Annotated in this window: 59 protein-coding genes and 1 pseudogene (2 of these 60 running past the window's edge); 38 read left to right on the top strand and 22 right to left on the bottom strand. The window is 47.5% G+C overall.

The window, feature by feature from the left end:
• Together HCJ96_RS12340 and HCJ96_RS12335 are read left to right on the top strand one after the other, a co-directional pair.
• A protein-coding gene (locus HCJ96_RS12340; RefSeq protein ID WP_169211371.1) for a Gfo/Idh/MocA family protein crosses the window boundary here: on the top strand, positions 1–877 show its 3' portion. It extends 215 nt beyond the left edge of the window; only the last 877 of its 1,092 coding nucleotides appear in the window; its start codon lies beyond the left edge, outside the window; its stop codon occupies positions 875–877.
• Between the two features lie 54 nt (positions 878–931).
• A complete protein-coding gene (locus HCJ96_RS12335; RefSeq protein WP_169211370.1) occupies positions 932–1,360 on the top strand; it encodes a hypothetical protein in 429 nt (142 codons plus the stop codon).
• 14 nt (positions 1,361–1,374) lie between these two features.
• Here the strand turns inward: HCJ96_RS12335 and HCJ96_RS12330 are convergent, their stop codons facing one another.
• Positions 1,375–3,516: an exonuclease domain-containing protein gene (locus tag HCJ96_RS12330; RefSeq protein WP_169211369.1), complete on the bottom strand. Its 2,142-nt coding sequence runs from the start codon at positions 3,514–3,516 to the stop codon at positions 1,375–1,377.
• A 485-nt stretch (positions 3,517–4,001) separates the two neighbouring features.
• Between HCJ96_RS12330 and HCJ96_RS12325 the strand changes: the two genes are divergently transcribed.
• From HCJ96_RS12325 to HCJ96_RS12315, 3 genes are all read left to right on the top strand, one after another.
• Positions 4,002–4,505 carry a hypothetical protein gene (locus HCJ96_RS12325; protein WP_169211368.1) on the top strand — a complete coding sequence of 168 codons (504 nt, stop codon included), beginning with the start codon at positions 4,002–4,004 and terminating at the stop codon, positions 4,503–4,505.
• A 72-nt stretch (positions 4,506–4,577) separates the two neighbouring features.
• Complete coding sequence (locus HCJ96_RS12320) at positions 4,578–5,327, top strand: fimbrial biogenesis chaperone (RefSeq protein ID WP_169211367.1); 750 nt, start codon at positions 4,578–4,580, stop codon at positions 5,325–5,327.
• Between the two features lie 9 nt (positions 5,328–5,336).
• Complete coding sequence (locus HCJ96_RS12315; RefSeq protein WP_169211366.1) at positions 5,337–8,606, top strand: fimbria/pilus outer membrane usher protein; 3,270 nt, start codon at positions 5,337–5,339, stop codon at positions 8,604–8,606.
• Between the two features lie 40 nt (positions 8,607–8,646).
• On the opposite strand, the gene HCJ96_RS12310 is transcribed toward HCJ96_RS12315, so the two are convergent.
• Together HCJ96_RS12310 and HCJ96_RS12305 are read right to left on the bottom strand one after the other, a co-directional pair.
• Positions 8,647–8,985 (bottom strand): hypothetical protein, encoded by a 339-nt coding sequence (locus HCJ96_RS12310; RefSeq protein WP_169211365.1) that lies wholly within the window; start codon positions 8,983–8,985, stop codon positions 8,647–8,649.
• 334 nt (positions 8,986–9,319) lie between these two features.
• On the bottom strand, positions 9,320–9,634 hold the full coding sequence (locus HCJ96_RS12305) for an HNH endonuclease (RefSeq protein ID WP_169211364.1): 315 nt from the start codon (positions 9,632–9,634) through the stop codon (positions 9,320–9,322).
• 63 nt (positions 9,635–9,697) lie between these two features.
• On the opposite strand from HCJ96_RS12305, the gene HCJ96_RS12300 reads away from it, so the two are divergent.
• From HCJ96_RS12300 to HCJ96_RS12290, 3 genes are all read left to right on the top strand, one after another.
• The gene (locus tag HCJ96_RS12300) at positions 9,698–9,889 is read left to right on the top strand and encodes a zinc ribbon domain-containing protein (RefSeq protein ID WP_169211363.1); all 192 of its coding nucleotides are present in this window, start codon (positions 9,698–9,700) and stop codon (positions 9,887–9,889) included.
• Between the two features lie 85 nt (positions 9,890–9,974).
• Positions 9,975–10,268 carry a high-potential iron-sulfur protein gene (locus tag HCJ96_RS12295; protein ID WP_169211362.1) on the top strand — a complete coding sequence of 98 codons (294 nt, stop codon included), beginning with the start codon at positions 9,975–9,977 and terminating at the stop codon, positions 10,266–10,268.
• Between the two features lie 105 nt (positions 10,269–10,373).
• Entirely contained in the window at positions 10,374–11,888 is a 1,515-nt protein-coding gene (locus HCJ96_RS12290) for a S10 family peptidase (RefSeq protein WP_169211361.1), read from the top strand.
• Between the two features lie 116 nt (positions 11,889–12,004).
• Here HCJ96_RS12290 and HCJ96_RS12285 read toward each other — a convergent pair whose 3' ends face one another.
• Both HCJ96_RS12285 and HCJ96_RS12280 read right to left on the bottom strand, forming a co-directional pair.
• A complete protein-coding gene (locus HCJ96_RS12285; protein WP_246261357.1) occupies positions 12,005–12,508 on the bottom strand; it encodes a DUF4920 domain-containing protein in 504 nt (167 codons plus the stop codon).
• Positions 12,486–13,259: a substrate-binding periplasmic protein gene (locus tag HCJ96_RS12280; RefSeq protein ID WP_343034713.1), complete on the bottom strand. Its 774-nt coding sequence runs from the start codon at positions 13,257–13,259 to the stop codon at positions 12,486–12,488. Before HCJ96_RS12280 ends, HCJ96_RS12285 begins: the two co-directional genes overlap by 23 nt.
• A gap of 160 nt (positions 13,260–13,419) precedes the next feature.
• Here HCJ96_RS12280 and prmA point away from each other — a divergent pair, with 160 nt between their 5' ends.
• The 7 genes from prmA to HCJ96_RS12245 all read left to right on the top strand — a co-directional run bounded on the left by prmA (position 13,420) and on the right by HCJ96_RS12245 (position 20,880).
• A complete protein-coding gene (gene prmA / locus HCJ96_RS12275) occupies positions 13,420–14,298 on the top strand; it encodes a 50S ribosomal protein L11 methyltransferase (RefSeq protein ID WP_169211359.1) in 879 nt (292 codons plus the stop codon).
• Between the two features lie 237 nt (positions 14,299–14,535).
• Positions 14,536–15,525, top strand: coding sequence for a tRNA dihydrouridine synthase DusB (gene dusB / locus HCJ96_RS12270; RefSeq protein ID WP_169211358.1), 990 nt, complete (start codon positions 14,536–14,538; stop codon positions 15,523–15,525).
• Between the two features lie 30 nt (positions 15,526–15,555).
• Complete coding sequence (gene fis, locus HCJ96_RS12265) at positions 15,556–15,849, top strand: DNA-binding transcriptional regulator Fis (protein WP_075607907.1); 294 nt, start codon at positions 15,556–15,558, stop codon at positions 15,847–15,849.
• An 82-nt stretch (positions 15,850–15,931) separates the two neighbouring features.
• Positions 15,932–17,530, top strand: a complete 1,599-nt coding sequence (gene purH, locus HCJ96_RS12260; RefSeq protein ID WP_169211357.1) for a bifunctional phosphoribosylaminoimidazolecarboxamide formyltransferase/IMP cyclohydrolase — start codon at positions 15,932–15,934, stop codon at positions 17,528–17,530.
• Between the two features lie 135 nt (positions 17,531–17,665).
• Positions 17,666–18,481 (top strand): class I SAM-dependent methyltransferase, encoded by an 816-nt coding sequence (locus HCJ96_RS12255; protein WP_169211356.1) that lies wholly within the window; start codon positions 17,666–17,668, stop codon positions 18,479–18,481.
• 12 nt (positions 18,482–18,493) lie between these two features.
• On the top strand, positions 18,494–19,783 hold the full coding sequence (gene purD / locus HCJ96_RS12250) for a phosphoribosylamine--glycine ligase (protein ID WP_169211355.1): 1,290 nt from the start codon (positions 18,494–18,496) through the stop codon (positions 19,781–19,783).
• A gap of 194 nt (positions 19,784–19,977) precedes the next feature.
• On the top strand, positions 19,978–20,880 hold the full coding sequence (locus HCJ96_RS12245; RefSeq protein ID WP_169211354.1) for a phosphoribulokinase: 903 nt from the start codon (positions 19,978–19,980) through the stop codon (positions 20,878–20,880).
• A gap of 7 nt (positions 20,881–20,887) precedes the next feature.
• On the opposite strand, the gene HCJ96_RS12240 is transcribed toward HCJ96_RS12245, so the two are convergent.
• The gene (locus HCJ96_RS12240; RefSeq protein WP_169211353.1) at positions 20,888–21,235 is read right to left on the bottom strand and encodes a DUF3703 domain-containing protein; all 348 of its coding nucleotides are present in this window, start codon (positions 21,233–21,235) and stop codon (positions 20,888–20,890) included.
• 196 nt (positions 21,236–21,431) lie between these two features.
• Here HCJ96_RS12240 and ompR point away from each other — a divergent pair, with 196 nt between their 5' ends.
• Together ompR and envZ are read left to right on the top strand one after the other, a co-directional pair.
• Complete coding sequence (gene ompR / locus HCJ96_RS12235; RefSeq protein ID WP_169211352.1) at positions 21,432–22,157, top strand: osmolarity response regulator transcription factor OmpR; 726 nt, start codon at positions 21,432–21,434, stop codon at positions 22,155–22,157.
• Between the two features lie 10 nt (positions 22,158–22,167).
• Positions 22,168–23,475 (top strand): two-component system sensor histidine kinase EnvZ, encoded by a 1,308-nt coding sequence (envZ, locus tag HCJ96_RS12230; RefSeq protein ID WP_169211351.1) that lies wholly within the window; start codon positions 22,168–22,170, stop codon positions 23,473–23,475.
• A gap of 50 nt (positions 23,476–23,525) precedes the next feature.
• On the opposite strand, the gene HCJ96_RS12225 is transcribed toward envZ, so the two are convergent.
• The 3 genes from HCJ96_RS12225 to hslR all read right to left on the bottom strand — a co-directional run bounded on the left by HCJ96_RS12225 (position 23,526) and on the right by hslR (position 26,668).
• Positions 23,526–25,091, bottom strand: coding sequence for a phosphoenolpyruvate carboxykinase (locus HCJ96_RS12225; RefSeq protein ID WP_169211350.1), 1,566 nt, complete (start codon positions 25,089–25,091; stop codon positions 23,526–23,528).
• 250 nt (positions 25,092–25,341) lie between these two features.
• The gene (hslO, locus tag HCJ96_RS12220; protein WP_169211349.1) at positions 25,342–26,241 is read right to left on the bottom strand and encodes an Hsp33 family molecular chaperone HslO; all 900 of its coding nucleotides are present in this window, start codon (positions 26,239–26,241) and stop codon (positions 25,342–25,344) included.
• Between the two features lie 22 nt (positions 26,242–26,263).
• Positions 26,264–26,668 (bottom strand): ribosome-associated heat shock protein Hsp15, encoded by a 405-nt coding sequence (gene hslR / locus HCJ96_RS12215; RefSeq protein WP_169211348.1) that lies wholly within the window; start codon positions 26,666–26,668, stop codon positions 26,264–26,266.
• 128 nt (positions 26,669–26,796) lie between these two features.
• Between hslR and gspC the strand changes: the two genes are divergently transcribed.
• From gspC to HCJ96_RS12155, 12 genes are read left to right on the top strand one after another with little or no spacing between them, the layout of a single operon-like run.
• The gene (gene gspC / locus HCJ96_RS12210) at positions 26,797–27,726 is read left to right on the top strand and encodes a type II secretion system protein GspC (RefSeq protein ID WP_169211347.1); all 930 of its coding nucleotides are present in this window, start codon (positions 26,797–26,799) and stop codon (positions 27,724–27,726) included.
• Between the two features lie 19 nt (positions 27,727–27,745).
• Complete coding sequence (gene gspD / locus HCJ96_RS12205) at positions 27,746–29,794, top strand: type II secretion system secretin GspD (protein ID WP_169211346.1); 2,049 nt, start codon at positions 27,746–27,748, stop codon at positions 29,792–29,794.
• Between the two features lie 2 nt (positions 29,795–29,796).
• Positions 29,797–31,356, top strand: a complete 1,560-nt coding sequence (gene gspE, locus HCJ96_RS12200; RefSeq protein WP_169211345.1) for a type II secretion system ATPase GspE — start codon at positions 29,797–29,799, stop codon at positions 31,354–31,356.
• A complete protein-coding gene (gene gspF, locus HCJ96_RS12195; RefSeq protein WP_169211344.1) occupies positions 31,356–32,576 on the top strand; it encodes a type II secretion system inner membrane protein GspF in 1,221 nt (406 codons plus the stop codon). Before gspE ends, gspF begins: the two co-directional genes overlap by 1 nt.
• Positions 32,576–33,013 (top strand): type II secretion system major pseudopilin GspG, encoded by a 438-nt coding sequence (gspG, locus tag HCJ96_RS12190; protein WP_169211343.1) that lies wholly within the window; start codon positions 32,576–32,578, stop codon positions 33,011–33,013. The genes gspF and gspG overlap by 1 nt, the downstream gene beginning before the upstream one ends.
• A 10-nt stretch (positions 33,014–33,023) precedes the next feature.
• Complete coding sequence (gene gspH / locus HCJ96_RS12185; RefSeq protein WP_169211342.1) at positions 33,024–33,668, top strand: type II secretion system minor pseudopilin GspH; 645 nt, start codon at positions 33,024–33,026, stop codon at positions 33,666–33,668.
• A complete protein-coding gene (gene gspI / locus HCJ96_RS12180) occupies positions 33,658–34,041 on the top strand; it encodes a type II secretion system minor pseudopilin GspI (protein ID WP_246261356.1) in 384 nt (127 codons plus the stop codon). The genes gspH and gspI overlap by 11 nt, the downstream gene beginning before the upstream one ends.
• Positions 34,034–34,672, top strand: coding sequence for a type II secretion system minor pseudopilin GspJ (gene gspJ / locus HCJ96_RS12175; RefSeq protein ID WP_169211341.1), 639 nt, complete (start codon positions 34,034–34,036; stop codon positions 34,670–34,672). Before gspI ends, gspJ begins: the two co-directional genes overlap by 8 nt.
• Positions 34,669–35,751: a type II secretion system minor pseudopilin GspK gene (gspK, locus tag HCJ96_RS12170; RefSeq protein ID WP_169211340.1), complete on the top strand. Its 1,083-nt coding sequence runs from the start codon at positions 34,669–34,671 to the stop codon at positions 35,749–35,751. Before gspJ ends, gspK begins: the two co-directional genes overlap by 4 nt.
• Positions 35,751–36,950: a type II secretion system protein GspL gene (gene gspL, locus HCJ96_RS12165; RefSeq protein WP_169211339.1), complete on the top strand. Its 1,200-nt coding sequence runs from the start codon at positions 35,751–35,753 to the stop codon at positions 36,948–36,950. The genes gspK and gspL overlap by 1 nt, the downstream gene beginning before the upstream one ends.
• Positions 36,947–37,426 carry a type II secretion system protein GspM gene (gene gspM, locus HCJ96_RS12160; protein ID WP_169211338.1) on the top strand — a complete coding sequence of 160 codons (480 nt, stop codon included), beginning with the start codon at positions 36,947–36,949 and terminating at the stop codon, positions 37,424–37,426. The genes gspL and gspM overlap by 4 nt, the downstream gene beginning before the upstream one ends.
• On the top strand, positions 37,423–38,178 hold the full coding sequence (locus HCJ96_RS12155; RefSeq protein ID WP_169211337.1) for a type II secretion system protein N: 756 nt from the start codon (positions 37,423–37,425) through the stop codon (positions 38,176–38,178). The genes gspM and HCJ96_RS12155 overlap by 4 nt, the downstream gene beginning before the upstream one ends.
• Here the strand turns inward: HCJ96_RS12155 and HCJ96_RS12150 are convergent.
• The 3 genes from HCJ96_RS12150 to yrfG form a co-directional block, all read right to left on the bottom strand.
• Positions 38,175–39,551 (bottom strand): NAD-dependent succinate-semialdehyde dehydrogenase, encoded by a 1,377-nt coding sequence (locus HCJ96_RS12150; protein WP_169211336.1) that lies wholly within the window; start codon positions 39,549–39,551, stop codon positions 38,175–38,177. The genes HCJ96_RS12155 and HCJ96_RS12150 overlap by 4 nt on opposite strands.
• Positions 39,552–39,737: 186 nt before the next feature.
• Positions 39,738–40,277 (bottom strand): inosine/xanthosine triphosphatase, encoded by a 540-nt coding sequence (gene yjjX / locus HCJ96_RS12145; protein ID WP_169211335.1) that lies wholly within the window; start codon positions 40,275–40,277, stop codon positions 39,738–39,740.
• A 6-nt stretch (positions 40,278–40,283) separates the two neighbouring features.
• Positions 40,284–40,967, bottom strand: coding sequence for a GMP/IMP nucleotidase (gene yrfG, locus HCJ96_RS12140; RefSeq protein ID WP_169211334.1), 684 nt, complete (start codon positions 40,965–40,967; stop codon positions 40,284–40,286).
• 69 nt (positions 40,968–41,036) lie between these two features.
• On the opposite strand from yrfG, the gene nudE reads away from it, so the two are divergent.
• Genes nudE through HCJ96_RS12125 form a run of 3 tightly spaced genes read left to right on the top strand, consistent with a single transcriptional unit; the run spans position 41,037 to position 43,007 of the window.
• Positions 41,037–41,600 carry an ADP compounds hydrolase NudE gene (gene nudE / locus HCJ96_RS12135; protein WP_169211333.1) on the top strand — a complete coding sequence of 188 codons (564 nt, stop codon included), beginning with the start codon at positions 41,037–41,039 and terminating at the stop codon, positions 41,598–41,600.
• Between the two features lie 3 nt (positions 41,601–41,603).
• Positions 41,604–42,431 carry a 3'(2'),5'-bisphosphate nucleotidase CysQ gene (cysQ, locus tag HCJ96_RS12130; RefSeq protein WP_169211332.1) on the top strand — a complete coding sequence of 276 codons (828 nt, stop codon included), beginning with the start codon at positions 41,604–41,606 and terminating at the stop codon, positions 42,429–42,431.
• 3 nt (positions 42,432–42,434) lie between these two features.
• The gene (locus tag HCJ96_RS12125; protein ID WP_169211331.1) at positions 42,435–43,007 is read left to right on the top strand and encodes a YceI family protein; all 573 of its coding nucleotides are present in this window, start codon (positions 42,435–42,437) and stop codon (positions 43,005–43,007) included.
• Positions 43,008–43,034: 27 nt separating this feature from the next.
• On the opposite strand, the gene HCJ96_RS12120 is transcribed toward HCJ96_RS12125, so the two are convergent.
• The 6 genes from HCJ96_RS12120 to HCJ96_RS12095 all read right to left on the bottom strand — a co-directional run bounded on the left by HCJ96_RS12120 (position 43,035) and on the right by HCJ96_RS12095 (position 46,193).
• Positions 43,035–43,196, bottom strand: a complete 162-nt coding sequence (locus HCJ96_RS12120; RefSeq protein WP_169211330.1) for a hypothetical protein — start codon at positions 43,194–43,196, stop codon at positions 43,035–43,037.
• A 78-nt stretch (positions 43,197–43,274) separates the two neighbouring features.
• Positions 43,275–43,583, bottom strand: a complete 309-nt coding sequence (locus HCJ96_RS12115; protein ID WP_169211329.1) for a hypothetical protein — start codon at positions 43,581–43,583, stop codon at positions 43,275–43,277.
• Positions 43,584–43,587: 4 nt separating this feature from the next.
• A complete protein-coding gene (locus HCJ96_RS12110; protein WP_169211328.1) occupies positions 43,588–44,268 on the bottom strand; it encodes a PEP-CTERM sorting domain-containing protein in 681 nt (226 codons plus the stop codon).
• A 194-nt stretch (positions 44,269–44,462) separates the two neighbouring features.
• Positions 44,463–44,675: a YheU family protein gene (locus HCJ96_RS12105; protein WP_169211327.1), complete on the bottom strand. Its 213-nt coding sequence runs from the start codon at positions 44,673–44,675 to the stop codon at positions 44,463–44,465.
• Positions 44,672–45,697 (bottom strand): hydrolase, encoded by a 1,026-nt coding sequence (locus tag HCJ96_RS12100; protein ID WP_169211326.1) that lies wholly within the window; start codon positions 45,695–45,697, stop codon positions 44,672–44,674. The genes HCJ96_RS12105 and HCJ96_RS12100 overlap by 4 nt, the downstream gene beginning before the upstream one ends.
• A 25-nt stretch (positions 45,698–45,722) precedes the next feature.
• Complete coding sequence (locus HCJ96_RS12095) at positions 45,723–46,193, bottom strand: TIGR02444 family protein (protein ID WP_169211325.1); 471 nt, start codon at positions 46,191–46,193, stop codon at positions 45,723–45,725.
• A gap of 428 nt (positions 46,194–46,621) precedes the next feature.
• On the opposite strand from HCJ96_RS12095, the pseudogene HCJ96_RS12090 reads away from it, so the two are divergent.
• A pseudogene (locus tag HCJ96_RS12090) lies at positions 46,622–47,569 on the top strand (transposase).
• Between the two features lie 297 nt (positions 47,570–47,866).
• Here HCJ96_RS12090 and HCJ96_RS12085 read toward each other — a convergent pair.
• Entirely contained in the window at positions 47,867–49,765 is a 1,899-nt protein-coding gene (locus HCJ96_RS12085) for an ATP-binding cassette domain-containing protein (RefSeq protein ID WP_169211324.1), read from the bottom strand.
• 109 nt (positions 49,766–49,874) lie between these two features.
• Between HCJ96_RS12085 and HCJ96_RS12080 the strand changes: the two genes are divergently transcribed.
• From HCJ96_RS12080 to HCJ96_RS12070, 3 genes are all read left to right on the top strand, one after another.
• A complete protein-coding gene (locus HCJ96_RS12080) occupies positions 49,875–50,078 on the top strand; it encodes a YheV family putative zinc ribbon protein (RefSeq protein ID WP_169211323.1) in 204 nt (67 codons plus the stop codon).
• 74 nt (positions 50,079–50,152) lie between these two features.
• Complete coding sequence (locus HCJ96_RS12075) at positions 50,153–51,331, top strand: DUF748 domain-containing protein (RefSeq protein WP_169211322.1); 1,179 nt, start codon at positions 50,153–50,155, stop codon at positions 51,329–51,331.
• Positions 51,332–51,385: 54 nt separating this feature from the next.
• Positions 51,386–51,889 (top strand): superoxide dismutase family protein, encoded by a 504-nt coding sequence (locus HCJ96_RS12070; RefSeq protein ID WP_169211321.1) that lies wholly within the window; start codon positions 51,386–51,388, stop codon positions 51,887–51,889.
• A gap of 54 nt (positions 51,890–51,943) precedes the next feature.
• Here the strand turns inward: HCJ96_RS12070 and HCJ96_RS12065 are convergent, their stop codons facing one another.
• Positions 51,944–52,255, bottom strand: coding sequence for a hypothetical protein (locus HCJ96_RS12065; protein WP_169211320.1), 312 nt, complete (start codon positions 52,253–52,255; stop codon positions 51,944–51,946).
• 227 nt (positions 52,256–52,482) lie between these two features.
• On the opposite strand from HCJ96_RS12065, the gene katG reads away from it, so the two are divergent.
• Together katG and HCJ96_RS12055 are read left to right on the top strand one after the other, a co-directional pair.
• On the top strand, positions 52,483–54,702 hold the full coding sequence (gene katG, locus HCJ96_RS12060) for a catalase/peroxidase HPI (RefSeq protein WP_169211319.1): 2,220 nt from the start codon (positions 52,483–52,485) through the stop codon (positions 54,700–54,702).
• A gap of 96 nt (positions 54,703–54,798) precedes the next feature.
• Complete coding sequence (locus HCJ96_RS12055; RefSeq protein ID WP_169211318.1) at positions 54,799–56,124, top strand: M24 family metallopeptidase; 1,326 nt, start codon at positions 54,799–54,801, stop codon at positions 56,122–56,124.
• On the opposite strand, the gene HCJ96_RS12050 is transcribed toward HCJ96_RS12055, so the two are convergent.
• The gene (locus HCJ96_RS12050) at positions 56,112–56,567 is read right to left on the bottom strand and encodes a hypothetical protein (protein WP_169211317.1); all 456 of its coding nucleotides are present in this window, start codon (positions 56,565–56,567) and stop codon (positions 56,112–56,114) included. The genes HCJ96_RS12055 and HCJ96_RS12050 overlap by 13 nt on opposite strands.
• Positions 56,568–56,858: 291 nt before the next feature.
• A protein-coding gene (locus HCJ96_RS12045) for a SlyX family protein (RefSeq protein WP_169211316.1) crosses the window boundary here: on the bottom strand, positions 56,859–56,888 show its end. It continues 210 nt past the right edge of the window; the window shows 30 of its 240 coding nt (coding positions 211–240); the start codon falls outside the window, past its right edge; its stop codon occupies positions 56,859–56,861.

Below are 56,888 nucleotides of genomic sequence, written 5' to 3'. Positions count from 1 at the left end.
AAAAATTCCCCAGTGGCAGAAACAATATAATATCGCCGATGAAAACGTTTATTCCTATGAGAGCTTGCCAGACATTGCAAATAATCCTGACATTGACATTGTTTATGTAGTGACGCCAACCGGCTTACATAAGAAGTTTTCGGTAATGGCAGCCCAAGCCGGTAAACATGTATGGTGTGAAAAACCAATGGCAATGGATGAAGGTGAATGCCAGGCCATCATCGATACGTGCAATAAAAATAAGGTAAAGCTGGCGATTGGATACCGCATGCAGCATGAGCCCAATACCCGGCGACTGGCTGCATTACATAAAACCATGCCGTTCGGCCCGTTTAGCCAGATTGAGAGTTTTGCCGGTTACGCAGGTAGCGGGCGTCCCGCGGATAACTGGCGCATGCAAAAGGAAATGGGTGGCGGTGCCCTGTATGATATGGGGGTGTATCCTTTAAACGGCGCCCGTTTCATAACCGGCATGGAGCCTATTAGAGTCAGTGGCCGCTATGAAAAATCACACCCGGAGACATTCACTGAAGTTGACGAAACGACCTATTTTGATTTGGAGTTCAACAATGGATTGGTCGCTAACTGTGGCACCAGTGTGGTGAAATCGTTTAATCGCCTGGAGGTACAATGTGAGCGCGGACACTACTCGCTGCAACCGATGCAGTCGTATTCCGGCGTAACCGGAACAATCAGTGATGGCACGGTACTTTCCCCCATTTCCGGAATGCAGCAAACGTTACAAATGGATAATGACGCCCTTGCGATCCTTGGCCAAGGTCCTACGCTGGTATCTGGTGAAGAGGGATTAAAGGATATTCGTATTATCGAAGCAATTTTCCGCTCAGCAAAAACAGGGCAAGGGGTTGTGATCTAAGCGACCTGCTGAGATTGTAACAATCAGTCACGCTGTCTAATAAAGTAAATAATAATGTCGGAACATGTCAAGTTGGTCATAGGACAGCTCCCCCTCTATAAGCTGCCCATCACAATTCTACTTGCAACCTCAATGATTTTTATGGCGGAACGCGAGCAGGCGTCTATCGCGTCAGTAGTGACGAAAAGCAACATTAAGTTGTCGGTCACTGAACTTAAAAAAACATTGCACACGAAGCTGCAGTCATTTTTAACCGAGTACGCATTAGCCAGGCTCGACGTGTCAGCAGATGAAATGATTGACGACATTTTTCATCGCATCCAGCGATTGATTGAAAACAACCGCTTTTATCAATCCGCCGCCAGCCAACTCTCTACGCAAGAATCCAGCCTGCTGGCCAATGGTATGTTGCCGATGGACTGGAAACGCCAACTCATGGCCTATCTGCTTCCAGCATTTACCATGGACAAACGCATGTCCTGAACACACCGAACGCGTTAACTATCAGGTGTGGCGCTAAGGCGCTCATCTAATATCATTTTTAATAATTCCGCCGCTGCTTTCGCATCAGATAGTGCTCTGTGGTGACGTTCCATTTTAATATCGAACGTTCGCGTCAGCGCAGCAAGAGAATACGAATTGAGTCCGGGTTTGACCTTGCGCATCTCTCTGACAGTACACAATTTCGGACGCTTAAATGACTTCTCCAGCCGCGCAAATTCTTGTCTGATAAAGCCATAATCAAAATTTACATTGTGTGCGACAAACACACAATCCTGCGTGAATTCATCAACTTCCTCTGCGAGCTGGGCAAATAAAGGCGCATCAGCGACCATCTCGTTACTGATGCCAGTAAGTGCGGTGATTGCTGAGGGAATCCGTCGCTGCGGATTCAGCAGGCTTTGCCAGCGAGCAACTTCCTGACCATTCACCAGTTTTACCATGCCAATTTCGGTTATCCGGTGGTAGTCGGCTTTACCGCCAGTGGTTTCAATATCTACCACCACGTAAGGCTGCTGTGGATCAAAATACCATTCAACGGTACTGATATGCACGGTGAAACCCGCCTGTTGCAGGCGCTGAATTGAAACCAACTGATTTCGCCTGAGTTGATCGCCGGGGGCTTTAACTTCTTCAAAAAGCAGTTTTCCATCATCAATTACCATGATATCGGGAAAACCATCTTGCAGGCTGTGAAAATCCTGCGCCATCATACGTAGAAAGCTGACCAATTCGGTAACTTCGCAATGTTCGAGCAGGGCATTGATCGGATCGAGCAGTCTGCGCGACCAGATAAACAGCGCATTTGCCTGCCCGTATCGGCTACTCGCGATGGATAGAATGTGTTTTTTTAACTCTTCGACTGAATTCAGTCGCTCCAAAATTGCCTCAATATGCTGTGCATAACGGGTATAAAAAGTATTTTCCTTCAGACAAACAGGACGACGGTCAAACTCGTTTACAAACTCATCCTGTTCAAACAGTATCGGCCAGAAAATAAGCCCAAAAATACTACGCCACAGTTGGTTTTCAGTACGGTAAGCCTGGATAGCCTGCCGCTTGTAGTGTGCCAAAACGCCTGCTTCAACGCTTGCATTTTGACTGATGTCCAGCTTGAGTGTGCGAGTGGCGTTACGCAACATGTCAGTCAACGCGCTGGTGCGTTTTTTATGAAATTTTCGCGCTAAAAAATCTTCAGCAAAACTGAGTAACGTATCAGATGGCGGTGTATCAATAAGAAGATCTAACTCGGCTTTGACCGACTCCTTATGTTCCTGCTTATAGGCTTCACGTATCCATTTTTCCTTTGCTCTGTCGCCTGGCGTATGCGCAAGCACCTGTAAGCCCGCGTGAGGATCAATGTCTAACAATTGTTGCCCCAGGGCAAACTGATACTTTTCCTGCCACTGTACTGCCAAAGGTGACTGCGCGGTGGTGTCTGCCCAGACAGGCGCGGATTTTAATTGGTCGGGTTGCCAAAAAGGCAACTGCTCCAACTGCATGGCATAATAAAAGGCCGCTTTCGCGTCGTCCTTATCATGAAAACGCAACTGTTCTGACGGCCCATCATCACGGGTTCGCATTACCCCTAAATCGCGCAAAGAAAATTGATTCAAGCGCCCTTTCGAATGGCCAAAATAAACGAACAGTAAATACCGAAAGGTGTGCTCGAAATTTCTAACCAGAAAATGTGCATGGGGAAATTGCGCCGGCCAACCATGTTCTGCGACCTGTTGCATTAATAACTGACTGAGCTCCGGCTTTTTCAGTGAAGAAGATACAGAAGATTGAGAGAGTTGGGTGAGCAGTGCTGACAAATCACTTTTGGTCATCACCGCAGCCACATCATGCGCGTTCGCGTCCGATAAGTCGCTAAACCATTGCATTTCGATTAATTCATCAAGACGTGATTGCGGCGTGTTAATTTCGTCGTAATTAAAATGCTGGCGATTGATAACTGCATATTTTCTATTTGCAGCACGCGCGATAATGCATTGCTGATCATGCGTCAATTGCGCAAACTCTTCCATGAAACGGTGTTCTGGCTCACCTAACAACGCTTTATTGACGCCGTCAAAAAAACCAAGAAATTCATGAAAATGTGTGAGGTAGTAAAAAGTGGGAAGAGTTTTACGCATGAGCCTTAAACCTGACTATAGTCCAGCGCATTGTATATTTATACAGGGTAAAATTTCAAGTCGCTCAAATATAGTGGTTGCTGGCCGAGTTTAAAATGCCAGTAAGTTCATTAATGGCTACCTCAATCAATGCAGAAAGTTATGCTGATACTGACTTGCTTCAGAACCTAACCCTTTGCCACTGCTGCAGCGCGATATGACGACTCCGATCAAAAAAAGATCACAAAAGATCCAATAAAGTTTTTCTAACACAATGTTAAAAAAAATTTAACAAAAACAGTGGGTAAACGGAATTAGAGTTGGCGTGGGTTAATTGAAACAGCTGAAGACGCCTAAATCCTTGAAAACTATCGCTTGTACGACAACAGATTTCTGTGGTTACATAGAGAAGACTAGATGTTAGAAAAAGTCAAGGAAGTACATAACTTATTTCCGGCAGATAGTCGCAGCTCCCCTAGGATAATAAAATTAAAAGGTATTATAAAATGATAAAAAGAGTCCTATTTCTTGCAGCCATCTCCTCTCTATCAGGTTCAGTTTATGCCGCTTCACAGGTTTTTCAAGCCTCTGTGGATGCGATGCAGGACGCGACCATTACGGAAACCACGCCACTTCATTTTGGTTCTATCAACCCCACTGCAACTTCTGTTTGTACCATGACAAATACCGGTACGGTATCAGGGGATTGTGATGCCTCGGCAGGGAGTATTGCTGCGGGTCTAATCACAATCACCGGCATATCCGAGAATGTGCCATTAAATGTTAGCGTATCCGGTGGCACGTCAACGGAACTGTCTTTTGTTTCGACTTATGACATCAATAATGCATCCGCAAGCCACGAATCTATTGCTGACAGTACTGTCACGGCTGTGACTACAACCGCGATTGATCTCACCATTGACGTTTATGGTGCAGTTACGGTCGGTTCTACACTAACTGCCGGCACCTCATATACGGTTCCTTATACTGTGGATGTGACGTTCCAATAAGTGGTAATTTGAAGCGCCCTTACGCGGGCGCTTGTTTCTTTCGGTATATTTATGTTGTTTTCAGGTGGCATTATGCTTGTGGCTACGCGTGTTCTGATTCTTTTTCTCATCCTTTTCCCTTTCGTGGCAAGCGCCAACATCACCTTGTCTAAGTACCGCCTCTATTTTGATAGTAATGACCGCGCTGAAGCGTTGCAGTTAAGAAATGTCGGCTCAGCAGATGCCCAATTCACTGCAGAATTGACGCTTTCTGCCATGACCGAAGAAGGAGAGGTTTACAGCGTATTTGAACTCGACAACGCTGCCACTCCCTTAATTCGTTACTCACCAAAACGTGGAACTATTGCACCCGGACAGCGACAAGCACTCCGGTTTGCTCTGCGCAAACCCGCTGGGCTTGCAGACGGGGAATACCGTGCGGTACTAAAATTAACCTCTTCAGTTCCCACTAGCGGCACGGGGGCAGTAACCTTAAGCAGTAAGCTTGCCTATAGTATCCCTATAGTAGTTCGTCATGGCAGACTCAACGCAACCACTTCGTTAACCAACCCGCAAATTGTCATGTCGCAAGGAACACCGCATATTCAACTGTGGCAGACGCGGCAAGGTAACCGTTCTCTGTTTGGCAATTTCACCGTCAGTGATGATAAAGGCAATGAAGTGGGGGTTTTAAACGGTGTGGCGACTTATCTCCCCCTGGAAAAGCGTAAAGTGCTTATCCCATTAAATTCGGATTATCGTGGTCCGGTTACCATTACCTTTACCGAAAACGAAAATTACGGCGGTAATGCAAATGCAACGCTGGATTATGTGATCAACTAACGGTTGCAGATGTTCCGCCAAGTTGGGTTAGCACTGGTATGGCTGGGTTGCTTTGTTTCACACGCCAGCGCCTGTGAACTGGACAATAGCTATCAGGCACTCGCTTTTTCTGACGAGAATTTGCTCATTAGTGTTCTTCGCGTTAACGGCAGACCGGTTAATGACGCGTTTGATGTGTATGAGATAGAGGGTCATTTACTGGTCCCCGTATCGCTGTTCGCTGGCAGCCTCGATCTAGATTGGCAAATTGACCTCAATAAGGCGCTAATTTATTCTGCATACGATAGCGAATCGCTATGCGAGTTTTCCATTAAGCTCAATAACTTAGCAGCCAGCGACGGCTTTGCATGGGCATCTGATCCCTTTGACCTCTATATTGACATCAGGCTGGCAGCTGCGTTGCTTGAGGGTAACATCGGATTTGATAACAATCTTTTGCAACTTTCTGTAACCAGCCCATCATTGGGTTACCCGACTTCCGCGCAAACAGTACATGTTCCTAACTTTTCTGCTGGCTCGATAGGTGAACCCGATCGACATGTTGCCGACGAATACCGAATGTACACCGTTCCGCTGGTAAATTACCGACTCACCGCATCAACGGGAGAAGATATAGACGAGCGATATACCGGTAACCTTAATGCTAATTTTGACCTGCTGGGGCATGCGACCGAGTACCGGGTATCGACAGATGGTGATCGTACCCAGCAGTATTTAAATTTCTCCCGCTACCTCCCCACTACCAATGAGCGTTGGCTGGATAGAGGAATAAGCTATACAGTAGGCGACGTACAATTGCAGCGGGACGAACTGATTAATTCTACCCGGCAAAGTCTTGGCGCAGTACTATATACGGGTAATGAGTTACTTAGAAACTCGTTTTCTGCCACCACCATAGATGCATTAGTGCTACCGGGGTGGAGAGTACAGTTGTTCCGCAATGGTCAATTTGTCGAAGAGCGCTTCAGTGAAAACGATAATCGAGTCGTTTTTGAAAATGTCGAAACCTATTATGGGGAAAACTTTTTTGAGCTAAAACTGTATGGCCCTGAGGGACAGCAGGAAATTCAAACCCGCACAGTTAATGTGGGCCGTGATCAAATCGCGCCGGGCAAATTCGATTTCCTAATGGCAATGACGGACAATGCCCATCGCCTGCTGGACGGTGAAATCAGCAGCGATAGAGATCAATCAGCCACGCTTCGAACGGCTTTTGGAATAACCGACGCCACGTCAATTTTCAGTAGCTTTCAGCAATTACTATCAGAACAGGATACTCAGTCGTATTTGACCATGGGCATGCACAGCCAGATCAATGGTTCGTTATTGCGATTCGAATTCAGCGACCAGCACTCTGCAGGTTATGGCTCGTTTCTGGGCTGGACGGGTCGAATTCAGGACGACACGCGATTTAATCTTACTGGCCGTTTTTTTAACGATTTTTCCAGTGATCTGTATGCTGAAGAATTAGCCATAGAAAGAGAGCTGTCGCTGCGGTTCAATGGCAGGCTGGATTGGTTTGATTATATGGGCTGGGGTGTGAGTGCCACCCATCGCAAATATGCAACACAAGACGATATCAGTTCACTATCGCTGAATGTGAACCGCAATGTGCTAGGGGGAACGTTCTCCAGCAGCCTGACATACACAGAAAGTGGTACCGACTCCCTCAGCACTCAGGTTTACTACGCCAAGCAGCTGGGCGACTGGCAACTGGCCACGTCATTTCAGCTTACCCCTTCTGACGACATGCGGTTGGACGACGCGTACCTGTCATTGCGGTGGCCACAAACGGTCACCCAATATCGCGAAACGCGCTTGCACTATAGTGAAACCCAACCTGCTAAGCTTACTCTTCGGCATCAGCATAACTGGCGCTTACAGCCTGTTAACCTGAGCCTGGCAGGCACGGTAAGTGACAATGGTGATTGGGCGGTAAACTTGTCTGTGACCGGCGATTTCAGTTACAACACCGCGCAAAACACATTTGATTTTTACCACTCAACAGGCGGCAGAGCGGCGCGCATCGATGCCATGGCATTTCTGGACGAAAATCGTAACAATGTTTTTGATGGTCAGGATTATGGTTTGGCTGGCGTAGGTCTCACGGGTAATACACGATGGCGAGGTATTCGAACAAATGAACATGGCCAGCTTGGCGTAATTTCCAGCCAGTCTCGTCAAATCATTGGCATTGACCCTGCCACCTTACCCGACCCGTTTATGCAACCCGTCGATAATGCCGTCGAAGTGGAAACTCACCCTGGCTCGGCAACCTCGGTGCATCTGCCGGTAGTGACATTTAACGATATCGATGGCTCAGTTTATCTGGTTAAGGGAAATGCCAGCCGTGGTGCTAGTAAGGTAACCGTCTACCTTCTTAACGATAACGAAGTTATCGATACTACGGAAACCGAGCCTGACGGCTATTTCTATTTTTCGAACGTCCCCCCTGGGGACTATCAGTTAGCTATAGATGAAAATTTTCTCAACAACCGTCAGCTAACTGTACTTAATCTGCCTGAGTCAATTACCGCCTCAGCCAGTGGGGATGCGATAGCGCTTCCTGATATCCGGCTTGTTGCCGCCAGTAATCCAGATGAAACCCAGATGGCCAATAATTTGGATGTCGACAGCACGCCCAAGGTTAGTAGTAGACCTTCCCAGCGCTACCAGATTCAGGTAGGGATCTTCCGTCTTCCCCGTTCAATCTTTGAAGTATTGAAAGAGTTATCGTGGGTGCCCGCTCAATTAACCACTTTTCGTAATCACGCCAGGGCGTTAACTTACGTGACTATAGGCGACTACGCATCGATGGATAGCGCCCTACAGGCATTAGCCGGATTGAGGAATAAACCCGCTTTCTCTGAGGCATTTGTGCGTCCCACATCTTATTTCAGCGGAACCGACTGGAGCAAAGAAGCCGTTTTCGATGACGTGATTAACCAGGTAAATGCGTCGCACTCGCTGGTGTCATCGGCCTCTGCTTCCGCGCGATACTGTCAACTTGCTTCCTACCGCGCACTCACATCAATTAATCCCAGCATCATTAGACAACATCCACAGCTGGTATTGATTCGCCAGTTAGTGAATAATCGCGCCTTTTACACCCTGTTAGCATCAGCTGCCAATGATGCTGAAGGCTGTTCTGATAACTTCCTGGATCATCAGTATCGACAATCACCATTTATTGTCTCGGCAGATAAATTACAAAAGCGCTTGCTTCCGGTTGTGCCTGATGAATTGATGACAGATGTTGAGCCCCCAACCAATCTGTAACACGATGGCAGCGGCTGTTAACTTTCTCGCTAACATTGTGCTAAAGCTGATTTACCTGAACGCTAAAGTCCGCTGAGTAAGTTGCCCCTGCGGCAAGGTTTGAGCGGAGGATGACGACGCCATACACATCAATAATTAAGTCGCCCCCATTGCCATTTGTTTCTACGATACCAGGCTGCCCGTCACTTAATGTAGTAGTTCCACGACTGCCGCCGCTTACCCGCACAGTCGGCGCAAATGACAACATAGGGTTGCTCAAACCATTAACCACCACTTCTACCTGAGCATCACGAGGAAGATCGGTGACTGTTACCTGTCCAAGCATGATATTGTCATCTACCACATTACAATCGCCTGAGACCTCCCCTGCTGCAGTCATTACACAACTAAACCCAACCTGGCCGGATATTGAGCCAAAGTGCAACGGAACCGTTTGAATAAGCGTAATGGGGTGGGCCTGAAAGCTTAGAAAAGTTAAGGCTGCAAACAGAAAGCTTTTCGATAGTGAGGACATTTTAGTTAGTATTATTTAGTTCGCTATCCCTGGGAACAAAAAGCGTATAATATTTGTGCTGATTTGCCAACACTTTCAGATATTTATCAATTCCTGAATTTTTTCTTCCTTTGCTTTTGTCTATCTACAAATACTAACCCGTTGGCGGGATTACAAAAAATTTCATGCGTGCGCGATATCTGACATCGGTATTTCAAGATTAAGAATGAATGTTAGAGTTTCCTTTTACATTAATTTTCTGCTTGGCGACCCAGGCGAAATGAACGGCTAGAAGCTCATCGGCAAGAATAGCAGCAAGGGAATTTAACCGCTTCGCCAATTCCATTTCAGAGTAAAATTTATGAATACCATTGTGGCATTGACGACAGATCATGATGCCCTCATCAAACTCCTCTTTTTTATTTTTGCGAAAAAATGTTCGTCGATGCATCTTCTTAGGAATAAGGTGATGGAAGGTAAGATAGGCCCTGCGATGACAGCAAGGACACACACCTACTTTATTTTGCGTTTGCATAGTCAGCGGATCTGCCTCTGTGTTCGTTACGTATTCAGACAAAAGACAATAAGAGGATAGCATATGAGCTTAACCCGACCGATGTCGTTTTCATGTCCCTACTGTATGGCACCCAACGATGTTGAAGTTGATGAAATGAACGATATAGGACAAACTCAGGTTTTGGATTGTCAGGTGTGTTGCCAGCCAATCGAATTGTCTATTTTCGCAGATGGTGATACGCTTAGCTTAAGTGCTGAACGGGAAAACCCGTAAGTAGAAACCTGCCAAGGGCAGGTTTTTCTGTTTTAGGCAGGGCATAAAAGAGAATCATTTTCGTTTCTCTTACGAGGCAGGAAAAATGGCAGGATACAATCGCAGAGATTTTTTGAAAGTTTCAGGTAAATCCCTTATCGGCCTTACTTTAGGTGGCGTAGCATTACGCGCGTTTGCACAGGAGCAATTGCAAGCTAGTGACCCCACCGCTGAAGCATTGAAATATACCCCAAAATCCCCCGAAGCCAGCGCGAACTGCGGTAATTGCATGTATATTCAGGGAAAAGAAGGCGAACAGCATCGCCCTTGTGCCATTTTTCCTGGCAAACTGGTCAATGTTAACGGCTGGTGTACTGCCTGGGTAAAACGCCCCGGATAAGTCACTGACATTCTGCCGCATCACGGTGAAGTTCATCTTGTAACTATTTGTGCCATGGGGCATCTTCTGGCATGTTAGGTGTAAATTCAACTTTTTACGCCTGACATGAAAAATATAACCGCCAATTCACTTCTCTTACTATTGTCTTTGTGCACATTGGTACCGCCGGCGTTTGCTAAAGAAAAAAATACGCCCGCGTCCGTTCCAGAGCCAATGGTGACGACCACCGAGCATAAAGCCAGCTTAAATGGTAACCGGGTCAACTATCGTGTTACCGCGGGCGAAACTCATCTCAAAGATGACAAAGGCAACCCTGCCGCCAGTATTTTTAGCATTGCTTACACGCGCACTGATGTAAAAAATAATAGTGAACGTCCACTCATGTTTGTTTTCAATGGGGGCCCGGGTTCTTCAAGTGTGTGGATGCATCTGGGCGTGTTTGGACCAAAACGCGTGGTGTTACCCAGTGATGCGGAACGGGTAGGCGCCCCCCCTTATCCGATTGAGACCAACCCATTGAGCCTATTAGACGTGGCCGATTTAGTGTTTATAGATCCGGTGGGCACCGGCTATTCAAAGCCATTGGGCGATAAAGAAGGCAAAGATTTTTGGGGCGTCAAGCAGGATGCAGAAATTTTGTCAGAATTCGTGCGGGTTTATATTACCCGCAACAAACGTTGGAATTCGCCTAAATACCTAGCCGGTGAAAGTTACGGTACCACCCGCGCTGCGGCAATGGTGAAAGAACTACAGGAAGGTTGGGGCAGTATCGATTTAAACGGGGTATTACTGATTTCGTCGATTCTGGATTTTCAAACCGGCGACTTCACTGCAGGTAATGATTTACCTTATATGACTTTTTTACCCACGTACGCGGCAACCGCCTGGTACCATAATGCACTTCCAGATAAGTCACAGTATCAAGATCTCGAAAGCTTCCTTGATGAAGTCCGTGACTTCGCGTTGACTGACTACGCCAGCGTATTGCTAAAAGGCGATTTAGCACAACCCGCGCAGATTGAAAATGTGGTGAATAAACTGCATCAGTACACTGGGCTATCCAAGCGCTATATTGAGCAGACCGACCTGCGCATCAATGAATTTCGTTTTATGAAAGAATTGTTACGCGATAAAGGTAAAGTGGTGGGCCGACTGGATAGTCGTTATTTAGGTGAAGATGAAAGCCAGGTGAGTGATAGTTTTGAAGCTGACCCTTCCTCATACGCCATCGACGGTGCTTACACCGCCGCGCTGCAACACTACATGGCGACTGACCTGCAGATTGACCGCGATGATCCATACCATATCCTTTCCGGTGACGTATTTCGTAACTGGGATTGGATTTACGGGGCTGGTGCGCGAAGTCAGGGCTTTTTAGCCATGACCCCAAATCTATCCCGCGCTATGCGTCAGAACAAAGATTTCAGAGTGTTTGTTGCCAATGGCTACTACGACCTGGCCACCCCGTTTTTCGCCACTGAGTACTCGATGAATCACCACGGCATGGATACCTCACGGGTGACCATGAAGTATTATGAAGCCGGGCATATGATGTATATCCACCATCCATCACTGGAGCAACTGGTGAAGGATATTCGTGCGTTTATGACAAACAAATAAGCGTTCGACTAAATAGTAAAAAGGAGGCTAAATTCACGATGTCCTCCTGCTCTCTACAAAACCGGTGTAAATATTAGCATTGGTCGCGCGCGTTAGTAGTCAATGCAACGTGCGCATCAACCCTTCGGCACTCGCACACTAAATGCATTAATTTCGTACGTCACGCCCGATTGCAAAGCGCGTTCAGCGCTTTGCAAATCCTGACTGAAATGGGCGGCTTTTTCCGCACTTCGTTCAACCCGAACCAATTCGCCATTCAGGGTTACCGTTTTTCCGCTACTGTCAGTAGGAATAAAAAAGCTGTAGTCGTTGAACGCCACCCGCATACGATGCTCTCCGTCACTGGCGATAAAAAAACAGCCTTTTTTCTGACACACTTTGGCAATGGGAACACGCAGCAAAAACCTCGATTGCACATAATCTGCGGGGGTTTGAGCGAGCTGCGCTAAGGTGGCATTGTGTACACTCGTATCTAATGGAATGCCAAATGTCTCGGAGTGGACATCTTCCGTCACGGGCTCTGACAACCTGATGGTTTCTGCATTGGCGAGCCCAACACTGAATAGCCACATCAGTGCGAATCGCATTTTTACGCTACTATTGCTGGCTGGTTTGTTCATTCTCATCTGCTTTTATCACGGGCAGCTTCTTTTCCATCGGATGATCGATTCGGTCGAGTAAATCGACAACGTTAAATTTCTCACTTAATGCCTTATAGCGTCCATCGCTAATCATTTCGCCTAAAACCCGGTTAAAGCCTTTTCTTAATTCTGGATCGGGAATAGCAGCCCGATAAAAGGTGACCGGGAATATTTCATGCACATTTGTTGGCATTTGCTGATTTGAGGGTAGCTGGCGTTTGAAATAGTTAAAAATGTTTCTGTCCATCACTGCCACGTCCACACTACCTAAAAGTAACATGGATACCTGACGGCTTTGTTGGGGGGTTTCCAGATAGCCGGTGTGGTGCATGACCGCACGCTCGTATTCAACGCCTAATATTGCTTTCGCGGTTTGAAAGCCAATGACGGTTAAGTTTTTCAGATCAGCCGGCTGATTAATAGTGACATTTCGACTTGCCAATGTCACCGCAACATTCTGATATGCAACGTAAATTTCACTGAGAATTTCCCGACTAACCTTGTGTCTGTGATTCATTGTCAGGCCAATACCGACACTTTCCTCGCCGACCATACGGGGGATACGCCCCATGGGCACGAAAATAGGCACCATTTCATGACCCAGTTCATTTAAAATGGATTTAGTCAGTTCCACTTCAAAGCCACTGTGCCCGCTGGTGATAATGTAAGGGGGCTTATCCCAACCCGCGGCGACCTCAATTTCACGCGCAAACAGTTCAGCGTTAAACACTGAAAGCAGCAAAAAAATTTTAAATATGAAAAGCTTCAAACAAACAACTCTCTTATAGCGACGCAGACACAAGCCGGGTAAAAGTATACCATTCCATTTATATCTTGCAGTTTGTTAAAATACTAATTGCATTTGCCTAACCGTTAAAAGTGAAAATACCATGCCCTGGCTTCAACTAAAAATCGATTCTACTGCAGAGCAAGCTGAGCAAATCGGCAACATGTTATCGGCCAATGGCGCAAAGGCTGTAACTTTTTTAGATGCAAAAGACACCCCCATGTATGAGCCTAAGCCTGGTGAAGTGATGCTGTGGCCGGATACGCAGGTCGTCGGTTTATTCGATGCCGCCGATGATTTACGTGAAATTATCAATAACTTAAAGAAAGCCAAAGTGTTGGGCGACAACTTCACTTATAAACTGGATCCATTAGAAGATAAAGATTGGGAACGAGAATGGATGGATAACTTTCATCCGATGCAATTTGGCAAGCGGTTATGGATTTGCCCTAGCTGGCGGGAAGTTCCCGATCCGAGTGCAGTGAATGTCATGCTAGATCCGGGTCTGGCGTTTGGTACCGGCACGCACCCCACCACCTCACTGTGTCTGCGCTGGCTCGACAGTATCGATGTACAAGACAAAGTGGTGGTCGACTTTGGCTGTGGTTCCGGCATATTAGCCTTGGCAGCACTGAAACTGGGAGCCAGCAAAGTGATTGGAATTGATATCGATCCTCAGGCGTTGCAAGCCTCCATGGAAAATGCCAGGCGCAATAACGTGGCCGATCGCCTACAGGTTTTTCTGCCAGAACATCAACCAGCATTAAAAGCCGATGTAGTGATGGCCAATATTCTCTCGGGCCCACTCATTGAACTGCAAGACACCATCACTGCATATGCAAAAAAAGGCGGGTTAATTGTTTTGTCCGGTATACTCGCCGAGCAAATCGATAAAATTGAGGCCTCGTACGTAAAAGATATGCGCCTGGAAGAGAGCGTTGTTGATGGAGAGTGGGCGCGGGTATCAGGCGTAAAATCATAGCATTCATTCCAACAGGTAGTTGATAAATTTCACCTTTACTCTACGGCTAGGATATTCATCCTAATATTGCATACGTATGCAAAGCTTTGACGTTGAAATTACAAGGTCTTTGTCAAGGGCCGAACGCAAGATTTTGTGCGATTTTTAGCCTTTCCTTACGTTTCGAAAACGCGTACACTTGGCGCCCCGTTTGGGCAAGTTGTTTAATTTCTGCACAATCGTTGTTTAATATTTACTATGCGAATCGGTCCTTACTCGCTCGACAATAATTTGATGCTCGCGCCTATGGCGGGGGTTACTGACAGACCTTTTCGTCAGCTTTGCAAACGTATGGGTGCGGGGTTGGTGGTGTCTGAGATGTTGTCCAGCAATCCGCGGGTGTGGAATACCGAAAAATCGAAACATCGCATGGATCACAGCGGCGAGACTGGAATTCGCTCTGTGCAGATTGCAGGAGCTGAGCCTGAGTTAATGGCGAATGCTGCTCGTTTAAACGTGGAAAATGGCGCGCAAATCATTGATATCAATATGGGATGCCCTGCCAAGAAGGTTAACAAAAAATTGGCCGGTTCGGCGTTGTTGCAATACCCCGAACAGGTGGAAGCAATCATTTGTGCAGTTGTTGCGGCGGTTGACGTACCTGTGACCCTGAAAATACGGACCGGGTGGGATACCGATAATCGTAACGGTGTACAAATTGCAAAGATTGCGCAAGATAACGGCATACAATCGTTAGCGGTTCATGGCAGAACCCGGGCATGTATGTACAAAGGTGAGGCGGAGTACGACACGATTCGGCAAATTAAACAGGCCGTATCTATCCCCGTTGTAGCAAATGGGGACGTTACCTCACCACATAAAGCACTGGACGTGCTCAGTAAAACAGGTGCAGATGGCTTAATGATTGGCAGAGGCGCTCAGGGTAACCCTTGGATTTTCAGGCAAATTGAACATTTCCTGACCACCGGTGAGAACCTCCCGCCACCGTCGTTGTCTGAACAACACCAGGTACTAAGTGAGCATGTAAACAACGTTCACGGGTTTTATGCCGGCATTGCCGGTGTTCGAATTGCCCGAAAGCACGTTGGCTGGTATTTGGCGGAACATGATACGGATCGACAGTTTCGCAAACAGTTCAATGCTATTGAGGATGCTGATGAGCAACTCAATGTACTTGAACGATATTTTCAATCGCTGCAAGCAAACAATGTTTTTCCTGCAGCATAGTGATGACTAACTAAAGAGCAAGAAAGTATTATGTTCGATCAAAATGTGACTTCACCTTTTACAACAACGGTAACCACTCCTTCTCAGACGCAGGCGCAAAAGCCATTGCGTGATTCGGTTAAGCAAGCTGTAAATAAATACCTGAAGCAATTGGACAACGCCAATATCGATAATTTGTACGATTTAGTACTGGCGGAAGTAGAAGCGCCTTTGCTTGAGGAAGTCATGACTTATACCCGCGGCAATCAAACCCGCGCGGCGATCATGATGGGAATCAACCGCGGTACGCTTCGCAAGAAGTTGAAGCAGTACGGCATGAACTAAGACTGCACGGGCCTGGCCCTAACGAAGAGCACCGATTGGTGCTCTTTTTGTTTCACTCTTAATAATTTAGTTAAATTCTATTATGCACGCACCTAAACCTATAAAACGCGCACTGTTAAGTGTTTCTGATAAAACCGGAATTGTTGAATTTGCTCAGGCACTGCATCAGGCTGGTGTTGAGTTATTGTCCACTGGTGGCACCGCAAAATTGCTTGCCGAGGCCGGTTTACCGGTCATTGAGGTATCTCAATACACTGGACACCCTGAAATAATGGATGGTCGGGTAAAGACCTTGCACCCAAAAGTGCACGGTGGCATTTTAGGCCGCCGTGGTCAGGACGAAACGGTTATGGCCGAAAACGATATCAGCGCTATCGATCTAGTTGCGGTTAATTTGTATCCGTTTGCCGCCACCGTTGCCAAAGAAGATTGTTCATTAGCAGATGCTATCGAAAATATCGATATTGGCGGCCCTACCATGGTGCGTGCAGCGGCAAAAAACCATAACGACGTCACCATCGTGGTTAATGCCAGCGATTATCAACGCGTGGTTGAGGAAATGCAGCAAAACCAGAACTCGGTTTCTTACCCGACGCGGTTTGATTTAGCGATTAAAGCCTTTGAGCACACCGCTGAATATGACGGTATGATCGCCAATTATTTTGGTGCAAAGTTAGAGCAGACCGATTGCGAAGAAGATTTCGACCATCAGCACAGCGAGTTTCCACGCACCTTCAATATGCAGCTGAGCAAAAAGCAGGACTTGCGCTACGGTGAAAACAGCCATCAAAGCGCTGCGTTCTACGTGGAAAATGTCATTCAGGAAGCCTCGGTCGCCACTGCTACACAGTTACAGGGTAAAGAACTGTCGTTCAATAACATTGCTGATACCGATGCCGCATTAGAGTGCGTAAAAGAATTTACCGAAGCGGCCTGTGTCATTGTTAAACACGCCAACCCGTGTGGTGTGGCCATTGGCGAGAACATTCTTGAGGCCTACAATCGCGCCTATAAAACCGACCCCACTTCTGCCTTCGGTGGCATTATTGCGTTTAATCGTGAGCTGGACGAACAAACTGCCAGCGCCATTGTTGAGCGTCAGTTTGTTGAAGTCATTATTGCACCTGCAGTCAGTGAAGCTGCACAAAAAGTGATTTCTACGAAGAAAAACGTGCGTTTATTAAGCTGCGGTGACTGGCACGGTCAACTCACCGATGGTTACGATTTCAAGCGCGTGAACGGTGGTCTGTTGGTGCAGGAGCGCGACTTTGGCATGGTAGAAGCCGATGACTTAACGGTGGTGACAGAGCGTCAACCTTCTGCTGAAGAACTTAAAGATCTGCTGTTTTGCTGGAAAGTGGCCAAGTATGTAAAGTCCAACGCTATTGTTTATTGCAAGGATGGCATGACCATCGGTGTTGGCGCAGGCCAGATGAGTCGTGTCTATTCGGCCAAAATTGCAGGCATTAAAGCGGCAGATGAAAACCTCCAGGTTGCTGGATGTGTAATGGCCTCGGATGCATTCTTTCCCTTCCGTGATGGAATTGATGCCGCGGCAGAAGCGGGCGTTAAAGCCGTGATTCAACCCGGGGGTTCAATGCGCGACGACGAAGTCATCGCCGCAGCTAACGAACATGGTATTGCCATGGTATTCACAGGCATGCGTCACTTCCGCCATTAAATTAAACGTTAATTTGTTGAAATTAATCGCATAAAACGATTCAACTTCGCAAATTTGTGGCTACACTGGTAATACTTTACGCGGCAATAATTTTACTTGTCGCGCTTTTTTCTGCAAATTAACCAAGGAAGTCCTATGAAGCCATTAGTCACGTTACTTTCTGCCGCACTATTGACCCTGGCGACTGCCACGGCAGTAGCCGATCCCATAACAGATGCGGTAGCTAACGAACACCGTGAAATGAAAGACCGTTTGAGAGATGAATACCGCAATCCACAACAGACCCTGCGGTTTTTTGGTATTGAACCTAATATGACCGTGGTTGAGATTTGGCCAGGCGGTGGTTGGTACACCGATATTCTAGCGCCAATGCTTAAAGAAAACGGAAAACTGATTGCTGCGCATTTTCATGTGACCGAAAATTCGCCAAAATATTACAGCCGCTACCTTAACCAATTTAAAGATAAAATTGCCAATCACCCACCGTATGCCGACATTGAATTAACCGCCTTCGACGCTGTGCTAGCCCCTGACCTGGCGAAGCCGGGAAGCGCTGATGCAGTTTTAACCTTCAGAAATGTGCACAACTGGTACATGCAAAAAGGTGAGGAATCACTTAACAAAGCGTTTGCCGCATTTTTTAAAGCATTAAAACCAGGTGGTATACTGGGTGTAGTGGATCATCAATTACCTGAGTCGGCTGACGATGTCACCATGGAAAAGAGTGGCTATATTAAAAAATCGTTGGTAGTCGATGCCGCTGAAGCAGCGGGTTTCACTCTGGCAGCGGAAAGTGATGTTAACGCTAACCCCATGGACACAGCAGATCACCCCCGCGGTGTTTGGTCTTTACCGCCTAGTATGGCAATGGGCGAAGAGAACAAAGATAAATACCTCGCGATTGGTGAGAGCAACCGAATGACCCTGAAATTTGTAAAACCTAAAAACTAACGGAAAGCTTGAATGAACGTACTTGTAATTGGCGGCGGTGGCCGTGAGCATGCATTAGCCTGGAAAGTGGCGCAATCAGAAAACGTTAAGCACGTGTATGTCGCACCGGGTAATGCTGGCACCGCATCGGAAGCAAAACTTCAAAATGTGGAAATCGGAGTAACGGATATTCCTGCTCTGATTAACTTTGCCAAAGACAAGTCCATTCAACTTACGATTGTAGGGCCCGAAGCACCGCTGGTTGAAGGTGTCGTTGACGCATTCAACCAAGCGGGGCTGGCTATTTTCGGCCCCACCCAGGCAGCCGCTCAACTAGAAGGCTCCAAGGCGTTTACCAAAGATTTTCTTGCTCGTCACAAGATCCCCACTGCCGAATATGCCACCTTCACCCAAATCGATGAGGCGTTAGCTTATGTCAGGGAAAAGGGCGCGCCTATCGTAATCAAGGCAGACGGTTTGGCGGCAGGCAAAGGCGTCATTGTGGCAATGAAGTTAACCGATGCCGAGTCTGCTATTCGCGACATGCTTGCCGATAATGTATTTGGTGAAGCTGGCAGCCGGGTGGTTATCGAAGAGTTTCTAGACGGCGAAGAAGCGTCGTTTATCGTGATGGTAGATGGCAAAAATATTCTGCCGTTCGCAACCAGCCAGGATCATAAACGCGCCGCCAATGGTGACAAAGGACCGAATACAGGCGGAATGGGCGCGTATTCTCCTGCCCCCGTGGTCACCGCTGATATTCATCGTCGCATCATGCAGGAAGTGATTGAACCCACGGTTGCGGGTATGGCTGCCGAGGGCAATCCTTACTCGGGCTTCTTGTACGCTGGATTGATGATCATGGCCGATGGTACGCCTAAAGTAATTGAATACAATTGCCGTTTTGGCGATCCAGAAACCCAGCCTATTATGATGCGTCTTAAGTCAGATTTGGCCGAGCTTTGTTTGCTGGCGTGTAAGGAACAGCTGGATCAGGCATCCATCACTTTTGACGAACGCGCGGCTGTAGGGGTGGTTCTTGCCGCAGGCGGTTATCCCGGCAACTACGATAAAGGGTTACCAATCCACGGTCTCGAACAGGCCAGTGGCTTGCAGGGCAAAGTATTTCACGCCGGCACTGCCATCAAGAACAATCAGGTGGTCACCAGTGGTGGCCGCGTATTGTGTGCAACTGCATTGGGGAACAATGTAACTGAAGCGCAGGAAAATGCGTACGAGTTAGTGAACGCCATCAGTTGGCCAGATATGTATTTTCGTACCGACATTGCTCATCGCGCGATTGCTCGCGAGAGCAAAGTTTAATTGTCAGCACTCTCTGCGAAATAAAGGCTACTTGCAGAGAGTGTGCACTTACCAACCAAGACCAAATTTTACTGATATGGGTAGTTGCCAGTGCGTCTATCGGTGCCTTGCCTGTTGCCGACTCGCGACAAAGCTTCCCTTCGCTTTATAAACTGGTAAGCTTAACAACCATGTTGAAATAAGGTCGAAGTTTTATGTCTGTTAAACACCCTATTATCGCCATTACTGGTTCCTCCGGTGCAGGCACGACCACGACGACCAATGCCATTCGCCATATTTTCCGAAACCTGCGAGTTAATTCAGCGGTGATTGGTGGTGACAGCTTTCACCGCTTTACCCGTCCTGAGATGGAAGTTGAGATTCGTAAAGCGCAGGAGCAAGGACGCCATATCAGCTACTTTGGTCCCAAGGCGAACGATTTCGATCTGCTGGAGACACTGTTTAAAGAATACGGTGAATCCGGTCATGGCAAGTTTCGTCAGTATTTACATACATTTGATGAAGCCGTGCCGTTTAATCAGATGCCCGGCACGTTCACCCCTTGGCAGGATTTACCGCCCAATACAGACTTATTGTTCTATGAAGGTCTGCATGGTGGGGTAAAGACCGAAGACAACGATGTTGCCCGCCACGTGGATTTGCTGGTAGGCATGGTGCCTATTGTGAATTTGGAGTGGATCCAGAAAATCGTCCGTGATACCACAGATAGAGGCCATTCGCGTGAGGCAGTAATGAGCAGCATTGTTCGAGGCCTGGATGATTACTTTCATTACATAACGCCGCAATTTTCACGCACCCACGTTAACTTTCAGCGGGTGCCGACAGTAGATACCTCCAACCCGTTTTCTGCCCGTGAAATTCCATCGCAGGATGAGAGTTTTGTGGTCGTGCGTTTTCGCCGCGAAATGAAAACCGTGAACTTTCCTTATCTTTTACAAATGATTGATGGCGCGTTTATGTCGCGCATCAATACCATTGTGGTGCCCGGAGGAAAGATGGGATTGGCCATGGAGCTAATTTTAACCCCGCTGATCGAAGAACTGCTGGATAAGAAGCGCCGCGCTGGCCATCAGATGGATTGGCTGTCAGAAAAGTAGCTCAGCCCTATTCCAGAGGCTTGTTCAACAGTCTTGCATGCTCAGGTTTTAATGGCATTGGCTTAAATGGACTGACATTTGCCCCGCCCGTATTACCTTCTGGCAACAACCCGAATGGGGTTTTGGTAAGCGCTCCTATTATCCGAAGCACTTGACCAACCACTTCTTTTATCGAAAGATGTCTGACACCCCATCGCAACATTTTCCAATGCACATAGGTATGCCAAAACGTGGCATGTTGACCCAGCACGTGGGCATTTTCCAAATGCCGGAACTGCTTGCGATATCGCCTGCGCGATGCACACTGACTGGCCAGCATTAATTCTTTTTTAACCGCATCAACAGGTACGCTCATTCACTCACTCCGATTCCTTCCTGATAATTCTTTTTCGCATGCAGTAGGGTGAATTGCAATTATATATTGGTCCACTGACAAATTTTGTAACACTCATTTGATCAGAACACTGTAGATAAACTTTTTGTTTTTAAACGCTTGTGGTTATAGTGAACCAGTAGAGGTAACTGTTTTAAACACAGCCAGGAACTTAGTAATGGGTCAGGAAACATCAAAAATTTTAGTTGTCGATGACGATATGCGTTTGCGTAGCTTGCTGGAACGGTACCTGGTAGAACAAGGCTATCAGGTCAGAGCGGCGGCTAACGCAGAGCAAATGGATCGTTTATTAGAACGTGAAAATTTTCATTTGATGGTGCTGGATCTAATGCTACCCGGTGAAGATGGACTTTCCATTTGCCGGCGCTTACGTCAGGCAGAAAGCCAGTTACCGATAATTATGCTGACCGCAAAAGGTGATGAAGTCGACCGCATCATTGGCCTGGAAATGGGCGCAGATGATTACCTTCCCAAACCTTTTAATCCGCGTGAGTTATTAGCCCGGGTCAAAGCGGTCATGCGCCGTCAATCTGTTGAAGCCCCTGGGGCGCCTTCTAAAGATGAACAGGTGATCAGCTTTGGTGAATACCGCCTGAATCTGGCTACCCGCGAAATGACGGGCAATGGTAAACCAATGAGTTTAACCAGCGGCGAGTTTGCCGTGCTGAAATCGTTAGTTCAGCATCCCAGACAGCCTCTTTCCAGAGATAAGCTGATGAATTTGGCCCGTGGTCGCGATTATAGCGCACTGGAGCGCAGTATCGATGTACAGGTGTCGCGCTTGCGTCGCATGCTGGAAAAAGATCCGGCCAATCCGCGCTACATTCAGACAGTGTGGGGCTTAGGTTACGTATTTGTTCCTGATGGTGGCGAACAGGCTTAAGCTTTCTTATATGCGTATGCTACCTAAAAGCGCCTTTGGGCAAACCGTTTTGCTGATTGGTGTATTGTTGCTTATTAATCAGGTCGTCTCCTATCTGTCGGTCACCTACTATTTTATTCAACCAAGCTATCAACAAATTAACAGTTTGTTGGCTACACAAGTCAAGACGCTGATAAACCATAACCGTCTGGAATCGCCGCCTGCGATGCAGTCAGATTTTTCACGCGCCACCGGTATCCGCATCTATACCGCTCGCCAGGCCATGCAAAAAGGCTTACCCCAAGCGACCTATTACGGCTTTATGTCAGCTTCAGTATCTAAATCACTACAAACCCGAGCAGATGTCAGAATAAGTACTCAACCCAATGAAAATGCCGCAATGCCTTATTTAGTCTGGATCAATCTGGATGCTTATCCTAACCGCTGGATTGCGATTCCGATATCCGGCTTGAGTGAAGCGAACATCTCACCACTGACCATGTATCTGATGGTGATTGGCGTGTTGAGTGTCGCTGGGGGCTGGCTGTTTGTGCGGCGCCTCAATCGCCCTTTACAGGCGTTGCAACGAGCTGCCTTGTTGGTAGGTCAGGGAAAATCACCCGCACCATTAACCGAACAGGGAAGTAGCGAGATGATTGAAGTGACCCGGGCATTTAATCGAATGAATCAGGGGATACAGCAACTTGAACGGGATCGCGCGCTTATGACCGCGGGGATTTCTCATGATTTACGCACTCCCCTTACGCGGGTCAGGCTGGCCACAGAAATGTTGCCCGATGAGCAGGATTGGTTAAAGGAGGGCATCGTTAATGATATTGAAGACATGAATGCGATCATCGATCAGTTTATTGATTACGCCCGACAGGAAGGCACTGAACGTCTGGAGTCAGCCAACCTTAACGAGCTGATAGGCGAATTGGCGCAAGCGCGTCATATAGAAGAGACTCATCATATCGAACTGAAAATGAATGATGTGCCGTTGTTGACCTTACGCAAAATCGCAATCAAACGGGTACTGGATAACCTCATTGAAAATGCGTTTCGATACGGCAGTAACCATATTGTAGTGACCACCTTTGAAGACAAAGACGCATGTCGCGTGTATTGCCGGGTGCGCGATTTTGGCCCGGGCATCCCTGATAGTGAACTGGATGACGTCTTTATGCCGTTTACCCAAGGTGATAAAGCCCGCGGAAGCATGGGCTCCGGCCTGGGCCTGGCAATTTCACGTAGGATCATTCGCGCCCACCATGGCGAAATTTCACTGAGAAATCATCCGGAGAAAGGTTTGATTGCCGAATTCTGGCTGCCAACTTAACCAAAAGCCCGCATAATCTGCGGGCTGTCGGATTCAATTAATAACTAAATCTAACGATAACCGGGGCCGGCCTTTACGATTTTTTCATCCACGTCATACTTTTCAAAGTTCTGTTGAAACTTAGTGATAAGATCGTTGGCATATTCTTCGTAACGTCCTTTATCTGCCCAGGTATTTTGTGGCACAAGCAACTTGCTATCCACTCCCGGGACATCAATGGGAACATGCAGATTTAACCCTTCAATGAAGTGGGTGTCCACATTCGCCAGGCTACCCGACACTATAGCGTCGATGATTGCCCGTGTGGTTGGTATGTCGAAACGCTTACCTGTGCCGTACGGCCCTCCGGTCCAGCCGGTATTAACCAGGAAGACGTTGGCGTTGAAATCTTTTACCCGTTTAATCAGCAAGTCTGCATAGACACGCGCTGGACGGGGGAAGAAGGGGGCGCCAAAACAGGTAGAGAATGTCGACTCAATATCAGCTGTTGAGCCGATTTCGGTAGACCCGACCTTTGCCGTATAACCGCTTAAAAAATGATATGCCGCGGCTTCCTCACTTAATACGGACACCGGTGGTAATACTCCGCTGACATCGCAAGTAAGGAACACCACCGAGCGCGGTTCGCCGCCGCGGTTTTCTGCCACGCGCTTATGAATATGCGCTAACGGGTAAGCTGCCCGGGAATTTTGTGTCAGGCTGGTGTCGGTATAGTCTGGCGTACGCCCATCATCTAAAATGACGTTCTCCAGAATGGTACCAAATTTAATGGCATCCCAGATGACTGGCTCATTTTTTTGCGACAGGTCAATACATTTTGCGTAACAGCCCCCTTCCATATTAAACACGCTGCCGGGTGCCCAGCCGTGTTCATCGTCGCCAATCAGAAACCGTTTAGGATCCGCAGACAGGGTGGTTTTTCCCGTGCCGGATAGTCCAAAGAACAGGGTCACATCGCCCTCTTCACCCACATTTGCTGAGCAATGCATGGGCAATACTTCTGCCGCGGGTAACAAAAAGTTCTGCACAGAAAACATGGCTTTTTTCATTTCACCGGCATAGCGCATGCCGGCGATCAGCACTTTTCGCTCAGCAAAATTGATGATCACAGCGCCATTACTGTTTGTGCCATCTCGTTCAGGTTCGCAACTAAAGCCCGGTACATTTAAAATTTGCCATTCAGGTTTGTTATCAGGATTGTAAATAGCCGGCTTAATGAAGAGGTTTTTGGCGAATATATGTTGCCACGCCGTTTGAGTGCGAACCCTTACTGGTAACGCGTAGCGGGCATCCGAACCCACCTGCAAGTGAGACAAAAAATGTTCCTGCTCAGCGAGATAGGCGTCGACTCTGTCCCACAACGCAGTAAATTTCTGCGCATCAAATGGCTTATTGACTTTGCCCCAGTCAATGTCGTTTTCGGTGGTGGCTTCTTTGACGATAAAACGATCATTGGGAGAACGGCCTGTGCGCGTTCCGGTTTCTACCACCAGCGCCCCATTTGAGGCTAACTTTCCTTCTTTTCGCTGTAACGCTATTTCTACTAACTCTGAAGTATTTAAATCCGTATGGACCGATGCCGTTGAAGAACGACTTAAATTGGCTGCCGCTGTCATTTTTTTGAAATCCTATTTAAAACCCTACACACTTGGTTACCAAAAAACCAATTGCTGCAAGTGTATATGATAAAAAGGATCCAGCAACCCCGCCGGGGGTGTTAGACGAAGGAAATGCGTAATATCAGTGTGGTAAGCACAGACCTGGTGGCAATAAAGGTTGACTGAAAAACGCCAACCTCATGATAAACAAAGTGAAACTAAATCTGATGAATTTCAGTCAGGATTACAACAATCCGGTTGAAAGAGTCTATTGTTTGGCCGCAGAGGATTCAAAATTGCCCGCGTGGATCGCCTCAATATCGATTTCGTCAAACCTGTATTCTGCATGACAATATTGACAGTTCATATTTACCGCACCGTCCTCTGCGATTATTTGCAACAGTTCCGTTTTATCAACGTTGCGTAATGCATTAGCTGTGCGTTCTCTCGAACAGGTACAGGAGAAGCGGACTGGCTGCGGTGAGAACAACTCAACTTTTTCCTGATGGTAAAGTCGGTACAAAATATCACTGACGGGTAGGCTAAACATTTCTTCTTCCGATAGCGTTTCGCCTAGTTTGACTAAGTGCTCAAATTCATTACCACGGGACAGCGCACTTTGTGATGCGTCCTCCGGCAGGACTTGTAACAACATTCCTGCCGCTTTGACTTGTTCAGGATCGCGCATGTCGGTCATCAGCATAATTTTGGTAGGAAGCTGCTCAGATTGGGCAAAATAGGATTCCAGACACTCTGCCAGTGTTGGTTTATCCAATGCCACCACCCCCTGATACCGTTCCCCCTTGTCCGGTGTGATAGTGATCACCAGCACTGCTTGGCTAAGCAGAGCCTCAAGTGAATCGGGTAGCGAAGGCAGGCTTTGGTCCCAACGGGCAACGCCGCGCATAGTCTGGTTATGGGAAGCATTGATAACGGCGTAATTTACCGGCCCTTTGCTTTGTATTTGCAAACTTATCTCGCCTTCAAACTTTAAGATGGCAGTGAGCATACTGGTCGCTGCAGCCATCTCACTTAACAGACGCTGTATCTGCACCGGATACTCCTGGCTGTGTACGATTTCTGTCAAGCTGTCTTGCAATCGTACTAGCTGTCCTCTGACATGAGCACGGTCAATAAGAAATCGGTAAAGTTGATCGAAATCACTCATATATCATTCCTGCTGTTCATCATTACTGATGCTTAAATTTAATAATTTGTCGACGCTGTTTTTTATCGGGCTTGCCTTCCGGTTTCGGACTGTGAAAACTGCTGAGTTTACGCGCTATCTGATTTTCTTCCCGTTTGGCGAGACTCTGTGCGGTTTCTTCGTACATCTGTTGTGCCAATGGCGCGCCCTGGCGCTTGTCAGTAATCATGGTGACCACCACTTCTTTTACATCCCATCCTGACGGAATTTTTATCATGGCTCCAAGTTCTACTATTTTACCTGGCTTAACCCGCTGTCCGTTATAATGCACCTTGCCAGCTTGCACCATGTCGCGGGCAACCGAACGCGTCTTAAAGAATCGCGCTGCCCATAACCATTTATCGATACGGACGTTTTCGGCTGAATTTTCAACTTTACGGCTGCTCATGTAATAATTTTGTAACTCGTTCGTTTTAGTGTTGTGACCCCCACCCCGACTAGGCTATGATGGGTCGGCTTATACGCAATGAATCCTAACAATTATAGAATGAATAGAGTAGTTCCACCTTTGGCAGCATGACATTCAGTAAATTCAACTCACAATCGCTGGTGACTTTTTTTAATCAGCACCAAAAACAGTTACACATCCTGGTAGTTGTGTTGCTGAGCCTGTATTTACTGGCGTTTGCTGCTCGACTTATCTGGCAAATTATACCTCAGCCAGACGCCTCCACCGCACCGCTAAATATAGCCGAATCTGCGCAATCTGTCCGAGGCACCAAACGTGGGGGCGATATCAGTCAAATACAACGGTTAAACCTATTCGGTGAAATTAATCAGGTGGAAGAACCCAGGGTCGAACAGGTAACAGATGCCCCCGAAACACAACTTAACCTGACCCTGACCGGAGTGGTGGCCAGCTCTATAGAACAAAGTGGCGCGGCCATTATTGAAAACCGCGGTACCCAGAATACCTATGGTTTGGGTGAAAAAATTGAGGGAACTAATGCCACATTGCATCAGGTTTTTCATGACCGCGTCATTATACGTAATGGTGCGCGCCACGAAACGCTGATGTTGGATGGCGTTGATTTTGCAAAAACCAAGCGGCGCACACCGCCGAAAATGGTACCCAATAATCGTGCTCTGCAACGAGATGAAGAAGACGCACGCCGTGTCAGTGACGAAGCGGCTGAGCTGGCTGAGAACATACGAGATGAACCTGCCAGCTTTACCGACTTTATCTCAATAACTCCACAAACGCAGAACGGCCAACTTGTCGGCTATCAGGTACGCCCCGGCAAGTCCCCTGAATTATTTGAAGCGGCTGGCCTGAATGCCGGCGATGTGATTGTGCAGATAAATGGCCTGGATTTAACTGACCAGCAACAATCCATGGAAGCAATGAATGAATTGCGAAACGCGCAAGTACTCGAATTAACCGTATCGCGAGATGGGGATATGCAAACCATTTATCTGGACATTCCTTCCCCTGACTACGAATAAGAAATAGGACGATTGTAATATGAGGCGAGTTGGCCACAAGTTGTTTTCAAAAATAAGCCTGGCGTTGTGCGCGGCCTTGCTTAGTATGGCGGCCAATACCGCTGAATACATGCCGAATTTCAAAGATACTGACATCAACGAATTTATCACCATCGTCGGTAAAAATCTCCAACGCACAATTATCGTAGACCCTAACGTCCGCGGTAAAATAAGTGTGCGCAGCTACGACATGTTAAACGAAGATCAATATTATCAGTTCTTCCTTAACGTATTGCAGGTGTATGACTTTGCAGTAGTAGAAATGCCAAGCGGTATTTTAAAGGTGGTGCGCGCCAAAGATGCCAAAACCTCCAACATTCCCGTTGTGGAAGGGATGAAAACCGATGGTGACGAAATGATCACTCGCGTGGTCCCCGTTTACAATGTGCCAGTACGAGAACTAGCGCCTATCCTACGCCAGCTAAACGATCAGGCCGGTGGCGGCAATGTGGTCAGTCACGACCCGTCCAATGTTATGATGCTGACCGGTCGTGCGGCAGTCGTTAACCGGTTGGTGGAAATCATCGAACGGGTTGACCAGGCCGGCGACGAAGAAGTCGACATCATAAAATTGCGCTTTGCCTCGGCAGGTGAAATGGTGCGCATTATCGACAGCATCAACAAGTCGCAGGGTAAGGCCGCGAATACCGGAGCTAAGTCTGATCCGCGGGTAGTAGCTGATGATCGCACCAACTCCATTATTGTCAGTGGCGATGAAAAAGCCCGCAAACGTATTGTAAATCTCGTCAAGCGAATGGATCAGGAGTTACAGACGAACGGTAACACCCGGGTTGTTTTCCTGAACTACGCTAAAGCAGAAGATTTAGTTAAAGTTTTACAAGGCGTATCCGCCAGTATTCAGGCCGAAGAGCAAGCGAGCGCGGCGCCTACCAATCGCAGAAGTAGCTCTGGTCGCGAGGTCAGCATTGACGCGCATGAATCCTCTAACTCGGTCGTAATTACCGCAGAGCCTGACATGATGCGTTCGCTGGAAGAAGTGATCCGCCAACTCGATGTGCGCCGGGCGCAGGTCCAGGTGGAAGCAATTATTGTGGAAGTGTTTGAGGGCGACGGTACCACTCTCGGGGTGCAATGGGTGTCCGAAGAAGGTGGTGGAACACAATTTACCAACGGCGTCGTACCTGTGGGTTCACTGGGCGTTGCATTACGTCAGGCGGAAGATAGAACCGTTAAACGCACCATTATTTCTGCTAACGGTGAGCCGGTAGAAACAGAAGAAACCATTGAAGGCGATCTGACCCCATTGGCCAACTTACTTGGCGGTGCCAGCGGACTTATCGCTGGCGTAATTAAAGACGGCTGGGGAGCCGTGGTGCAAGCGGTGAGTAATGATACCAACTCGAACATTCTGGCTACACCGCATCTGACCACCATGGATAATGAAGAAGCTTTCTTTATCGTGGGTCAGGAAGTCCCCATTATCACCGGCACTACCGCTGGCGATAATAATGCCAATCCGTTTACCACGGTCGATCGACAGGAAGTGGGGATTAAATTGAAAGTGACCCCGCAAATCAATGAAGGTGATGCAGTACAGCTATTGATCGAGCAGGAAGTTTCCAGCGTCAGCGGCGCCACGTCGGTCGATATTTCTATCAACAAACGTGAAATTAAGACTACTGTTATCGTGGATGATGGCGGCACCATTGTGCTAGGCGGCCTGATAGATGAAGATGTGCAGGAAAGTGTGTCTAAAGTGCCTTTATTAGGCGACATCCCCCTGTTAGGGCATCTGTTTAAAACCACCTCTACCAGTAAACGTAAACGCAATTTGATGGTGTTTATTAAGCCAACCATCGTGCGCGACGGTGTTACCATGAACGAGATCAGTCACCGCAAGTATAATTACATTCGCGCGCAACAGCTTAAACGCCAGCAGGAAGGCATCCCGCTGATGTACGATAAAGAGGGGCCGAGCATGCCAGAGTGGAATGACGCCTTAACGCTACCGCCGACGTTTGAAGAATACCTGATGGAAAAAGAACGTCTTGAGAAGGATGACGATTAAGCATGGCGGAGAACGAACAACTGCATGACGCACTGGTTGCGCAGGAAGAGGCGCTGGACGCCCTGCCTGACGATGCTTTGGTGGCCGACCCGGATCATCGACAGTTAAGTTTCAGCTTTGCCAAACGCAATCACGTGTTGCTCGAAGAAAACGAGACACCAGCCATTCTTTATCATACTCAGGAAACCAAGCTGTCGGCGTTTGCCGAAGTACGTCGCTTTTTCGGCGTACCCTTTCGCTTGAAAGAAATTCCTGTCGACCAATTTGAATACCTGCTAACCCAGGCCTTTCAACGTGATTCATCTGCTGCTAAGCAATTAATGGAAGACTTAGGTAACGAATCGGATTTATTCGCGCTGGCCGAAGAACTCCCCGACACCGAAGACTTGCTGGACAGTGAAGATGATGCGCCCATCATTAAGTTGATTAACGCCATGCTCGGCGAAGCGATCAAGGAAGGGGCTTCGGATATACATATCGAAACCTTTGAAAACCAGCTGGTTGTTCGTTTTCGGGTGGATGGTGTGTTGCGTGAGATATTACGTCCCAACCGTAAGCTTTCTTCCATGTTGGTGTCGCGAATTAAGGTTATGGCGAAATTGGACATCGCTGAGAAACGCGTTCCTCAGGATGGTCGTATCACCCTGCGAATTGCTGGCCGCGCTGTAGATGTACGGGTGTCAACCATGCCCTCAAGTCACGGTGAACGTGTTGTATTACGATTATTAGATAAAAATAATGCACGCCTGAATCTAGCTGACCTGGGCATGACCAAACGTAATCGGGAACACTTCTCCAACCTGATCCGCAAACCCCACGGAATTATTTTGGTTACTGGCCCCACGGGCTCGGGTAAAAGCACTACCCTTTATGCGGGCCTGACCGAAATCAATTCGAAAGATCGCAACATTTTAACGGTGGAAGACCCCATCGAATTCGATTTGCAGGGAATTGGTCAAACGCAGGTTAATCCGCGCGTCGATATGACTTTTGCCCGCGGTCTGCGCGCCATCTTACGTCAGGATCCTGATGTAGTGATGGTGGGTGAGATACGTGATATTGAAACCGCACAAATTGCGGTTCAGGCCAGTTTAACCGGCCATTTGGTATTATCCACCCTGCACACCAACACCGCTGCCGGTGCCATTACCCGATTAGAAGACATGGGTATAGAACCCTTTCTGCTCTCATCAAGCCTGTTGGCAGTGCTGTCGCAGCGCCTGGTGCGTACATTGTGTCCTGACTGCAAGCAGCCCCACACACCAACCCAGCAGGAAGCTGAAATCCTTGGCATTGCGGATTCAGCTTCACCGCCGGTAATTTATGCACCACATGGCTGTGCGGCGTGCAACCAAACCGGCTATCGCGGCCGTACAGGGATTCACGAGTTGTTGCTGGTGGACGAAAAAATCCGTGAAATGATGCATGAAGGCCACGGCGAGCAAGCGATAGAAAAATACATTCGTACCTTCACCCCCGGCATACGCGAAGACGGCTGCCGTAAAGTTCTCTCCGGCACCACTGCACTGGAAGAAGTGTTGCGGGTAACCAGGGAGGACTAATGGCAGCATTTGCATACAAGGCGCTGAATGCATCGGGGCGCAATGCTTCTGGCGTTCTTGAAGGCGATAATGCCCGTCAGGTTCGTCAACAGTTGCGTGAACAGGGGCTTATCCCGCTCGAAGTGGAGCAGGTCGCCGAGCGCAGTAAAGGCGGCAAGCATTCATTTACCTTTTTTAAACCCCGAGTGTCAGCGGCCGAACTGGCGTTGATGACGCGACAACTGGCGACGCTGGTTGAATCGGCGCTACCCATCGAAGAAGCCTTACTGGCCGTTGCAGAGCAAAGTGAGAAACCCCGCCAGAAAAATATGATGATGGCGGTGCGCAGCAAAGTGGTGGAAGGTCACGGTCTGGCAGATGCGCTGGGGGAATTCCCCAGTGTGTTTGATGAGCTTTATCGGGCCATGGTGGCAGCAGGCGAAAAGTCAGGTCATCTGGATACCGTGCTTAATCGCCTGGCTGATTACACAGAGCGCCGCCAGCAAACCCGCAGCCAAATTATCCAGGCAATGATTTATCCTTCGTTGATGATGTTTTTTGCGCTGGCCATTGTGATTTTATTATTGACGGTGGTGGTACCTAAAATTGTTGGGCAATTCGACAATATGGGACAGGAATTGCCCACGATTACCCAAGTACTGATCGCAATCAGTACCTTCGTACAAGATTATGGTCTGGTCATGTTCGCGCTTGTTATCCTGTTGGCGGTCGTTATCCGACAAGTTTTACAGCAGCCGGCCATGAAGCTGCGTTTTCATCAGTTGATACTCAAATTGCCACTGATTGGCAAAGTGTCGCGCGGCCTTAATACGGCGCGGTTTGCCAGAACCTTGAGTATTTTGTCAGCCAGTGCAGTGCCACTGCTGGAAGCCATGCGGATTTCCAGTGACGTACTGGAAAATCAGCATATAAAAAATCAGGTATCGGAGGCGGCGGTCAATGTCAAAGAGGGCAGTAGCCTGCGGGCCGCCTTGGATAAAACCAAAATGTTCCCTCCCATGATGATGCACATGATTGCATCCGGTGAAAAATCAGGTGACCTGCAGCAAATGCTGGCGCGCGCAGCGGATAATCAGGACAGGGAATTTGAGTCATTAATCAGTGTCTCACTAAAAGTATTTGAGCCTTTGCTCATTGTCAGCATGGCCGGGATTGTTCTTTTTATCGTACTGGCCATCCTGCAACCTATTTTAGCGTTAAATAATATGGTGAATATGTAATGAAAGCATTAAGACGGAATTCAGGCTTCAGTTTAATCGAAGTGATGGTAGTGTTACTGATTATCGGCATTATGGCGGCCATGGTCGCGCCCCAGATCCTTGGCAATCAGGAAGAAGCGCAGTTAAAAAAAGCAGCGGTTGATATCCAGCAATTGGAAAGCGCTCTGGAAATGTACAAGTTACGTAACAATGTTTTTCCTACCACGGAACAAGGCTTAGATGCGCTGGTGACGGCCCCTACTATCGATCCCATTCCACGCAATTACCCTGCAGATGGCTTTATTCGTCGTTTACCCGATGATCCATGGGGCAATCCATATACCCTGATCAGCCCCGGAGAGCTTGGCAGAATTGATATTTTTTCTAATGGTCCGGATCAGGAAGCGGGCACCGATGACGATATCGGCAACTGGAATATCAACGAGTATCTAAACTAAGTCTATTTGCATGCGTCCAGTGTTTCGACAGCAAATCATCTCCTTCAGCCAGCGAGGTTTTACGCTGCTGGAGGTACTACTGGTGTTGTTATTAATGGGGCTGGCCAGTAGCTATGTGGTGTTTAATGTATTTGGTACCAGCGAGGCAGATCGATTAAAGCAGGAAGCGTCCCGCTTGCAGGTGCTCATCGACATGGCGAGCGATTACGCGGTGTTAAATCAGCAGGAGCTTGGCTTACGCATTGAAGAAAAGGACAACTTTTACCAATTTATGTTGTTAGATGAAGATGACCGCTGGCAGCTGATTGAAGAAGAAGAAATTTACCAAAAGCGGGTATTGCCAGAGCCTTTCACGTTTCAGCTTAACCTGGATGACCTTCCCTGGCTGGAGGAAGATCGGCTGTTTGATCGCGAATTGTTCGATGAAGAATTAAGTGTCTCTGATGAAGGCGTTGACATTGGCAATGAAGAAGATAAGCCGCTACCGCCGCCACAAGTATTGATCATGTCCAGCGGCGAAGTCACCCCCTTTACGCTGACCTTTAATTATGAGCCCGGCTTCGGTAGCGATACCCCTGCCTACTTTGTATTGATGAACGAGGACGTTCCCCCGCTTTCCCTCGAAGGTCCGCTGGAGACGCCGGATGTCAACTAGACACCAACGGGGAATGACGCTGTTGGAAGTGATGGTGGCATTGCTGATTTTTGCCATTACTGGCACGGCAGTAATGAAGGCGGCCTCTGATCACCTGTTTAGCGTAGGGCAAATTGAAGAAATTACTTTTGCCACCTGGGTAGCCAATAACCGTTTGCATGCGATACAGAGAGAATCGACCTGGCCCCCCAAAAACAATGAGAAGGGGCAGCAGGAAATGTCAGATCGTATTTGGTACTGGCAACAAAAAGTGATTCAGACCAGCGATAAAGACTTACGCGCAATTGAAGTCAGCGTCGGCTTAAACGAAGACTTCTCTAACAGCCTGACCACTGTGACCAGCTATGTCGCAAAGCCCGCTCAAAATGACTAGTACTGGTTTTAGCCGACATCACGGTTTTACCCTCGTCGAAATCTTAATTGCCATGGCAATTTTTTCGCTCATCGGCTTGGCCGCTACAGGAATTCTAACCACGGTTATTGATAGCAATGCCCTGTCAGAAGAACGTTTTGATAAATTGCAACGGTTGCAGCGCGCCATGTTAACCATTGAGCGGGATATTCAACAGGCTATCGCTAAACCGACGCGCATTGAAGGGGAGCTCAACGAGGTTGTCATGCGAGGCGGTGAACTGGATGGCAGCGATGCCGGTGCTATTGGTTTTGTGCGCAGCGGCCGCCACAACCCCCGCAATATGTTACCCCGCAGCACCTTGCAGTATGTTGGTTACCGGCTTGTGGATAATAAACTTGAGCGCCTCTACAGCAACTATGTTGATAACGTGGTTGGATACGAACCCAAGGTGCGGGTAATCATGGAGGATATCACCGATTTTCGTGTTTTTTTCCTTACCGACGGGCAAGTAGACGAGACAACGCGCGATGACAGCGACTGGCAGGAAAGTTTCACGTCAACCACGCTACCACTAGCCGTGGCGTTCGAATTAGATTCCCAGGATTTTGGAAAAATACGTCGTGAATTTACTCTGGGCAGTAAATCATGAGATCCGGCATCGCAAAGCAACGGGGTGTAGCATTAATTATCGTACTGATGGTGGTTGCACTGGTGTCCGTGCTGGCAACCGAAATGGCCACCCGTTTACAATTACAAATTCAGCGCGCCATCAACATCAAAGATAATAATCAGGCTTACTGGTATGCCATGGGTGCAGAAGAGTTTGCGCGTAAATCGATTGATTTACTGATGCAGGAGAATCGTGAAAAAATCGCGCTGGATCAGCCCTGGACCCAGGAATTCATGTATCCGGTTGAAGGTGGCACGATAAGCGCTAATCTCGAAGATATGCAAAGCTGTTTTAATTTAAATGCCATACTCGATAGTGGCAATGCGAACAGTAATAATGCCATCGGTGACACGATTAACAACGATGATAATCAGGCTGATGGCAACGTCGATGATGATAAAACTGATAACCGAAATAGAAATGCCGCCACCGACGGGGTGACACCTGCAATGGATGCGTTTCACCGGCTCTTGCTTGCCAGCGAGCTGGAGATTTCCAATTACGTTGCTGATACCGTGCGTGACAGTTTGGCCGATTGGCTGGATGCCGATGATCAAATGCGACCTTATGGCGCGGAAGACAGTGAATATGAATCACGCGAGTTCCCATACCTTGCTGCGAATGGTTTAATGTATGCGCAATCCGAATTGCGATTAGTTAATGGTGTTGAGACCGCCTGGCTTAATCAGCTTTTACCACACATTTGTGTTATCCCGGGCGTATCCAAACTAAAAATAAACGTAAACACTCTTACCGAGGCGCGTGCGCCCGTGATGGCTGGATTGACCGGATTATCATTGCAACAGGCAAAAAGCCTGATAAGTGCCAGACCTCAAGAAGGCTGGGAAAGCGTCGATGAATTTGCCACTGAACCTGATATTGCAGCATTATCGTTAACAAACGAACAGAAAAACTGGTTTTCGGTTTCTACAGAATATTTTATTTTGCATACCAAGACCCGCTACAATAACGCAACGTTCAAGCTGACATCTGTGTTTTATGCGCCTGAAGGCGAGAAAGTACGCGTAATAAGGCGCGAGTTTGGAGGAATTGATTAATGGAACAATTATTACTACGGCTGGGTTCCTCTATAACAGAACCGGTCAGCTGGCTGGTTTGGTCAAAGACCGAAGAAGAAGTCATTGCTTCGGGTGAATTAGCTGAGGCTTCCGAACTTTCATCACTAACAGAGCGCGCGGGTGACAGGCCCGTGATCGCGCTCGTTGCCAGTTGCAATATCGCGCTAAAATGGGTGACCTTGCCACCACGGTCCAGCCGCAAAGTGCTCAATGCCATCCCCTTTATGCTTGAAGAAGAGCTGGCACAAGATATCAGCAAACAATTTTTCGCGTTGGGCCCGAAAGTGGGTGATAAACAAGCGGTTGCGGTGGTCTCGCGGGAACGCTTTGAGAACTGGCAAACCTGGCTTACTGATGCAGGCCTCTACTGCGACACCATGATTCCGGACGTACACGCCGTCCCTTTCAATGAAGCCGGCTGGTCTGTGCTGAATATCGGTTCAGACGTGATCATTCGCCAGGATGAATGGTGCGGATTGCAAGGTGAAGCAGACTGGACGCTGCCTGCGGTAGCGCATTACAGCCAAACGCAAAAAGCACCGCTGCAGATTAAAAACTATTCTCAATATGCACTCAAAGACATACCGAATACTGAAATTGACAATGAAGCGGTCGAGTTACCTATGCTGACTCTGGCTTCAGCGGCTAATAATGTTACCTTCAACCTGCTGCAGGGTGAGTACAAAATTAAACGCCAGAATAATTCAGCGTGGAAGCAATGGCGTGTGGCTGCGGTACTGGCGTTACTTGTGCTAACTGCCAGCGCGGTAGAACGAGGTATTCACCTGATGCAACTTCAGCAGCGAAACGCGGACTTGGCCCAGCAAATTGATGACACGGTTAAACAGGGCTTCCCAAACTTGGGCGTCTATAGAGACGTCAGACGCGCAGTGCAAACTGAAATGACCAAGCTGGAGGCAGGCGCAGGCAATTCATCTATGTTGGCCATGCTGGGGCAACTGAGTAATGCCTTTACCCAATCGCAGGTAAAACCACAAACATTTCGCTTTGATGCCAGCCGTGCCGAAATTCGTATGCAGGCGTCAGGCAAAAATTTTGAGGCCCTGGAACAGTTCAAGACACAGGCGGAAAGTGCCGGATTTGAAGTGGAAAGCGGTGCCATCAACAATCGCGGTGATGAGTTTATAGGTACCATCGCCATCCGGGGTGAATCATGAAATTCCTTATACAAAGATACCGCGCACTAACGGAGCGCGAGCAGATGCTAGTCGCAATAAGTGGCGTGTTTATTGTGGTTGCCGTTTTGTATTGGGGTATATTTGCGCCCTTAAACACAAGTATTGAACGTGAGCAGATGCGATTGCAAAACCAGGAAAAATTATTAACCTGGGTTACCGAACGCACAAACCGCGCACAGCAGCTACGCCAGGCGTCGGGTAAACCAAATCAGTTCAGTGGCTCTCTGCCTCAGGTGGTGAATGATACGACCACGCGCTTTAATATCGCCATTAGCCGAATGCAACCGCAGGGCGAAGAATTACAGGTTTGGGTTGACCAGGCACCGTTTAATGACGTGCTGGGTTGGTTGCAGGCCATGGAAAGCATGGGTATCGTTATCCTCAATGCAGATATTGCTGAAGCAGACGAATCAGGCCAGATTAAAATAAGACGTTTACAATTAGGAAAAGCATGAAGTCTACGCTTTCATTTATTATTGCAGGGGTACTGTTTTTCATTATTTGCGTGATTGCATATATGCCTGCCAGTCAGGTTGTGGGTCGCGTTGATATTCCCGCCAATATCGCCATCGTAGGTGTCAGCGGTACAATATGGGAAGGCAAAGCCCAGCAAATCGTAGTGCAGGGAATGCCGATTAACAATGTGCACTGGGACTTGTCGGCGTGGTCACTGGTCATGGGTAGGATTCACGCAGATATCGTTGCTGGGAATATGCGCGATGCAGACGAGATTGCATTCAAGGGGCCAGTCAATTTCAGCATGTTTGATCTTAGTAACGTAAAATCCGAAGATGCCTCACTTTATTTTCCGGTTGACCGCGTGCTGGCCGGAGTGCAATTACCTTTGCCAGTAAACGCGGGTGGACGCTTCAGGGTGCTGGTTGACGAACTGCGCTTTGCTCCTCAGTGCGAGAAGTTAAAGGCCAGTGGCGATTGGTTAAATGCCACAGTTTCAGGTACACAGGGGCCAATCGACTTTGGAGAGTATAACGCCAGACTCGCCTGTGAGGGCGATGGCGTGAGTATTATCGTAGAAGAGCCCAACCAGCTGGGCTTGACGTTGCACGCCAAACTCAATGACAAATTTGAATTGACGAGCGTGGAGGGCCAGTTTAAGCCTGCCCCTTCGTTGCCTGCAGAAGTCAGTCAGGCGGCCTTGTTATTCGGCCAGCCTGACGCTGACGGCTACACACGATTCTCGCTTTAGTTCGCAATCATCAAGGTTTTAACGTTGATAAACTCGCGCAGGCCGAAACCACCGTGTTCGCGACCATAGCCACTATCTTTCACGCCACCGAAGGGCAGGTTGGGCTGGGCCAACGCGTATCCGTTGATATTAACCATACCGGTATCGAATTCATCTCGCGCCAAGCGAATGGCTTCATCTTTGTTGGCAGTAAATATACCGCCACCTAAGCCATAACGTGAACTGTTGGCAATTTTCATCGCATCGTTGGTATCTTTAGCTTTTATTAACGATGCCACCGGACCGAACAACTCATCATCGTAGGCCGGCATACCTTCAGTGACATTTTCCAATACAGTAACCGGATAAAACCACCCTTTCTGATCAGGTATTTCGCCGCCCAGACTGCATACCGCACCTTTTTCCACCGACTGTTTCACCTGTTTGTGCAAGTCGTCTCGCAAGTCTTTACGCGCCATTGGACCGATGTCTGTATCATCCGCAGTCGGGTCTCCCATAACTAACTTTTTACATGCAGAGACAAATGCGTCACGAAATTGGTCAAACACTTCTTCAACGACAATAAAGCGCTTCGCCGATACGCAGGTTTCACCATTGTTAATGATGCGCCCCTGCACGCAAGCTTCAACCGCAGTTTCAATGTCGGCATCAGCCAGCACAATAAAGGCGTCATTGCTGCCTAATTCCATCACCGATTTTTTCGCCTGCGAACCCGCCTTCTCTGCTACTGATTTCCCTACCTCGTCACTACCGGTAAAAGAAACGCCGCGAATGGCATCGTGGCTGATCAGCTTACTTGCGGTTTCGCCATCAATCAGCAATGACTGGTAAACGTTTTTCGGAAAGCCCGCATCTTCATACAGCTGCTGAACCGCCTGCGCCATACCAAAAACATTGGCCGCGTGTTTTAACACAGTTACGTTACCGGCCATTATCGTCGAGGCGCTATAGCGGATTACCTGATAAAGAGGAAAATTCCACGGCTGAATACCCAGAATAACGCCGATGGGTTGGTATGAAATTATCGCTGTTCCTTCATCGTAGACGCGATTTTCGTCAGCTAGCACCTCTTCTGCATGATCAGCGGTGTAGCGGCAGATTTTCGCACAAAGCTCGACTTCCTGTTTGCCCTGCGCGCCAACCTTTCCCATCTCATTGGTCATTAGTTTAGCCAAATCGTCGGCGCGGGCTTCGATTAAGTCGGCCAGTGAGTGAAACAGCTTGGCGCGCTCAGCGAAAGAGGTTTTTCGCCACTGCGCGTAGCTTGAATGCGCGTTATCAACTGCAGTTAACGCTTCCTTTTCGGATAGCAGGGTGTAGTGGTTTAGAATCTCTTCCGTGGCTGGATTGATTGTCTCTACTGTGTTGGACATTGCAGTCTCCGCTTTTCATAATTGAAACAGTATTGATTGCAATTTTGAAACCAAAGTTTATCATCCAGAAAATACACCCAATATTCATGTAGATAGTTGAGAAGATTAATTTTTTTTAAGCGTTAAGTCAGTGTGCGTCGGTAAATATGGTGTAGTAACTGGCAAAATTTTTACAGCCTGTAGCTGCTATGTGAGCTTATCATGCTGAAATTTACTTAACGCCAAAATAATCGCCAATTCGTAAACGCTTTGACGCGTGGCCAGATTGCTGGTCAGCAGACCGATTGCACCGCCCTGCTGTTTAATATTAGAAGTGCCAAAAAACGCGTCCATAACGTCCCCTAATTCCCAGCCTTCTTCGAGCCCCTGATAAATATTATCAGGTAAAGGTAAGTTTGCGCTGCGGCCGATGGACCATTGATGTTGATGCCATATAGCGATATAGGCGAACGTGCAGGGGCCGTCTAGAAACTTTTCTACACCACCTTCAATAGCCACTATCCAGTCGGAGTCAGTGATATGCATCTGCGGATCTTCTAAAACGGAATTAACCCGGTTGATGGCGCCCAACCGCGTTTCTGCTTCGGACATTGGTTGGCGATCAACTCCTGACGGCGCATTGACACCTTCGGCGAGTAACTGCGTACCGCTGAATACTTTCATAAAAGCCTGCTTGGCCGCCGCGACCTTGACAGGATTACGTGAGCCAACAATTAATTTTTTCATCTTGCATTACTTCTCTACAGGATATTGACGAATCGCTTCTATCAGGGTGCGATAGTCAGCCGTGCTGGGAAAATCCTGAATGTCTCGCTCAGGTTGCTGGCTGTCGGGGTTTCTTACCGCCAGTAAATGAGCGATACCAAACTCCTTGGCCGCATTAAGAATAACCAGACTATCATCGACAAACAAGGTGCGCTTAGGGTCGAAATTCAAGCGCGCTTGCAGCTTGTGCCAAAGCGATTGTGATTCTTTAGTCACCTTAAATTCGTGGGTGGAGATTAACGTGTCAATGTGAGTGTCCAGTTTAGTATGCTCCACTTTCAACGAGAGGCTGTCAGGGTGAGCGTTGGTCACTAAGACGACCTCTCTACCAGTATCACGCAATGCATCTAAAAACGGGATGGTGTCGTCCCGCATGGCTATCAGGTGTTCCACTTCGCGCTTCGCCGACATAATATCCATTTGCAGGACGTCAGCCCAGTAGTCTAAACAGTACCATTGAATTTTGCCCTGGACACTTTCGTAATGCGCTAACATGTCAGCTCGACACAGCTCAATTGGCTTTTGTGTCAACTGTGCTACCTTTGTGGGTAAATGTTCGATCCAAAAGTGGGTGTCGAAGTGTAAATCTAGTAATGTTCCGTCCATATCGAGCAAAACGGTATCGATTTCGTTCCAGGGCAGAAATGGCAAGCGAAATTCCTTAAAATGCAGTAACCTTAATTTGTGGTACTAATAATAACGAAAGTTGTATCTGATAACATGAGTAAAATTGATCCTTCCAAACCATTACCATTAGTTCATCACCGTGAAATCGTCGCGCAAAGTCGGCTGTTTAAGGTAGAGAGGCTGGATTTGGAATTTTCAAACGGGGCCACCCGTCAGTTTGAGCGCATGGCAGGTGGCGGCCGCGGAGCCGTAATGATAGTGCCGATGTTAGATGCGGACACCATGATCCTGATACGCGAATACGCCGCCGGCACGCATTCTTATCAACTGGGCTTTCCGAAAGGCCTGATAGACCCGGGTGAATCCCCGTTACAGGCAGCGAATCGTGAATTGCAGGAAGAAGCAGGTTTTGCAGCCAAGTCATTGCACCTGATTCATGCCGTTAGCATGGCTCCCACATTTTTTAATGCGACCATGCATATTGTCATTGCGCAGGATTTGTATCCACAGCAATTACCTGGGGATGAACCAGAACCGCTCGAAGTGGTGCATTGGCCATTAGCCGAAAGCGATGGTCTGCTTGGACGTCCAGATTTTGTCGAGGCGCGCTGTGTAGCGGCCTTATTTCTTGCGCAGAAGTGGTTAAAGGAGCAGTGAACAATGCCTGAAGACTCACTTGACGATTTACTTAAACTGGCTAAGGAAGCGGCCGTAGAAGCTGGCCGGGCAATTTTATCGGTGTACGATAAAGGTGCGTTTGAAAGTTTTACCAAAGATGACGACTCTCCGGTTACCAGCGCTGATTTCCTCGCCAATGACATTATTACTAAAAAGCTGCAAGAGACCACGCCCCACATTCCTATCCTGTCGGAAGAGAATAAAAATGCCAAGTTAAAAGAACGAAAGAACTGGTCACGTTATTGGCTTATTGATCCAATAGATGGCACGCAGGAATTCATCGCCCGCAGTGGCGATTTTGCGGTTAATATTGCACTGGTTGAAGATAACGAACCTGTACTCGGCGTGATTTTCTGGCCAACTGGGCAAACGCTTTACTATGCCACTAAGGGGCAGGGCGCATTTAAAGAGTGTCCTGACGAGCATAGACAGATTCGGGTGCGCAAACTGGATGATCCTGAAAAGAGTGTGGTAATGATTGCCATAAGCCGGCGTCAGTCTCGTGACAAAATTTTTAAGCGATTAAGTGGCAAACGTGTTTATCAAACGCTGCCATTAGGGAGTTGTTCGTTAAAATCCTGTTTTATTGCTGAAGGTAAGGCTGATGTATTTATGCGTATAGGTATTACCGGTGAATGGGATACCGGTGCCTCACAGTGTATTGTTACTGAGGCGGGGGGCAAAATCCTGGCTGCCGATTTCGAACCTTTAACTTACAATCGAACCCATTCGTTGAACAACCCTGATTTTGTGGTCATGGGTGATCAGCGAGTGCCGTGGAGAGATATCGTTCAATACGATGAGGAATAAACCATGAAATGTAAAATTCTTGGCGCAACTGCGTTGGCTAGCTTGCTCAGTATACCTGCATTTGCACAATGGCAAATTGATCCTGATGCGTCGAGCCTGCACTTTGTATCAACTAAAAATGCGCAGGTACACGAAGTTCACCGTTTTGATACGCTTTCAGGCACCCTTGAAAAAAATGGTGACCTAACGGTTAACGTTCCACTCAATAGCGTGAATACCAACATCGCAATCCGTGATACCCGCATGCAGGAGATGTTATTTGAGGTGGCGAGCTTCCCGAACGCCACATTTAGCGCAATGGTGCCCGCAGCGCTGCTGAATATTGAATCAGGTGGCATAATTCGAGGTGAAGTGGAGGGCACGCTTGAGTTGCACGGTACTACCGCACTCGTGTCTTTTGACGTAAGCGTTGCACGCAACGAAGATATGATAACGGTCACTACCGTGTCACCCACCATTGTCGATGCAACAACGTTTAATTTAGGTGCTGGTGTTGAAGCGTTGCAAAAAGTGGCCAGTCTATCCAGCATAACCCTCAGCGTACCGGTTACTTTTTCAGTCACCTTTACGCAGTAATAATTCAGGCAGCAAGCTGCCCTTTAGCTACCTCGAAGGCGCACTAGCGCCTTTAAACCCAGCCACTATCATCATCGCCATGACCATGATGATGGTGCTGACCACTTCGCGGCGCTGGCGTCGTTGATTGACCCTACGAAGCTTTGCTAAATTAATCGGTTTACCCATCACTGACCATTTATTTTTCATGATGTATCCCCCGTTGACATATGAAAATTATCATGAGTTTTGCAAATTTCGCTCCAATTATTTTCGAGCACAACAAAATCAAAAATAAACTAATACTTTCAATAGCATAAATTTATTCTTGATGGCAATAGAGATGCTAACCTCAGTCATTTTGCGCGCTGCGCCAAAGCACACCGTGGTTAAATTGAGACAGATACTTTGCTGAAACTGGAAAACATCGCAGTTACTCTTGTTGTGAGACTTGCCCGCAAAAAATGAGATGGAGCCGTTCGCAGCTAATAAAGTTGGTATATTTAAGGTGTTCAGCAATGCTTTATTATGTAGGTAGTCAGTATAGGTGGCGGCCTGCATAAAGGAGGGCTGAGACAGCCTTCCTTTATCAACCAAAAATTCAGCGTACTTTTCGACGCGTTAGCAGCAAAATGGCCGCTGCCAGCAACGCTATACCTGATGGCTCAGGCACCGATGCGATACGATTAGAGGTTAGTGAAGTGATGTCATCATCAAACCTGACCCTGAATTCCCAACTTTCAGCTGCAGCTCCCCATGCGGCTATGTCAGAGTCTAACGCCTCTTGAGTATTTATATCCTGAGCGCCCCAGTAAGCCATACCTGCGGTGCCGATAACACCACCGTTATAATTTTGCCATGAACCCGGCTCTAACCAGGTACTGCCATAATACTCCATGTAAAAGTCAGACTCTTCACCATCCCAGGTATTTAAAAGACTTACCGCAAAATTATCAGCGGCATCCAGCTCTTCAACTGTAGTATCTGAGATAAAGTAGACCCAGGTGAGCCGTGAGCCCAAATCGCCAAAACTGTAAACCACCTCGTCTTCAATCTCGAAATTTGTCGTGCCCCAGTTATCAGAATTAAGACTGTTGCTCATATTCACAAAGGTGCCATCCGCCGCTGCTGCAAACGCGTTCGCTTCCCAGGCGGAGTAGTCTGGCGAGCCAAATTTATTGGGCGCGGCGTCAACAAAAATGGAGACGACTGAGGCGTGTGCCTGAGAGAGGGTAAGGGTAAAACCGAGTAAAGCGGTACCTAACAATGTATTCATTTTCATTATTATCTTCCTTTTTATAAATCTTATTATGCATTCTTATGCAAATGTAATTTTGCAAAACATAGACCAAAAAAATAAGACAACAAATTCAATAAGTTAACAAATTTTAGCAATGGGATTGTAAAGGGAGTTGACAATATCTAAGGATATTAAATAATCGTTAAAAATGTTTTGTTTAGGCTGCATTCACTCAATTATTGATGACCAGCTGGTCTAATATCCACCGACTCATGCAGTTCGGAATAAACCAGCACCGCCTCACCGCTGCGCAGTTGAACAAGCACTTGTTCTACTTTGTCAGTGAGGGCAATTTCTTCATCACCGTAGTCTGTACCCTCTCTCAATACGAATTCCTTGGCGATATTATATAAAGTATCAGCGCTAAGTTGGTCGATAGGAATGATCACAGGCTTTGCTCGGCGTCGACAGGCAAATGTTCACCAACAAACTGTTTGATTCTTTGGTGTAACCATACCGTAGGATGCGTAATAGAGCCTTGCATGAAACCCACATGGCCACCAGTGTCACTCAGCTCAATGGTAACATCTTTAGCTAGATTTGCTTCGCTGGGAATTATTAAATGGTTCATGAATGGATCATCAATACTGTGCAGAATAAGCGTTGGGCAATGAATGGAACTCAAATAATGGAATGCGCTACTTTTTTCGTAATAGTCGTCAGCATCTGCAAAGCCATGTAACGGTGCAGTAACTTTTTGGTCAAAATGCTGAAAACTGGTGATGTCATTAAGATCACCAGGTTTAAGCTGAATCAATCGCCGATAATCGATAAACGCCATTTTCTTTTTTAATGTGGCTTTCATGCTGCCCAGTAAATACTTCTGATAAATACGAGAAAAGCCCTGGTTTATACTCTGCGCGCACTCTGCCAGTTTTAATGGTGCTGAGACAGCCACCGCCGCCTTCAACCATTTCTGCGCGGGATTTTCTCCCAGTAACTTTAATAGCATGTTGCCGCCAAGAGAAAAGCCCACCGCTACTTTGGGAATACTGGGAAAACGCTTATGCAGTAATTCGAGAAAATGACTGGGATCTTCAGTTTCGCCAGAATGGTAGGCGCGCGCCAGCTTATTAGGTACACCACTACAACCGCGATAATGCATCATTACCACTTGCCAGCCTTCTGAGCTCAGCGTTGCCATTAGGTCATTGGCGTAATGGGATTGAATATTTCCTTCCAATCCATGAAACAAAGTTACCAGACCGGTCAGTTTTTTCGGTCTCGGTCCCCAGGCCACGTCGATAAAATCGTCATCCGGAAGGGTCACGCGTTCCATTGAGTACTTTAAAGGTAAACGCTTTTGGATAAAGCGTGGCCATATGGTTTGGATATGGCGATTGCGGGCCCAGCGGGGAGCTTTAAATGCACTTTCGATTATTTTTCCGTGATTAAGTTGAGGGTGGCTCATGGCAACTTTTTAATGATTTCTCTTATTAATTAATAACTGTCGCAATTAGATTCAGGGCGTCAGTTTTTCCACGTAAATTATACAAATTAATAAACGCGGGAATACTACCATTAACCTGATCAGGCTCAATAGAAAGATGTGTCTGCTGATTAAATTGCGCTAGTATATCAATTTGTTGCGTTCGTTCTAGCATCAGCTCCTGCTCTTTCAGCTGTTGGTAACGCCCACTGTTAAACGGCACCTTATTTTTTTCACTGCGACGTTTACTTCGATGAATGGTTAACGCTTGTTCGCTTTGTTTAATCGCATTGTGTATAGCTCGCCAATCGACCAGCGTCAGCGTGAGCTGGTTGGCGACGCACCAGCTGAGTAAAAGCAAAAGATTTACGTTTACCCCGTATTCGTTCTGTAACTCAAGACATGCCTGCATATTACCGCCCGCCGAATAGCGTTTGACAGTAAAGTCCCAAAAATCCTGCACGGAAAGTTCACTCATATAATGCCCCACCTCCCTCGACCTGGACACTCACATTCAAATATTTGACCTCGACATCCCTCTCATTTGGACACTCACGTTTAACAGCTCACCTGCCCCCTCATTTGGACTCTCACATTTCATAGTTCATTCGGACACGCTCATACAAAGCCATGACTCAAAGAAGAAGGATAAGTAGTTAAACGGTTGATGCCCACGGTTAGAGTAATAGCGTCTCTTCACTTCAAGGAAAAAGCGACTCCCCACCGAAACCTTGCTAACTTTAACATACATCATGTATCAAAAACTGTGATTTACCGGTTATCAAAAAGCTTTCTTTTTTGATTTTTAAACCTTGGACACTCACCGAACTACGCCACAGTACAGTATTGTTCCCCGGAGCTTTCTGGCAAAGTTGACTAACGTTTCCCTTTGCTTGCCAATTACTGATGCCTCTTCCAAGAAAAGCGCTGATTTCATTATCTGAAACCACCTATTATCATTGTGTATCTCGTTGTGTGCGTCGTGCGTATTTATGCGGTGAAGACCGATTGACCGGGCAGAGCTTTGAACATCGGCGGCAATGGGTGGAAGAACGGCTACTGTGCCTGGCTTCGATGTTCGCAATTGATGTATGTGCGTATGCAATCATGAATAATCATACCCACGTTGTTCTGCATGTTAACGTCGAAAAAGCGCTTGGCTGGTCGATTGAAGAAGTTATCAGTCGCTGGCAGAAGCTCCACAAGGGCACCGTGCTGACTCGCCGTTATCTGGATGTGACAGAGCGTAACGTGCTCACCAGTGCCGAGATGGAGGCGGTTCATGCGATTACGCAGGTATACCGGCGACGCCTTTACGATATCAGTTGGTTTATGCGCTTGCTCAATGAGTTTATCGCAAAGCAGGCCAATAAAGAGGATAAATGCACGGGACGTTTCTGGGAGGGGCGTTTTAAATCGCAAGCGTTACTGGATGAAACTGCATTAGCGGCATGCATGGCCTATGTTGATTTAAATCCTGTTCGCGCTAACATTGCCAAAACACCCGAGCACTCCGCCCATACCAGTGTTCAACGGCGTATCAGCGCAGCAAGGCAAAATTGCCAACCAAAATAACTGATGCCATTTACCGGTTGCCGCGCCCTTCGCCACTCTTCGGGGCTCCCCTTTCGACTTGAGGACTATCTGCAACTGGTGGATGCGAGTAGCCGCAGTTTTCGTTCAGATAAGCGCGGCCGTGTTAACAGCCCCTTACCGATACTGGTGCGTGCAGGGCTGAGCTCGGTAGACTGGCACTGGCTGATTACAGGAATCGAAACTCAATTTTCACACCGCATTGATTTAGTATCAATCAAACATAAACTTGAGCGCATAGCACACTTGAACACTGCCTAGCATCATTCATTCAACCAGCTTTGAACCCCGTTCTTTAACCCACGCTACAGCATTGGCTTGCGCCGGTGCACGTCAAACTGGATGGGCCCATTCCCTACCCGTTTAGAACCAGTTCGCAATCAACATTGCATACGCTGCTTTAGGCCCTTGGGCAATATTCACTGTGGATTAACTGCACGGAATGCCCTCTTTCTGTATACATGCAAGATGTGAGTGTCCCACAAATAGAGAAGGGGGGTTAAGATTAATGTGGAAAGGGTGAGTGTCCAGGAGTAAGAAAGAGACAGAAGGGCGAAACTACCCTTCTTTTGCAGCAAGCTTGAAAATCGATTCTATTTTTTCCTGTGCTTCCAGCCAAAGCATTTCCGATTCTTCTATTTGTTGCTTCAATTCGGTTTGTTCTGCGAGTAATTTCATTAACTTGGCTTTGTTCTTATCGTCATACATTTCTGGATCTGATAATTGATGTTCAATATTTGCCAGTTTATCTGAAGCCATCGCCATCTGTAGTTCCTGTTTATCGAGGACTTTTTTAAACGGAGCGGCTTGCTGACGCAGTTCAGCTTGTTTGCGTTTTTCAGCTTTTCGATCAGCCTTTGGTTCTGCCTCTGCCGGCTGAGACTCCTTTTGCTGGGACAGTATCCAGCTTTTATAGTCCTCAAGATCGCCGTCAAACGGATTTACCTCACCGCCGTTTACCAGATAAAAGGATTCGCAAACCGAGCCGAGTAAAAAACGGTCGTGTGAGACTAAAACCATCGCTCCCTCAAACACTTGTAAAGCAATGTTGAGTGCGTGTCTCATTTCAAGATCCAAGTGGTTAGTTGGCTCATCCAGCAGCAATAAATTGGGTTTTTGGTAGACAATCATTGCCAGCACTAAGCGCGCTTTTTCGCCACCCGACATTGGCGCCACAGGTGATGTGGCCTCATCACCGTGAAAGCCAAAACCGCCCAGATAATCGCGCATGGCCTGCTCAGTAGCAGTCTCATCCAGACGCTGGATGTGCAAAAGCGCACTGGCCTTGGCGTCGAGTGTTTCCAGCTGATGTTGAGCGAAATAGCCAACATTAAGCCCCTGCGCAGTAGTAAAAACTCCCTGTTTTGGCTGCAGCTCACCCGCCAGCATTTTAATTAAAGTAGACTTACCCTGGCCGTTTCGGCCTAACAGACCTATACGGCTTCCCGGTACCAGGTTCAGCTTTACTTTATTTAAGATGGTGATGTCGCCATAGCCCAGTTTAATGTCATTCATTTGCACCAGCGGATTAGGCAGCGCGGTGGGGTCGGCAAACGAAAAATTGAACTGACTCTGCGCATGCGCGGGTAACAAGTCCTCCATTTTCTGTAATTGTTTGATTCGGCTCTGTGCCTGTTTCGCTTTACTGGCTTTGGCTTTAAAGCGATTAATGAAAGACTCTAAGTGCGCACGTTTCGCCTGTTGTTTCTCAAATTCAATGGTCTGCAGGCGGGCGCGTTCAGCGCGCTGTTTCTCATAACTGGAATAATTGCCCGTGTACGCTATCAGCTTCTTATGTTCAACACTGATAATGCATCCTACCGCACTATCGATAAATGCTTTGTCGTGAGATATAAGAATTAATGTTCCCTCATACCGCTGAAGCCACTTTTCGAGCCAAATTACCGCATCCAAATCCAGGTGATTGGTGGGTTCGTCCAACAGCAGCAGGTCTGACGGGCACAACAGTGCCTGTGCCAGATTCAGTCGCATCCGCCAGCCACCTGAGAATGCGCTTACCGGATGCACCAACTGCTGCTGGGAAAACCCTAACCCGGCTAAGATGGTTGCCGCCCGGGCTTCAGCGGTATAAGCGCCGGCCTGTTCTAACAAACCATGTAACCTTCCAATCTCGTCGCCATCATGACGGGCTTCCGCACTAATCAAATTGGCCTGCAACTTACGCAGGTGAGTGTCCCCGTCGATAACATAATCAATTGCCCGACGCTCGGTCGCTGGTGTTTCCTGAGCCACACTTACGATTCGCCATTGACTTGGCAATTCACAGTTACCGGTCTCCACACTAAGCTCGTTTCGTAACAACGCAAACAAGCTGGATTTACCGCAACCATTGGCACCAATTAACGCAACTTTTTGACCAGGATTGATTTGTGCCGAAACCTCGTCCAGCAGTACTTTACTTCCCCGCATCAAAGTCATGTCAGACAATTTGATCATGTATAAACTACTCCAAAAATTCGACGCACATCATATCAGAATGCCGGGGGAATTATTATCGGCTTAATTAGGTTATAATCAGCGCTATCGAAATTGCGATAGGAACATAATGAGTACCAAAAAACGTAAGCGTTTTATTGCTGGCGCAACTTGCCCTAAGTGCCAGGCAGCGGACACGGTTATGCTGTATATGGAGCACAATGTTGAAAAGCTGGAATGTGTTGCGTGTGGATACAGTGAAAGCCAGACTGATAACAACGTAAAGACTGCTGCTAAATCTAGCAACAATGTAATCGGTGTGTTCAAACCTTAACTCTGCTTTATAAATGATCGTTCTGACTTTGCACACCGTTTGAACGATTAGTTGATTTTAGCAGGGTCGCTTCGATGCAGATAAAAAACTATTCGCGTTGGATATCCGGATGCATCATCTTTTTGATGGTGATTGTGATATTGCGCTTAGCGCTGCCCTATGCTGTTGAATGGTATGTTAACAGGTTACTGTCTGAGCCTGAGGGGTTCGCTGGTAACGCAACGCCGCAGGAGTTCACCGGGCGTGTCGGTGACGTGGATATTATGCTTTGGCGTGGGGCCTACAGCTTTGAAGACGTTGTTCTGGTGAAACGCAACGGAAAAGTCAAAGAGCCCTTCATCAAAGCCAAAGAAATCGAATTCAGCCTGATTTGGTCAAAGTTATTAAATGGTGCGGCGGTAGGCTCAATTGATTTATACAGGCCTGAACTAAATTTTGTAGACAGTAAAGACCAAACTAAAACACAATCAGGCAAAGATGAAAAATGGCTGGTCATCGCCGACCAGTTATTTCCACTTAAAATCGATGAGTTACGCATCCATCAAGGCTCCATTGGCTTTCACAATACAGACGTCGATCCAGAAGTTCATATTTCCCTGCATGATATTGACTTAACAGCCCGAAATCTGGTGAACAGTAAAGATCTTTCCAGAGATTTGGTGGCCCGCGTTCAGGCCAAAGGACAAACCGCCGATGCTGGCACGTTAGAATTCAACGCCTCGCTGAACCCTGAAACCCAAAAGCCCACTTTCGACCTCGACGTGGAGGCAAAAGGTGTCGCGCTGGTTAACTTTAAAAATTTTCTAGATACTTATGCTCCATTCGATCTGGAAGCTGGATCGCTCGACCTCGCTCTGGAACTGGCCAGTGACGATGGCAAAATTTCAGGTTACGCAAAGCCTATTCTGCACAATGTGACAGTGTTTTCGTGGAAAGGTGATATTGAAGAGGATGGCGACGGTTTTTTCGAAGGATTGACTGAGTTGTTTTCAGCTTTTATTAGCGAAATTTTTGAAAACCAATCTGAGGACCAGATTGCCACTCGGATTCCTATCGAGGGCTCAATTGATGAGCCAGAAACCGCAATCTTTCCTGCCGTGCTGGGAATTTTAAAAAATGCATTTATCCAGGCGCTTCAAGGCGATTTAGAGAACAGTGTCAATTTGGAAGCGCCGAACGATGAGTCGAACCCCAAACAAAATAAGAACACCGAAAATGAGGAAAATGATAACGAGCGAGACGAAAAAGAATAATCCTGACGACTTACTTTATTAACCCATTAAATATGGTAAAAACGGAGACTTAATATGAAAGCGATTCTACTATCTTCCGCGTTAGCCCTTTCGGCTGCAACGCAAGCTCAAACGATAACGATGAAAGATGCAGAGACCGGAGAGACGGTGGGTGAGGTAAATGTCAGCATGTCAGACTATGGACTGGTGCTGACTCCCTCACTGCGTAACCTTCGTCCCGGGGGACATGGCTTTCACGTTCACGAGAATCCGTCTTGCGAAAGCAGCACAAAGAATGGTGAAAAAGTGGCGGCAGGCGCAGCCGGAAGCCACTATGATCCTGAAAAAACCGGTCAACATGGGCATCCTTGGGAGGACACCAGCCACTTAGGCGATTTACCGCTGCTGTATGTTGATAAAGATGGTCATGCGACCACACCTGTGCTGGCGCCCAGACTTAAAATCGACGACCTTTCCGGCCGTTCGCTAATGGTACACGAAGAAGGCGATAACTACGCCGATTCGCCTGAAAAGCTTGGTGGCGGTGGAGCACGCGTTTTATGTGGCGTAGTTGGCTAAAAAGCAAAGAGCCAGTAGACCGCTGGCTCCCAATCAAAAGTTTTAAAATACTGCTTATTTATCTTTGTCTTCTTCTTCGTCTTCTTCATCAGGCATAGTGACATCTACTGTAGGCACTTCAACTTCTTTCGTCTTTGTACCGACATCGACATCAGCTGTATCAACGTCATACTCAGGCATTTCGCCACCTTCCACATCTACGTCAGGCAGTTCGCCGTCTTCCGTCTTTTCAACCTCGTACTCAGGTAATTCTCCTGCGTCAGCCTCTACATCCGGCATCTCACCTTCTTCGGTCTTATCGACATCGCAAGCGCCTAAAGCTAAGGTCACACCCATGACCGCCAAAACTTTGTGAAATTTGTTCATTTTTTCATCTCCATTTGTTAGCTCGCTATGAGATACGCATGAAATCAAGAAACTGCTCACTTGAGTTCAAATATAGTGTTCGTTTCCGTGTTGAAGCTTTTTATCTTTAGCCCTGATTACAAAAACCAATCAAAGCAATCGTTTATATGAATCAGCAGTTAATGGAAAGTTAATATTTTGTAGCCTATATTCATCCTGAATTTTGCTTACCTGAACAAGGCGTTTATATGTTACCTCAAAAAACAAAGGTTGCCGCACTTTGTGCGTTGCTATTTGCAGCACCCATCGTAGCGGACGACCGCATTATCAGTGAACTCTCCTCTCCCGTTTCGAACCAATTCTGGTGGCCTGATCAATTAGATCTCTCACCATTACGCGACCATGAAATGCGTTCTAATCCTTACGGTGACGATTTTAACTATGCAGAAGAATTTCAAAATTTAGATATTGAGGCGGTCGAAAAAGACGTGAACGAACTTCTGACATCGTCTAAAGACTGGTGGCCAGCTGATTTTGGAAACTATGGTCCACTTTTTATTCGCCTGAGCTGGCACAGTGCTGGTACGTACCGGACAATTGACGGTCGAGGCGGAGCAGGGGGAGGCCAGATGCGCTTCGATCCACTTAATAGCTGGCCTGATAATGGTAACCTGGATAAAGCGAGACGTCTTTTATGGCCGATTAAGCAAAAGTACGGCAGGGCCCTGTCGTGGAGCGATCTTCTGGTTTTAGCCGGTACGGTTGGGATGAAAAATATGGGCTTTGATATCTACGGATTTGCCTATGGTCGCGCGGACGATTGGGAACCTGATTTTGTTTATTGGGGGCCGGAAGTAGAGATGATGGCGAGTTATCGTATGGACAAGGACGGAGAATTGATTCGTCCATTGGGGGCAACTCACATGGGTTTGATTTATGTAAACCCCGAAGGTCCGATGGGCAAACCTGATCCGATGGGGTCCGCGAAAAATATCCGCACCGCTTTCAGTCGTATGGCGATGGATGACGAAGAAACCGTTGCGCTGATCGCAGGGGGTCATACGTTTGGAAAAATGCATGGTGCCAGAAAACCAGATTGTGTAGGTAAAGAGCCCGCGGCAGCAGATATAGAAAAGCAGGGGCAGGGTTGGATTAATACGTGTGGTAAGGGCCATTCAGAAGACACTACCACCAGTGGTATAGAGGGGGCCTGGACACAGACGCCTACCAAATGGTCCTCACTGTATTTATCCAATTTACTCAATCTCGAATGGGAACAAACCAAGAGTCCTGCAGGCGGTATCGTGTGGCATCCAAAAGATAAATCGATGCATGAAGCGGTACCAGACGCGCACGTTGATGGAAAACGGAATCCTCCTGTCATGACTACCGCTGATCTGGCTATTAAATTCGACCCTGAATACAGAAAAATCGCTGAACGATTTCTTAAAAATCCGGATGAGTACAAAAAGGCTTTCGGTAAAGCCTGGTATAAATTGACGCACCGAGACATGGGGCCGAAAGCACGCTATCTGGGGAATAATATTCCAAAAGATGAGCTAATCTGGCAAGACCCTATTCCAGAAGTGGATTATGAGCAAATCACCGACAAGGACATCGTCGCCCTTAAACAGCAAGTTCTCGCCACAGAGTTGAGCGTGCCTCAGCTGGTTCGCACAGCCTGGGCAGCAGCGTCCAGCCATCGTGTAACCGATATGCGTGGTGGAGCAAATGGCGGCCGTTTGCGTTTAGAACCCCAAAAAAGCTGGGAGGTAAACAATCCTCAGGAACTTAACAAAGTGTTGACGGCTCTGGAAAAGATTCAGTCAGACTTTAATGAAAAAGCAGGTGATAAGCAGGTATCGATGTCTGATCTTATCGTTCTGGCTGGTGCGGCAGCCATTGAGAAAGCGGCACAAGATGCCGGTCATCCGGTTGATGTGCCTTTCGAAGCTGGCCGTGCTGATGCAACAGCTGCACAGACGGATGCTGAATCTTTTGCGCTGCTTGAACCCACTGCGGACGCGTTCAGAAACTATTACAATGAAACCACAAGTTACCGTCCGGTATTAGAAATGATGGTAGATAAGGCTGACCAGCTAGGGTTAACGGTACCTGAAATGACCGTTTTGATTGGCGGTATGCGTTCTCTGGATGCGAATGCGAACGGTGACAAACACGGCGTCCTGACGGATAAGCCCGGTACACTGAGCAATGACTTTTTCGTCAATCTGCTAAGTATGGATACCAAATGGGAAAAGATGGATGGAAACGAAGCGTTATATCAGGGCAGTGATCGTAAAAGCGGCAATAATAAATGGACAGCCACGCCGGTGGACCTGATCTTTGGTGCCAATGCAGAACTGCGTGCGGTAGCGGAAGCCTATGCTTCGAGCGATTCCGATCAGATGTTCGTCGATCATTTTGTAAAAGCCTGGCATAAAGTGATGAATTTAGACAGATTTTAATCTGCCGTGAAATGACAAAAAGCGTCCTTGTGACGCTTTTTTTTTCACTCTTTTTTACCTATAGTAGATTTTCTGCCATTTAACTGGACTCTCTATATGCGCGCTCTGCTATTTTTAGTTTTACTGAGTTTTAATTCCGTCGCCTCACCTTACGACAGCATTCTGCCTTTAAAAGAACGCGCAGCCGTTATTGATTCAATTACTGAAAAACGAGTTCGGCAACTTTTACCCTCAATCATGCAAGACGCGGGGATTGATATGTGGGTACTGATAAGTAGTGAATACAATGAAGACCCCGTATTGAAAACGTTGCTACCCGCCACCTGGTTATCAGCTCGACGGACCACTATGTTGGTAGTAACGTTAAAAGATGACAACACCGTCTCAACTCACGCCATTGCCCCCTACGCCGTAGGTAACCTGTTCGAACGCGCCTGGGACAAGGACGCGCAACCTGACCAATGGCAAGCTCTGGCCAATTTTATCGAGCAACATGATCCGCAAAAAATAGGCATCAACCAATCGGCCAACTGGGCGCATGCGGATGGCCTGGTTGCAAGCGAAAAGACACTGCTGGTCAATGCGCTCAAACCCAAATATCAGCAGCGTCTAGTCTCCGCCGAAGCCGTCGCCGTACCTTGGCTCGAGCAGCGATTGCCGCAAGAGGTTGAGCTAATGCAAACCATGGGAAAAATTGCTCATGCCATCATTGCAGAAGGATTTTCAAATAAAACCATTAGCCCTGGAAAAACTACCACAGACGATTTGGTCTGGTGGTTTCGCGAAAGGGTAGTGGATTTAAGACTGGACACGTGGTTTCACCCGTCAGTGTCTATTCAGCGAAAGAGTGATGCACAGTTTGATCACGAAAGCACCTTTACCAACGAGTCGGCCAAGGTAGTGCAATATGGCGATCTGTTGCACGTAGATTTCGGTATCAGCTACTTACGCTTACATACCGATACCCAGCAACACGCGTACGTCCTTAAGCCAGACGAAAAAACCGCGCCCGCTTTTTTACACGACGCACTTGAAAAAGGGAACCAACTGCAGGATATCTTTACCGCAAACTTCGCTGTTGGCAAAACAGGCAATGAAGTGTTGAAAGAAAGTTTGCAGGCCGCTAAGCAGGCTGGCTTAAAGCCTTCAATTTATACGCATCCTCTGGGTTATCATGGCCATGCAGCGGGAACTACGCTTGGCATGTGGGATCAACAAGACGGGGTGCCTGGTGATGGTGACTACCCATTGCATGCCAATACCGCTTACTCCATCGAATTAAATAACGCCTACGACGCCAAACCGTGGGATAAAGAAATACGCATCATGTTAGAAGAAGATGCGTTTTTCGATGGCGAAAAAGTGGTTTACTTTGATGGCAGACAAACACAACTCATCGAGGTTTCCACTCAGGCAAACTGAGTAATGTGCTTGTCTTTATGATGCCAGCGGGCACCTAGCAAATAGCTGGTGCCCAACATGATACAGAGTGCGGAACTGACCAACCAGAACACTGAGGAATTGGCCGCTGGCAGATAATAGTCAGGGGAAACCACAAATACCATGCCGATGGCTCCGCGAATAAGAAATATGCACGTAAGCAAATAAAGTACATTTTTTTGCTGTGGTAACCGATTAAAAATATTTGCTGCAGAGAAGGCGTACAGCGCGCCAATGAATAACCCAAGCGCAATTACACTGGTTACGGCCATAGGATATAGACTGCCAGATTCTGCCAGGCGCGCCATCTGCTCACCGGCACCGAACGTACGGTACCAGCTTGCCCCGCGAAAAATAATTGCTACATGAAGTAAAGAAGCAAACAGGCTTGCACAGCCTGCCATAACTAAACACAATCTACCCATTTTTATCGCCCTTTATATTATCAACCCACTATCCAAATTGTGAATGGGCCATCACCTGTTCACAAATTAAACAAATTTACCTTGGGTAATCAAGTTTTTTTCCAAAAAATGATGAAAAATGCGGGTTGCAGCATTGTTTACAGAGCTCAGCGAGCCAATTGCGGATAATCTGAAGGCAATTAATGGATACTTTGCTGGTGCTAAGGTATCTAATCCGTTGACCTGCATCCTGCTGTCTTAAATTGCGCAGAATAACGGATTGGGTGGCGAGGCAAACACAGATCCGTTCTTTCAATAATGAGGAGGCGGCGTTTCTTCAGA

Origin of the sequence: Alteromonas ponticola, from assembly GCF_012911815.1 — a bacterium.
In the GTDB taxonomy this organism is placed as follows: Bacteria; Pseudomonadota; Gammaproteobacteria; order Enterobacterales; family Alteromonadaceae; genus Alteromonas; species Alteromonas ponticola.
This window is presented reverse-complemented; position numbering and strand designations above follow the sequence as displayed.

Bases quoted from the DNA above. Each gene is read 5' to 3' on its own strand.
- gspI (WP_246261356.1), top strand. From the start codon at position 33,658: ATGTCAACTAGACACCAACGGGGAATGACGCTGTTGGAAGTGATGGTG.
- dusB (WP_169211358.1), top strand. From the start codon at position 14,536: ATGCGAATCGGTCCTTACTCGCTCGACAATAATTTGATGCTCGCGCCT.
- gspG (WP_169211343.1), top strand. From the start codon at position 32,576: ATGAAAGCATTAAGACGGAATTCAGGCTTCAGTTTAATCGAAGTGATG.
- hslR (WP_169211348.1), bottom strand. From the start codon at position 26,668: ATGAGCAGCCGTAAAGTTGAAAATTCAGCCGAAAACGTCCGTATCGAT.
- HCJ96_RS12075 (WP_169211322.1), top strand. From the start codon at position 50,153: ATGCAGATAAAAAACTATTCGCGTTGGATATCCGGATGCATCATCTTT.
- yjjX (WP_169211335.1), bottom strand. From the start codon at position 40,277: ATGAAAAAATTAATTGTTGGCTCACGTAATCCTGTCAAGGTCGCGGCG.
- gspJ (WP_169211341.1), top strand. From the start codon at position 34,034: ATGACTAGTACTGGTTTTAGCCGACATCACGGTTTTACCCTCGTCGAA.
- HCJ96_RS12225 (WP_169211350.1), bottom strand. From the start codon at position 25,091: ATGACAGCGGCAGCCAATTTAAGTCGTTCTTCAACGGCATCGGTCCAT.
- gspM (WP_169211338.1), top strand. From the start codon at position 36,947: ATGAAATTCCTTATACAAAGATACCGCGCACTAACGGAGCGCGAGCAG.
- HCJ96_RS12150 (WP_169211336.1), bottom strand. From the start codon at position 39,551: ATGTCCAACACAGTAGAGACAATCAATCCAGCCACGGAAGAGATTCTA.
- gspK (WP_169211340.1), top strand. From the start codon at position 34,669: ATGAGATCCGGCATCGCAAAGCAACGGGGTGTAGCATTAATTATCGTA.
- HCJ96_RS12085 (WP_169211324.1), bottom strand. From the start codon at position 49,765: ATGATCAAATTGTCTGACATGACTTTGATGCGGGGAAGTAAAGTACTG.
- HCJ96_RS12300 (WP_169211363.1), top strand. From the start codon at position 9,698: ATGAGCTTAACCCGACCGATGTCGTTTTCATGTCCCTACTGTATGGCA.
- fis (WP_075607907.1), top strand. From the start codon at position 15,556: ATGTTCGATCAAAATGTGACTTCACCTTTTACAACAACGGTAACCACT.
- HCJ96_RS12315 (WP_169211366.1), top strand. From the start codon at position 5,337: ATGTTCCGCCAAGTTGGGTTAGCACTGGTATGGCTGGGTTGCTTTGTT.
- purD (WP_169211355.1), top strand. From the start codon at position 18,494: ATGAACGTACTTGTAATTGGCGGCGGTGGCCGTGAGCATGCATTAGCC.
- HCJ96_RS12290 (WP_169211361.1), top strand. From the start codon at position 10,374: ATGAAAAATATAACCGCCAATTCACTTCTCTTACTATTGTCTTTGTGC.
- HCJ96_RS12335 (WP_169211370.1), top strand. From the start codon at position 932: ATGTCGGAACATGTCAAGTTGGTCATAGGACAGCTCCCCCTCTATAAG.
- HCJ96_RS12065 (WP_169211320.1), bottom strand. From the start codon at position 52,255: ATGAACAAATTTCACAAAGTTTTGGCGGTCATGGGTGTGACCTTAGCT.
- HCJ96_RS12095 (WP_169211325.1), bottom strand. From the start codon at position 46,193: ATGAGTGAACTTTCCGTGCAGGATTTTTGGGACTTTACTGTCAAACGC.
- HCJ96_RS12155 (WP_169211337.1), top strand. From the start codon at position 37,423: ATGAAGTCTACGCTTTCATTTATTATTGCAGGGGTACTGTTTTTCATT.
- katG (WP_169211319.1), top strand. From the start codon at position 52,483: ATGTTACCTCAAAAAACAAAGGTTGCCGCACTTTGTGCGTTGCTATTT.
- hslO (WP_169211349.1), bottom strand. From the start codon at position 26,241: ATGAGTGATTTCGATCAACTTTACCGATTTCTTATTGACCGTGCTCAT.
- HCJ96_RS12305 (WP_169211364.1), bottom strand. From the start codon at position 9,634: ATGCAAACGCAAAATAAAGTAGGTGTGTGTCCTTGCTGTCATCGCAGG.
- HCJ96_RS12285 (WP_246261357.1), bottom strand. From the start codon at position 12,508: ATGAACAAACCAGCCAGCAATAGTAGCGTAAAAATGCGATTCGCACTG.
- gspD (WP_169211346.1), top strand. From the start codon at position 27,746: ATGAGGCGAGTTGGCCACAAGTTGTTTTCAAAAATAAGCCTGGCGTTG.
- ompR (WP_169211352.1), top strand. From the start codon at position 21,432: ATGGGTCAGGAAACATCAAAAATTTTAGTTGTCGATGACGATATGCGT.
- HCJ96_RS12070 (WP_169211321.1), top strand. From the start codon at position 51,386: ATGAAAGCGATTCTACTATCTTCCGCGTTAGCCCTTTCGGCTGCAACG.
- HCJ96_RS12330 (WP_169211369.1), bottom strand. From the start codon at position 3,516: ATGCGTAAAACTCTTCCCACTTTTTACTACCTCACACATTTTCATGAA.
- gspE (WP_169211345.1), top strand. From the start codon at position 29,797: ATGGCGGAGAACGAACAACTGCATGACGCACTGGTTGCGCAGGAAGAG.
- HCJ96_RS12125 (WP_169211331.1), top strand. From the start codon at position 42,435: ATGAAATGTAAAATTCTTGGCGCAACTGCGTTGGCTAGCTTGCTCAGT.
- HCJ96_RS12295 (WP_169211362.1), top strand. From the start codon at position 9,975: ATGGCAGGATACAATCGCAGAGATTTTTTGAAAGTTTCAGGTAAATCC.
- HCJ96_RS12310 (WP_169211365.1), bottom strand. From the start codon at position 8,985: ATGACTGCAGCAGGGGAGGTCTCAGGCGATTGTAATGTGGTAGATGAC.
- cysQ (WP_169211332.1), top strand. From the start codon at position 41,604: ATGCCTGAAGACTCACTTGACGATTTACTTAAACTGGCTAAGGAAGCG.
- HCJ96_RS12100 (WP_169211326.1), bottom strand. From the start codon at position 45,697: ATGAGCCACCCTCAACTTAATCACGGAAAAATAATCGAAAGTGCATTT.
- gspC (WP_169211347.1), top strand. From the start codon at position 26,797: ATGACATTCAGTAAATTCAACTCACAATCGCTGGTGACTTTTTTTAAT.
- gspF (WP_169211344.1), top strand. From the start codon at position 31,356: ATGGCAGCATTTGCATACAAGGCGCTGAATGCATCGGGGCGCAATGCT.
- nudE (WP_169211333.1), top strand. From the start codon at position 41,037: ATGAGTAAAATTGATCCTTCCAAACCATTACCATTAGTTCATCACCGT.
- purH (WP_169211357.1), top strand. From the start codon at position 15,932: ATGCACGCACCTAAACCTATAAAACGCGCACTGTTAAGTGTTTCTGAT.
- HCJ96_RS12245 (WP_169211354.1), top strand. From the start codon at position 19,978: ATGTCTGTTAAACACCCTATTATCGCCATTACTGGTTCCTCCGGTGCA.
- gspL (WP_169211339.1), top strand. From the start codon at position 35,751: ATGGAACAATTATTACTACGGCTGGGTTCCTCTATAACAGAACCGGTC.
- HCJ96_RS12050 (WP_169211317.1), bottom strand. From the start codon at position 56,567: ATGGGTAGATTGTGTTTAGTTATGGCAGGCTGTGCAAGCCTGTTTGCT.
- HCJ96_RS12255 (WP_169211356.1), top strand. From the start codon at position 17,666: ATGAAGCCATTAGTCACGTTACTTTCTGCCGCACTATTGACCCTGGCG.
- HCJ96_RS12320 (WP_169211367.1), top strand. From the start codon at position 4,578: ATGCTTGTGGCTACGCGTGTTCTGATTCTTTTTCTCATCCTTTTCCCT.
- HCJ96_RS12325 (WP_169211368.1), top strand. From the start codon at position 4,002: ATGATAAAAAGAGTCCTATTTCTTGCAGCCATCTCCTCTCTATCAGGT.
- HCJ96_RS12055 (WP_169211318.1), top strand. From the start codon at position 54,799: ATGCGCGCTCTGCTATTTTTAGTTTTACTGAGTTTTAATTCCGTCGCC.
- gspH (WP_169211342.1), top strand. From the start codon at position 33,024: ATGCGTCCAGTGTTTCGACAGCAAATCATCTCCTTCAGCCAGCGAGGT.
- HCJ96_RS12080 (WP_169211323.1), top strand. From the start codon at position 49,875: ATGAGTACCAAAAAACGTAAGCGTTTTATTGCTGGCGCAACTTGCCCT.
- HCJ96_RS12120 (WP_169211330.1), bottom strand. From the start codon at position 43,196: ATGAAAAATAAATGGTCAGTGATGGGTAAACCGATTAATTTAGCAAAG.
- envZ (WP_169211351.1), top strand. From the start codon at position 22,168: ATGCGTATGCTACCTAAAAGCGCCTTTGGGCAAACCGTTTTGCTGATT.
- HCJ96_RS12240 (WP_169211353.1), bottom strand. From the start codon at position 21,235: ATGAGCGTACCTGTTGATGCGGTTAAAAAAGAATTAATGCTGGCCAGT.
- prmA (WP_169211359.1), top strand. From the start codon at position 13,420: ATGCCCTGGCTTCAACTAAAAATCGATTCTACTGCAGAGCAAGCTGAG.
- HCJ96_RS12110 (WP_169211328.1), bottom strand. From the start codon at position 44,268: ATGAAAATGAATACATTGTTAGGTACCGCTTTACTCGGTTTTACCCTT.